This window comes from Streptomyces sp. NPDC001406, assembly GCF_042895285.1.
Classification (GTDB): Bacteria; Actinomycetota; Actinomycetes; order Streptomycetales; family Streptomycetaceae; genus Streptomyces.
In genome coordinates, this window is sequence record NZ_JBIAWG010000001.1 from 566,895 (window position 1) to 622,432 (window position 55,538).

The window sequence follows — 55,538 nt, forward strand, 5'->3', positions numbered from 1 at the left end:
GTCGAACTCCGCGACCGCGTGCCCGGATACGCGGTGTCCCTGGTGAAGGCGGCGGCCCGGCTGCGCGGGCGCCCGGTGGGCCCCGTCCGCGCCCCGCTCACCGAGCCGTCACCCGACGACCTCGCCGGCCTCAAGACCCTGCTCACCACCGGACTCGACCTCGTAGGAGCCGCCCTGTGACCCGCGACCTGACCATCACCGAGGTACGGCTGACGCCCATCCTGGTCGCCGACCCGCCGCTGCTGAACACCCAGGGCGTGCACCAGCCGTACACCCCCCGGCTGATCGTGGAGGTGGTGACGGCCGACGGGACCACCGGGCTCGGCGAGACCTACGGCGACACCAAGTACCTGGAGCTGGCCCGCTCGCTCGCCGACCGTCTGATCGGCCGCCAGGTCACGGATGTGAACGCTCTGTTCACCCTCGACGTCGCCGTCGACGACTCCCGGGTCGAGGACGCCGTCGACGTCGGCGGACTGCGCGGCGTCCAGACCGCCGACAAGCTCCGGCTCTCCGTCCTCTCCGCCTTCGAGGTCGCCTGCCTGGACGCCCAGGGCAGGGCGCTCGGCCTGCCGGTGCACGCGCTGCTCGGCGGCAAGGTGCGGGACTCGGTCGAGTACAGCGCCTACCTCTTCTACAAGTGGGCGGCCCACCCGCAGGGCGTGCCGGCCGAGGCGGACGACTGGGGCGCCGCGCTCGACCCGGCCGGAGTCGTCGAGCAGGCACGGAAGTTCAAGGACCGCCACGGCTTCACCTCCTTCAAGCTCAAGGGCGGTGTCTTCCCGCCCGACGAGGAGATCGCCGCCGTACGGGCGCTCGCCGAGGCGTTCCCCGGGCACCCCCTGCGCCTCGACCCCAACGGAGCCTGGTCCGTGACGACCTCGCTCAACGTCGCGAAGGAACTCGGGGACGTCCTGGAGTACCTGGAGGATCCGGCGCTCGGCACCCCGGCGATGGCCGAGGTGTCCGCGGGGACCGACGTCCCGCTCGCCACCAACATGTGCGTGACGACCTTCGCCGAGATCAGGGAGGCGTTCGCGCGGGACGCCGTGCAGGTGGTGCTCTGCGACCACCACTACTGGGGCGGGCTGCGCAACACCCAGCACCTCGCGGCGATCTGCGACACCTTCGGCGTCGGGGTGTCCATGCACTCCAACACCCACCTGGGGATCAGCCTGGCCGCGATGACCCACGTCGCGTCCACCGTGCCCCGGCTCCACCACGCCTGCGACTCCCACTACCCCTGGCAGTCGGAGGACGTGCTGACCGAGCGGCTCGCCTTCTCCGGCGGCCGGATCACCGTCTCCGACGCCCCCGGCCTCGGCGTCGAACTGGACCGCGATCGGCTGGAGGTCCTGCACCGCAGGTGGGCGCGGAACGACGGGTCGCTCAGGGACCGGGACGACGCGGCGGCGCTGCGGGTGGCCGAACCGGGGTGGGTGACGCCAACGATGCCGCGCTGGTAGGGGCGGCCGGTCTCCGTACGAGGGGCTCCGGCGCGAGAGCGGTCGTACTGTCCGTGACGTGGTGCACACTGGCCAGATCCGCACCAGTCAGGGAGCGCACCGTGACCGCGTCCAACGCGTTTGCCGGGGAGGAACCGGAGCACCTCGGAGACCCGCAGCACAGCCCGGCCCACTTCGATCCGCTGGCCGCCCTGCGCACGCCGGACGACCCGCCCTGGGACGTCTACCTCACGGGCACCGTCTTCCTGGACATCATCTTCACCGGCCTCGACTCGGCTCCCGTGCGCGGGACCGAGTCCTGGGCGCGGGGCATGGGTTCGAGCCCCGGCGGCGTGGCGAACATGGCGACGGCCCTGGCCCGCCTCGGCCTGAAAACGTCCCTCGCGGCGGCCTTCGGCGACGACCACTACGGCGACTACTGCTGGGACGCGCTCGCCCAGGGCGAGGGCATCGACCTGTCCCCGTCGCGCACGGTCCCCGGGTGGCACTCCCCGGTCACGGTCTCGATGGCGTACGAGGGGGAGCGCACGATGGTCTCCCACGGTCACGAGCCGCCCCCCGAGGAGCCCGCCCCGGACTGCCCGCCACGCGCGCGTGCCGCGGTCGCGTCCCTGACGCCCGGCAAGAGCGCCCTCTGGGTCGCGCAGGCCGCGAACGACGGTACGCGGATCTTCGCGGACGTCGGCTGGGACGACACGGGCGCCTGGGATCTGGCCGGCCTCGCCGACCTGGCGCACTGCGAGGCGTTCCTGCCGAACGCCGAGGAGGCCAAGCGCTACACGGGCGCCGACTGCCCGCGCGCGGCGGCCCACGCCCTCACCGAGTTCGTACCGCTGGCGGTGGTCACCCTCGGCGCGGAGGGCGCCTACGCCGTGGACCGGCGGACCGGGGAGGCCGCCGAGGTGCCCGCGATCGCCGTCGAGGCCCTCGACCCGACCGGCGCCGGGGACGTGTTCGTCGCGGGCTTCGTCACCGGAACCCTGGCCGGCTGGCCCCTCGCCGACCGCCTCGCCTTCGCCGGCCTGACGGCCGCGCTGTCCGTCCAGGAATTCGGCGGCTCGCTCTCGGCCCCCGGATGGTCGGAGATCGGCGCTTGGTGGCGCAGGGTCCAATCGGTGGAGGGCCAGAACCCGGCCGCACTGCGCCGCTACGCATTCCTGGAACACCTGGTCCCGGAGGAACACCTCACACCCTGGCCCCGCCGCAGAGCGGTCCCGACAATCGGCTTCCGCCGCCCGGCGTGAGCCCCGGCTGACGAGGCCGTCACGGCCCCGGCCTCGGGCTCTGGCCGAGCGCGGGGCGGCTGGGGTGGACAGGGGCCGGTCCGAGCGGGGGTGTCCGCCTGGGCACCGTTTCCTGGTGCCGGATCCCGGCGGTTTGTGTGCCCTGGTGGGGTGGTCCGGGTCGCCGGGGGGATGTTCCGCGTTGGCGTTCCGTCCAGGGCTCTGACCGAGAGCGGGGGCGGCTGTGGTGGGCGGGGGCCGGTCCGAGCGGGGGGTGTCCGCCTGGGCACCATTTCCCGGTTCCGGATCCTGGGCGGCTTCCGTGCGGCGGGGCCGAGTCTCCAGGGGCCTGTTCCGCCTCGGGCTCTCGCCAAGCGCGGGGCAGCCGTGGCGGCCGGGCACAGGTCCGGGGCAGGGATGCGCGTGCGAGCGGCCGCTCGGTTCCAGACTCCTTCGGCTTCCGCGCTGCCGTGAGCGGGCGGTGGCGTTGGGCGGGCTGTCGAGGGTGCTGGGCGCGCCGGAGCCGTCTCGGGCGCGGGTCGGGTCCCGCCCCTTCCGCGCCGCCGTGAGCCGGGGGCGGCGTGGGTGCTGAGCGCGCCGGGAGTCGTCCCCGGGCGCGGGTCGGTCCTGCCCGGACTGCGCTGTCGTGAGCGGGTGGTGGCGTGCGCCGGGATGTCGACGGGTGCCGAGCATGCCGAGCGTGCCGGCGGTCGTCTCGGGCGCGGGTCGGTCCTGCCCGGACTGCGCTGTCGTGAGCGGGTGGTGGCGTGCGCCGGGACGTCGAGGGCGCCGAGCATGCCGAGCGCGGCGGCGGTCGTGTCGGGTGTGGGTCGGTCCCGTCTGGGTTGTGCTGTTTGCCAGGCCCCGTCGATAGTGCGCCCCCCGGCGCAGATCAGTGGTCCGATGCCTGGGACAGGACCGTCGTGATCTCCTCCCGGAGAGCCTCTCGGGCCGGGTCCGGGAGGGCGTCCAGGGGGGTGTGGCTCAGGGCGTCGAGGAGTTGGGTGGGGGTCGCGTCGCGGGGCAGGGTTTCGGAGAGGACCTCGTAGCCGTCGCGGACGGCGACGCGGAGTTCCGTGGGGTGGGCGGCCGCCGCGACTATCAGGGGTGGCGCACCGCCCGGCTCGCCGGGCAGCTTGCGGTAGCCGCTGGCCAGGGGCGTGCGCCAGCGGAGCTTCAGCAGGACCGGGCGCTTCGCCAGGACCTCGGTGAGGTCGGTCTCGTACGTGCCGTCCGTCGCCAGCACCACGGCACGCGCGTCCAGCACCAGAGCCGCCGGCAGCAGATCGCGCAGCGTGCTGCCGACGAGGTTGCCACCGACCGTCGCGGTCCGGCGCACCGCACCCGTGCCCACCCCGGCCGCCGCCCGCCACAGTACCTCCGGCACCCGCTCGTCGACCTGGTGCAGCAGTACGGCCCCGCCCACCTCCTCGGCCCCGATCACCCGCGCCTCGGGCACCTTGCGCAGCGACACCGCCTGCTCGGGAAAGCCGTCCCGCTGCCAGGCGGCCCACACCAGCGTGGCGCCGCCGACGGGTGTCGCACCCTCGGCCAGACACCCCTGCGCTTCGGACACGGACGTGGGCAGACGCAGCAACATGGCGGCCGACCTGCTTCCTTCGGACAGGTGGCCCTGGGTGACGTGGCCCACGACCACGTGCGGCGTGACACGGCGCATTCTGCCCACACGCCCGGGAGCGCATGCAGGGCTCACGGCTGCACAGCCGGGTGCCGAAAAGCCCTACGGCGTTGTCAGTGCCCCGTCGTACCCTTGGAATCGCGAGGCCGCCCTCAGCTACGCGGCCGTGACGAGGAGGAACCGCAGGCCTACAGCGCCGGCCCATGACTCAGACACCGACAGCTCACACCCCCGCGCAGGGACAGGCGAGAGCACAGTTCACGGTCCCTGCCCAGCACCCGATGGTCACCGTGCTGGGTTCCGGCGACTCCCTCCTGCGCGTGATCGAGAAGGCCTTCCCGGGGGCCGACATCCATGTCCGGGGCAATGAGATCAGCGCGGTCGGCGACCCCGGTGAAGTCGCCCTCATCCAGCGCCTGTTCGACGAGATGATGCTGGTGCTCCGCACGGGGCAGCCGATGACGGAGGACGCAGTGGAACGCTCGATCGCGATGCTGCGGGCGAGCGAGAACGGGGAGGGCCCGGAGGAGACCCCGGCCCAGGTGCTGACACAGAACATCCTGTCCTCGCGCGGCCGCACGATCCGCCCCAAGACGCTCAACCAGAAGCGCTACGTCGACGCGATCGACAAGCACACGATCGTCTTCGGCATCGGCCCCGCCGGTACCGGCAAGACCTATCTCGCCATGGCCAAGGCGGTGCAGGCCCTGCAGTCCAAGCAGGTCAACCGCATCATCCTGACCCGGCCGGCCGTGGAGGCGGGCGAGCGGCTCGGCTTCCTGCCCGGCACGCTCTACGAGAAGATCGACCCCTATCTGCGCCCGCTGTACGACGCGCTGCACGACATGCTCGACCCGGACTCCATCCCCCGCCTGATGGCGGCCGGGACGATCGAGGTCGCGCCGCTCGCCTATATGCGCGGACGCACGCTCAACGACGCCTTCATCATCCTGGACGAGGCCCAGAACACGAGCCCCGAGCAGATGAAGATGTTCCTCACCCGCCTCGGCTTCGACTCGAAGATCGTGATCACCGGTGACGTGACGCAGGTCGACCTGCCGAACGGCACCAAGAGCGGTCTGCGCCAGGTGCAGGAGATCCTGGAGGGCCTGGACGACGTCCACTTCTCCCGGCTGTCCTCCCACGATGTCGTACGGCACAAGCTGGTGGGCCGTATCGTCGACGCGTACGAGTTGTACGACAGCAAGCACGGCACCGAGAACGGCACCCACAAGGGCGGCCGGGGCAGGTCCGGGCACAAGGGGAAGTAGAGACACGGCACCACCATGTCGATCGACGTCAACAACGAGTCCGGAACCGAGGTCGACGAGCAGGCGATCCTCGACATCGCCCGCTACGCGCTCGCGCGGATGCGCATCCACCCGCTCTCCGAGCTCTCGGTGATCGTCGTGGACGCCGACGCCATGGAGCAGCTCCACATCCAGTGGATGGACCTGCCCGGCCCGACCGATGTCATGTCCTTCCCGATGGACGAGCTGCGGCCGCCGGCCAAGGACGAGGAGGAGCCCCCGCAGGGACTCCTCGGCGACATCGTGCTCTGCCCCGAGGTCGCCGCCAAGCAGGGGGCCGAGGCGCCCACGCAGCACTCCATGGACGAGGAGCTCCAACTGCTCACCGTCCATGGCGTGCTGCACCTGCTCGGCTACGACCACGAGGAGCCCGACGAGAAGGCCGAGATGTTCGGCCTGCAGGCGGCCATCGTGGACGGCTGGCGCCATGAGAAGGGCCTGACCGGCCCGTCCCCGGCGCCGACGGTCTCGTAAGCGGCTCCGATGAGTCCGCAGATCGTCATCGGCGCGATCGCCCTCGTCGTCGTCGCCTGGCTCGCCGCCTGCGCCGAGGCCGGCATCGCGCGGGTCTCCAGCTTCCGCGCGGAGGAAGCGGTGAAGTCCGGGCGGCGCGGCAGCGCACGGCTCGCCCAGGTCGCCGCCGACCCGACCCGCTATCTCAATGTGGCGCTGCTGGTCCGCGTCACCTGCGAGATGGCGGCCGCGGCCCTGGTGACCTATGCCTGCCTCCAGGAGATCGAGGTCACCTGGCAGGCGCTGCTCGCCGCGATCGGCGTCATGGTCCTCGTGTCGTACGTCGCCGTCGGTGTCTCCCCGCGCACCATCGGCCGCCAGCACCCGCTGAACACGGCGACGGCGGCCGCGTACGTACTGCTGCCGCTGGCCAGGATCATGGGCCCGATCCCCTCGCTCCTGATCCTCATCGGCAACGCCCTGACCCCCGGCAAGGGCTTCCGCCGCGGTCCCTTCGCCTCCGAGGCGGAGCTGCGCGCGCTGGTCGACCTCGCCGAGCAGGAGTCCCTGATCGAGGACGAGGAGCGCCGCATGGTGCACTCCGTCTTCGAACTCGGCGACACGCTCGTACGGGAGGTCATGGTCCCCCGGACCGACCTGGTCGTCATCGAGCGCTACAAGACCATCCGCCAGGCCCTCACCCTCGCCCTGCGCTCGGGCTTCTCGCGCATCCCGGTCACCGGGGAGAGCGAGGACGACATCGTCGGGATCGTGTATCTGAAGGACCTGGTCCGCAAGACGCACATCAGCCGCGACGCCGAGAACGACCTGGTGTCCACGGCCATGCGGCCCGCGTTCTTCGTGCCCGACACCAAGAACGCCGGCGACCTGCTGCGCGAGATGCAGAAGGAACGCAATCACGTCGCGGTCGTCATCGACGAGTACGGCGGGACCGCGGGCATCGTCACCATCGAGGACATCCTGGAAGAGATCGTCGGCGAGATCACCGACGAGTACGACCGTGAACTCCCGCCCGTGGAGGAGCTGGGCGACGACCGCTACCGGGTCACCGCCCGCCTCGACATCACGGACCTCGGTGAGCTGTACGGCCTGGAGGAGTACGACGACGAGGACGTGGAGACCGTCGGCGGATTGCTGGCCAAGGCGCTGGGCCGGGTGCCGATCGCCGGTGCCTCGGCCGAGGTCGAGCTCCCCGACGGGCGGAAGCTGGGGCTGACGGCGGAGGCCGCCGCGGGCCGCCGGAACAAGATCGTGACCGTGCTGGTGGAGCCGGTGGGGCAGCCGGCGGAGCGGGACGAGGAGTCCGAGTGACACCCGAGGAGCTGCGCGCCTTCTGTCTGTCGTTCAACGCGGTGGTGGAGGACTTCCCGTTCAGCCCGGGGGTCTCGGTCTTCAAGGTCCTGGGCAAGATGTTCGCGCTGAGCTCGCTGGACGACCGGCCCCTCACGGTCAACCTCAAGTGCGACCCGGAGGACGCGGTCCGGCTGCGCGGTGAGTACGAGGGCCTGATCGTCCCCGGCTATCACATGAACAAGCGGCACTGGAACACGGTCACCGTCGACGGCGAACTCCCGGACCGCCTGGTCGGTGAGCTCATCGAGGATTCGTACGACCTGGTCGTGGCCGGACTACCACGCGCCGACCGCCTCCGCCTCGACCGCCCCTGAGGCACCGCGGCCGCGCAGCCCGAGCCAGACCAGCAGGGCGGCCGCCGCGGCCGATGGCCTTTGCACGGTCGTCGCGCTTCCAGGAACTGCTGGCGGAGCTGAAGGGCGCGAGCCCCGAGTTCGCGGCGATGCGGGCGGAGCGGGACATCGAGGACGCCGGGCAGATCCGCAGGGAGCTGGACCATCCGGTGCTCGGGCTGCTGGTGGTGGAGTCGACGGCGATGAAGGTGGCCGCCCGGCCCGACCTGACGATCGTGCTGCACCGATGTACCCCGTGGCGGGGTGAGCGGGGTCGCGCTCCGTATGCTCGGAGCATGACCGACAGCAACGCGCTTGACCCCGAGGACCACAAGATCGTCACCCTGGCCCGTTCCGCTCGGGCACGCAACGACGTGCCCGAGGGCGCGGCCGTACGGGACGAGACGGGGCGTACGTATGTCGCCGGGACCGTCGCTCTCGACTCGCTGAAGCTCAGTGCGCTGCGGACCGCGGTGGCGATGGCGGTGGCGTCCGGGGCGACGTCTCTCGAGGCGGCGGCGGTCGTGACGTCTGCGGACAGTGCATCGGCGGAGGATCTGGCGGCCGTACGGGACCTGGGCGGTGCCGGGACGCCGGTGCTGGTGGCCGCACCGGACGGCACGGTCCGTACCACGGTCCAGGCCGGCTGACTCCCGTACCGGAGTAGTCCGGAATTCATCCTTGCCGTCGCTTGCCTCTCGCGCATCAATGGAAACGTAAGTTCCGACGGACCGTCAGGTCCGAGCCTTTCAGTGTGTCCGCACCCACCTGAGACAGGCATCCCGTCCATCCCCACATGGCATTCCCACCAACGGGAAGGGAGCCGGATTCCCCATGAGAGGCAAGCGCTTAGGAACTGGTGCGGCACTGACGGTCGGGGCCCTCGCGGTCACCGGCCTCGCGTTCGCACCCACCGCGGTCGCCGTCACCCCCCAGTCGGCGACCATCACCGCGGACTGCGGTGTCTTCGGCGGCGGTGCGGCCACGCTCACCGCCACCCAGAGCGGCACCTCGGCCACCATCACCCTCACGTCCAGCGCGGTCACCGCACCACTCGCCGTGTCGGCCGACTCGATCACGTCCAAGCTCACCCTGGTGAAGGCGAGCGGCGGTACCACCGTCTTCAGCGGGAAGAAGAACCCGGCCATGGCCGCCGGGGACCCCGTCAGCGTCGGCCCGCTCAGCGGCACCGTGGCCTCCGGTGACAGCCTGGAGGCGCACGGCGGCTCGCTGCAGATGACCGTCTTCGGCATCACGATCACCTGCACGGCGACGGCGAACCAGTCGCCGGGTCCGTTCGTCTTCGACTGATTCGACTCATTCGACCGATTCGACTGAGCGGTTCGTTCCGGATGCCGCAGAAACTGATGAACCGTCAGTTTTCTGCGGCATCTCCATTGACTTCTCACGTGACCTGCACATCAATGGCCCCCTGTCGGCGCAGCCGAGCCGCTGCGCCCGCAACCCTCAGGAGGGGGCATCCCATGGGTTCGACAGTCCGAAGATCCCGACGGTGGCGCTGGGCGTCGCTGTTCGGGGCGACCGCGCTCGCGGTCACCGCGGGCGGAGCGCTGGCCTGCCCGGCCGGTGCCGCGGGCACGAACGTGGACTTCGCCACGCACTGCATCCCGCCCGCGGTCGCGGGCATCCCGCCGATCGACGGCACCACCACCGCAAGCGTCTCGGTGGACAACACGAGTCCCAAGGTGGGCGACACCGTCACCGTGACCTACACGGTCGTCACGCCCGCCGCCAGCAACCCCACCGACATCGCCCTGCCGGCCGACATCATGACCCCGACCGGCAAGGTCACCCTCGGCGGTGCGCAGACCGGTTCGGTCACGGTCGCCGGGCCCAAGAAGAACACCCCGGTGCCGGGGAAGGGCGCCTTCCCGTCGTTCTCCATGACCGGGACGTTCACCGTCACCACGCCCGGCGCGATCACCCTGTCGCCCGGCGACTACAACATCCACACCAGCTACATCCTGGAGCTGGACACCCCCTGCACGGTCATCACGCCGCCCGCCCCGGTGTCGGAGACCGTCACGGCGACCTCCGGAACACCCACCAACACCCGCGCGATCTCGCTGAGTTCGGCATCCGGCAACCCCGGCGCGGGTGTCACCGTCAGCGGCAGCAACTTCACGCCGGGCGCCACCGTCACCCTCGCCGGACGGTCCGGGGACACCCAGACCGCGGACACGGCGACCGCGACCGCCAATGCCCAGGGCTCCTTCAGCGCCCCGATCACCGTCAACGACAGGACGACGACCGGGATCGTGGCGTACGAGGGCGCCTCCTGGAACGCCGACAAGGGCGCCGGTCCCGCCGCCTACGTCGTGAACGACACCACGCCCGTCCCCGACGGCAGCCAGAAACTGACCACCACCGTCAAGGCGGGAACCCTGTCCATGTCCCAGGCCGGGGACGCCGTCGCGCTCTCGGCGGTCGACTTCGGCAAGGGCGGCGCCTCCACGGGCGCCCTGCGGACGGTGACCGTCAAGGACTTCCGCGGCGGGCCCGCGGGCTGGTCCCTGACCGGCAAGGTCACCGACTTCACCGGTCCCGGCGCCAAGATCGATGCCGGCAAGCTGAGCTGGACCCCCGCCTGCGCGACCAAGGCGGGCAGCCCGAGCACCTGCAAGGCCGGTTCCGCGGGCGCGGTGGGCGCTTCGGGAGCGACGCTGGCGTCGACCCCCGACGGCACGGTCACCGGCGGTGAGTTCACCGTGGATGCCGGACTCTCCCTGGACGTACCGGCGTTCACGCCTCCGGGCGCGTACTCCGCCGTCCTGACCCTCACCCTCACCTGATCCGCCCGCTCTCGGCGGCCGGGCGCCCGACCGCACCGGGCCGCACCCGCCCGACCGCCGTCCCGACTCCGCCCGTGGGGGGTTCCGCACCCATGCGCAAGCCGTATGTCCTCCTCCTGAGCCTCATCGGTCTGTTCTGCGGGCTGACGGCCGGGCCCGCGCACGCCGCCGACAACGGCAGCTGGTCCGTCTACCCCGTCGCCTCCCAGGTCGCCGCCCGGCCCTACTTCTATCTCTCCGCCGGCCCCGGACAGACGATCAACGACAAGGTGGCCGTCGCCAACAAGACCGGCAAGCCGCTCACCTTCCGCCTCTACGCGGCCGACGCCTACAACACCGCCCGCGACGGAGGCTTCGCCGTGCGGACGGTCAAGGAGCGGATGCGGGGCGTAGGAGCCTGGGCGAAGCCCGCGCGGTCCCGGGTCACCGTGCCGGGCCACAAGACGGTCACCGTGCCCTTCACCCTGCACGTCCCGCAGGGCGCCGAACCGGGCGACCACCCGGGCGCGATCGTGGCGCTGGACATGGGGGTACACCCTGCTCGAGCGAAGTCGAGAGCTTGGGGGAGGGCCGACCCCGGCTCGGGTTCACTCGCGCTCGGGGTGCAACGGGCCGTCGGCGCCCGGGTCTACCTGCGGGTGAGCGGGCCCACGGTCCCCGCGATCTCCGTCGAGAACATGCACGTCACCCACCACCAGCCGCTCGTCCCCGGCCTCGGCGACAGCACGGCCACGATCTCCTACACGCTGCACAACACCGGCAACGTCACCCTCGACCCCAAGGTGGAGCTGCGCGCCCGGGGACTGTTCGGCCGTACGCTCCTGACGCGCGACCTGAGCCGGATCCCCGCCGAGCTGCTGCCGGGGCAGCGCGTCCGGCTCACCGAGCAGTGGCGGGACGCGCCCCAGCTCGACTGGGGGGACATCACGCTCACCGCGAGCGCCACGGGCACCCACGAGTCGGCGAGCGCGTCGTTCTTCGCGCTGCCGTGGCTGGTGGTGGCGCTGGCCTTCGCCGCGGGGGCGGTCGGTGGGGCGCTGTTCGTCAGAGCGCGTCGGGGCCGCGCTCGCCCGTCCGAACCCGTACGACCGTCTCGACCGGCACGGCCCACACCTTCCCGTCCCCGATCTTCCCCGTCTGCGCGGCCTTGACGATCGCGTCGATGACGTCCTCCGCGGCGGCGTCCTCGACAACGACCTCGATGCGGACCTTGGGCACCAGGTCGACGCGGTACTCGGCGCCCCGGTACACCTCGGTGTGGCCGCGCTGGCGGCCGTACCCACTCGCCTCGGTCACGGTCAGGCCGTGCACGCCGAGCTCCTGGAGGGCGGTCTTGACCTCGTCGAGCCGGTACGGCTTGACGATCGCGGTGATGAGCTTCATGCCTGGGGGGTGACCTTCTGGGCGGTGGGGACGACGGAGTGGGCGACCGGGGCTCCATGGCCCAGGACCCCGTGATCGTAGGCCGTCTCGGCGTGCACCGTAAGGTCCAGGCCGGTGTGCTCCTGCTCCTCGCCCGCACGGAAGCCCATGAGCTTGTCGAGGGCCATACCGATGCCGTACGTCACGCCGAACGCGTACACGGCCACGACCACCACGGCCACCAGCTGCTTGCCCAGCTGGGCGAGCCCGCCGCCGTAGAGAAGGCCTTCCGTGCCGCCGGTCATCGCCCTCTCGGCGAAGACGCCGATCAGCAGGGTGCCGATGATGCCGCCGACCAGGTGGACGCCGACGACGTCGAGGGAGTCGTCGTAGTTCAGCCTGAACTTCCAGCTCACCGCGTAGGAGCAGACGCCACCGGCGGCGAGGCCGACGACCAGGGCGCCGAGCAGGGAGACCGAGCCGCAGGACGGGGTGATGGCGACCAGACCGGCCACGGCACCGGAGGCCGCGCCGAGCGTGGTCGGATGGCCGTCGCGCCGCTGCTCGACGAAGAGCCAGCCGAGCAGGCCGGTGCAGCCGGCGGCGAGGGTGTTGAGGAAGACGGCGGCCGCAAGCCCGTTGGCGCCCAGGGCCGAGCCCGCGTTGAAGCCGAACCAGCCGAACCAGAGCAGACCGGCGCCGAGGACGACCATGGGCAGGTTGTGCGGCCGCATCGCGTCCTTCTTGAACCCCAGCCGCGGGCCCAGCACCAGGCACAGCGCGAGCCCCGAGGCACCGGAGGTGATCTCGACGGGCAGGCCGCCCGCGAAGTCGAGGGCACCGAGGTGGTGCAGGATCCAGCCGCCGGGCCCCCAGACCCAGTGAGTGACGGGAACGTATACGAGCAGCGCCCAGACGGGTACGAAGATCAACCATGCGCCGAAGTTCGCCCGGTCGGCGATCGCACCGCTGATCAGCGCCGCCGTGACGATCGCGAAGGTGAGCTGGAAGGTGGCGAAGAGAAGGGTGGGGACCGTGCCCTGGACGCTGTCCGGGCCGAGACCGCTCATACCGGTGTGGTCGAGCCCGCCGATGAGTCCGCCGCCGATGTCGTCGCCGAAGGCGAGGGAGTAGCCGGCCGCCAGCCACACCACCGTGACCAGGGCGATCGACACGAAGCTCATCATCAGCATGTTGAGGACGCTCTTCGTGCGGACCATGCCGCCGTAGAAGAGGGCCAGGCCCGGGGTCATCAGCAGGACGAGGGCGGTGGCGGCGAGCAGCCAGGCGGTGTCACCCGTGTCTGCGTGCGCGGCGGCGAGGGTCACGTCGTCTCCAACGGTGTGGGGGCTCGTCAGAGATTCCTGCGTACGCGTTTCCGGTTGCGTACGGGTGTGTTTCCGTGACGTTTCGTTGCGAGGGGGTTTCCGGAACCTCACCGTGCACTCACCGTGCGGCGCGGCCTTGTGGATCAGGGAGAATGGGCGCCATGAGCGTTCGCACCCAGTCATCCGAGCAGTCGGCCGAGGCCGTCCACCGCGCAGGCTTCGCCTGCTTCGTGGGCCGCCCCAACGCGGGCAAGTCCACCCTCACGAACGCTCTGGTCGGGAAGAAGGTGGCGATCACCGCCAACCAGCCGCAGACGACGCGGCACACGGTACGCGGCATCGTGCACCGGCCCGACGCCCAGCTGATCCTGGTGGACACCCCCGGACTGCACAAGCCGCGCACACTGCTCGGCGAGCGCCTCAACGACGTGGTCCGCACCACGTGGGCCGAGGTCGACGTGATCGGCTTCTGCCTGCCGGCGAACGAGAAGATCGGCCCCGGTGACCGCTTCATCGCCAAGGAGCTGGCCGGGATCCGGAAGACCCCCAAGGTCGCCATCGTCACCAAGACCGACCTGGTGGACTCCAAGGCCCTCGCCGAGCAGCTGATCGCGATCGACCAGCTCGGCAAGGAGCTGGGCTTCGAGTGGGCGGAGATCGTCCCGGTGTCGGCCGTCGGCGACAAGCAGGTGGGCCTGCTGGCCGACCTGCTCGTCCCGCTGCTGCCGGAGGGCCCGGCGCTCTACCCCGAGGGCGACCTCACGGACGAGCCCGAGCAGGTCATGATCGCGGAACTGATCCGCGAGGCCGCCCTGGAGGGCGTCCGCGACGAGCTGCCGCACTCCATCGCGGTGGTCGTGGAGGAGATGCTCCCGCGCGAGGACCGCCCCGCGGACCGCCCCCTCCTCGACATCCACGCCAACCTCTACATCGAGCGCCCCAGCCAGAAGGGCATCATCATCGGCCCGAAGGGCAAGCGCCTGAAGGAGGTCGGCACGAAGTCCCGCAAACACATCGAGGCCCTGCTCGGCACGCCGGTCTTCCTGGACCTCCACGTCAAGGTCGCCAAGGACTGGCAGCGCGACCCGAAGCAGCTGCGGAGGCTCGGGTTCTAGTCCTGCCGCTCTGGGAACGGCCGGAGCCGGAGCTGGCACGACTGGCCGAGCACCGCCCCTCCGAGTTGTACGAAGCGGCGGAGCGGCTGTGCCGCGGGACGTCCGGTGCCGCGCTCCGGGGCGCCTTTCTGATCGCGGTCCTGCTGGCGACCGACACCGAGGCGGCCTGAGACGACGTCAGGGGCTCGGCACCCGGTGCTCCGGGCAGCGCTGCTCGCGCTCAATGGCCCGGATGCGTCTCGTCCCGGCCGACCGCGAGGTGCGCACCCTCCAGGAGCAGTGGGAGGCGCGGTCGGGCGAGCGCAGCTATGGACGCGGTCCGGCGACCACGGTTTCCCGCCAGTGGAGGTACGAGCGGCCTCGGGGCGGGGTGGACCCGGCGGGGCGGCTGTGCGGGTTGCGAGGGACTCTCAGTCGACCCCCCGTATCCGGTTCACGAGCCCCGCCCCGGCCAGTCCGATCACCGCTGCCACCAGGTACAGCACCCGGTAGCCGCCCAGGTAGGTCACGATCGGTGCGGCGAGGGCGGGGGCCGCTACCTGGGGGAGGGCGTTGGCCACGTTGATGACGCCCAGGTCCTTGCCCCGGTCCAGTGCCTTCGGCAGGACGTCCGTCATCAGTGCGAAGTCGACCGAGGTGAACACGCCGAAGCCGATGCCCAGGACCGCCGCCGCCACGATCGCGCCCGGCCAGGTCTGCCACCCCGACAGCAGTACCGTCGCCACCGCCATCAGCGCGCCCGACCAGAGCACGAACGGCTTGCGCCGGCCCACCCGGTCCGACCAGACCCCGCCGACCACGACCGTGCCCAGCAGGGTCAGGCCGTTCACCGCCGTCAGGATCAGCACGCCCTCGTCGGGGTCGGGGTAGTCGAGGCGGTCGCGCAGGTAGTACAGGAGGTAGAGCAGGACGAGGGAGTTGCTGAGGTTGATCAGGAAGCGGGTCAGCCAGGCCCAGCCGAGGTCGGGATGGCGGCGCGGACTCAGCCAGAAGCCCGTGAGGAAACCCCGCCAGTCCCAGGGCGGCCGGTCCGCGTCCGCCAGCCGCAGGTCCTCGTAGCGCAGGATGTACGGCAGCACGCCCGCGAGCGTGAACACCGCGCACGCTGCATACCCGGCCCCGATCCCGCCCGCCGCCGTCGCCAGGCCCGTCCCGCCGACCACGCCGAGGATCTGCGCCGCCCCCAACCAGCCGCCCACCGCGCCCCGTTGCAGCCTGGGCACCCGGTCCGGCACCGCCGCCGTGACCGCCGCGAAGGCCGCGTTGAGCGTCAGCTGGACCAGGCACCAGCCCAGCGTCATCGTCCACACCCCGCCCGCGCCCGCGAGCAGCAGCAGCGACAGCGCACCGCCCGCCGCGCCGGCCACGATCCACGGCGTGCGGCGGCCCCAGCGGGACGTGGTCCGGTCGGACAGCGCGCCGAAGACCGGGTTGGCGATCAGGGACACGACCGCGCCCGCGCCCGTGACCCACGCCAGCATCGTCTCCTTGGACATGCCGGAGCCGGGCGCGAAGTCCCCTGCCTGGGAGGCGAGCAGGATCTGCAGCGGCCCGAACCAGCCCACCCATATCGCCCCGTTGGCCAGCGAGAGCGCCGCCGTCCAGCCCCGGCCGACCCGCTCGACCGGCTCGGACAGTGCGGCCGGCGGACGGGTCGTCGTCATCCCCGCGTCCCCTGTCTCTGCGCCCGCAGCACCTCCTGGAACCAGCGGTACGAGGCCTTCGGGGTCCGTCGCTGCGTCTCGTAGTCGACGTGCACGAGACCGAACCGGCGCGCGTACCCCTCCGCCCACTCGAAGTTGTCGAGCAGCGACCAGACGAAGTAGCCGCGCACGTCCACCCCGGCCTCCACCGCCCGGTGCAGCGCCCGCACATGGCCGTCCAGGTAGGCGATCCTGTCCTGGTCGTCGATGCCCTCGTACGAGCAGCCGTTCTCGGTGATGACGACGGGAGGGAGCCGGTCGCCGTAGCGGTCGCGGAAGCCGGTGAGCAGCTCCGTGAGGCCCTCGGGGACGACCGGCCAGCCGAAGTCCGTCATCGGGCGCCCCTCGATCTCCCGGACGGAGAAGGGGAGTTCGGAGGGGATGGTCAGACCGCCGAACTCGGTGTCGGTGCCCTGCGGGGCGCCCACCTTTGTCGGGGCGTAGTAGTTGATGCCGTACCAGTCGACCGGCTCGGCGATCGCCTTCAGGTCCGACTGGACGTCACCGGGCATCAACTCACCCATCCCGTCCGGGTATTCGCCGAGGATGAGCGGCTCGGCGAACAGGCGGTTGAGCAGCAGGTCGTAGAAGCCCGCCGCCTCCAGGTCGGCCGGCTCCTGCGAGGCGGGCCAGGTCGGCCCGTGCGAGTTGGCGATGCCGATGTCCGTGGCCCCGGCCGCGCGCAGCGCCCGTACCGCGAGGCCGTGGGCCAGGAGCTGGTGGTGGGCGACGGGGAGCGCGTCGAAGACGAGCCGCTTGCCTGGGGCGTGGGCGCCGATGGCGTGGCCCAGCAGGGTGTGTTCCGCGGGTTCGTTGAGGGTGATCCACTTGGTGACGCGGTCGCCGAGCCGGGCGGCGACCACCGCGACGTACTCGGCGAAGCGCGCCGCGGTGTCCCGGTCCAGCCAGTCGTACTGAACCGGCAGGTCCCAGTGGAAGAGGGTCGGGACGGGGCGTACGCCCGCCGCGCACAGCTCGTCCACCAGGCGGTCGTAGAAGTCCAGGCCGTTCGGGGAGTTCACCCTCGGCCAGGAGATGGAGAAGCGGTACGCGTCCACGCCCAGGCCGGCCAGGAGCGCCACGTCCTCGCGGTAGCGGTGGTAGTGGTCGCAGGCCACCGCCGCCGTCGAGCCGTCCTTCACCCGTCCCGGCTCTGCCGTGAACGCGTCCCACACGGATGGCTCGCGCTCGTCCACCGCCCCCTCGATCTGATGGGCCGAGGTCGACACGCCCCACAGAAAACCGGCCGGGAACTGAGGTATCGGGTTCGTCGCCATGGGCGCGATCATCCTTACCGCTGGTAACGGAAGTCAACGCCCGGGCGCGAACCCGCAGTCAACGATCCCGGCGGGTCATGCCCCTTCCTTCAGTACCCATGTGATCAGCCTGCGCTGGTCCTGGGTCAGATGGGGATCCGCCGCGTACACGGTCCTGCCGTCGACCGTGATCTCGTAGCTGAAGCCGTCCGGCACCCCGAGGGGCGGTGTGCCCCGGCCGGCGGCGAGCGCCTGCCCGGCCAGGGCCTCCCACTCGGGTGCGTCGGGCCGCCCCGAGGTGTCCACCTCGGCATGCCGCTCGATGCCCGCGAATCCGCCCGTGCGACTCACCTGAATACGCATGGGTCTCTGTCTAGTACGGATCTAGAGCGTGCGCACCCCGACCTGCTCCCAGGCCTTGCTGACGGCGTCCGTCTCGTCGCCCGCGCCGTAGCGTGCCTTCGCCGCCGCGACGGTCAGCGTGGCGAAGTCCGCGAACAGCGCGTCCTTCTTCAACTGGCCGCCGGTCAGTGTGTCGTACCAGATCTGTCCGGCCCGCTCCCAGGCGTTGCCGCCGAGGGCCGTGGCGAGCAGGTAGAAGGCGTGGTTGGGGATGCCGGAGTTGATGTGGACGCCGCCGTTGTCGCGGCCGGTGCGCACGAAGTCGTCCATCGTCGCGGGCTGCGGGTCCTTGCCGAGGACGTCGTCGTCGTACGCCGTGCCCGGGGCCTTCATCGAGCGCAGCGCGGTGCCGGTGACGCGCGGGGCGAGCAGGCCCGCGCCGATCAGCCAGTCGGCCTCCGCGGCGGTCTGGCCCAGCGAGTACTGCTTGATCAGCGAGCCGAAGACATCGGAGAGCGACTCGTTGAGCGCGCCGGGCTGGCCGAAGTAGGTGAGGTTGGCCGTGTACTGGGTGACGCCGTGGGTGAGTTCGTGCCCGATGACGTCGATCGGGATGGTGAAGTCGAGGAAGATTTCGCCGTCCCCGTCGCCGAACACCATCTGCTCGCCGTTCCAGAAGGCGTTGTTGTAGTCCTTGTCGTAGTGGACGCTCGCGTCCAGCGGCAGACCGCTGCCGTCGATCGAGTCGCGCCCGTAGGCCTTCAGATACAGCTCGAACGTGGCGCCGAGCCCGGCGTAGGCGCGGTTGACGGTGGCGTCCTTGCCCGGGGCGTCGCCCTCCGAGCGGACCTTTGTGCCGGGCAGGTCGGTGCCGTGCCGGAGGTCGTAGATGGTGCGGTGCGGCTTCTCGGCCTCGGCGGTGGCGGGCGCGGCGACGGCCGGGGCGCCGATGACGGTGGTCAGGCGCCGGCGGGTGCGCTCAAGGGCGTCGCGCTCCAGGGTGCGGCGGGCGGGACGGGCGAGTGCGGGGTCCTCGGTCTGGGCGAGCCTGTCGAGGACGTGCGGTGGGACGATCGTGCAGAAAACGGGCTCGAAGCCCCCGTGGGTGGTCATGTCCGGCACCTTCGCACCGTGTTATGCCGCTGTCACTACCCGCAACCATGATTGGTGAAATACGCGGACAAGACCCCCAGTCGCCGTCACTGAGTGGTATGGCGCACGTTTTGTCCCATTTGCTTTTCGGGTCCCGCATACTGAAACAGGCCCGCGCACCCGGCCCGGCTCGGCTAGGCTGCGGAGCATCATGCGTTTCGGGCTGCTTCTCCTTAGCTGCCGCGGCGAGGGCCTGTAGTCAAAAGGCCGACTCCCTCCCCGCGGAGCTTGGCGTTGCGTCGTCGGCCGTCCTTCCGGACACCGGACACACCGGACTTCTCGAGGAGCCCACGCAATCATGGCGAACCGCCAGCAGCCCAGTTCCATGCCGATCCACAAGTACGGCCGGTACGAGCAGGTCGACATCCCGGACCGTACCTGGCCCGAGACGCGGATCACCGCCGCCCCCCGCTGGCTCTCCACCGACCTGCGCGACGGCAACCAGGCCCTGATCGACCCCATGTCGCCCGAGCGCAAGCGCCGGATGTTCGACCAGCTGGTCAAGATGGGCTACAAGGAGATCGAGGTCGGCTTCCCGGCCTCCGGCCAGACCGACTTCGACTTCGTGCGCTCGATCATCGAGGAAGAGGGCGCGATCCCGGACGACGTCACGATCTCCGTACTGACCCAGGCCCGCGAGGACCTGATCGAGCGCACGGTGGAGTCCCTGAAGGGCGCCAGGCGGGCCACGGTCCACCTGTACAACGCCACCGCCCCGGTCTTCCGCCGGGTCGTCTTCCGCGGCTCCAAGGACGACATCAAGCAGATCGCCGTCGACGGCACCCGCCTGGTGATGGAGTACGCCGAGAAGCTGCTGGGCCCGGAGACCGAGTTCGGCTACCAGTACTCGCCGGAGATCTTCACCGACACCGAGCTGGACTTCGCCCTGGAGGTCTGCGAGGCGGTCATGGACGTCTGGCAGCCCGGCCCGGGCCGCGAGATCATCCTGAACCTGCCCGCCACGGTCGAGCGCTCCACCCCCTCCACCCACGCCGACCGCTTCGAGTGGATGGGCCGCAACCTGTCCCGGCGCGAGCACGTCTGCCTGTCGATCCACCCGCACAACGACCGCGGTACGGCCGTCGCCGCCGCCGAGCTGGCCCTGATGGCCGGCGCCGACCGCGTCGAGGGCTGCCTGTTCGGGCAGGGCGAGCGCACCGGCAACGTCGACCTGGTCACCCTGGGCATGAACCTGTTCTCGCAGGGCGTCGACCCGCAGATCGACTTCTCCGACATCGACGAGATCCGTCGTACGTGGGAGTACTGCAACCAGATGGAGGTCCACCCGCGCCACCCGTACGTGGGCGACCTGGTCTACACGTCCTTCTCCGGCTCCCACCAGGACGCCATCAAGAAGGGCTTCGACGCCATGGAGGCCGACGCCGAGGCCAAGGGCGTCACCGTCGACGACATCGAGTGGGCGGTCCCGTACCTGCCGATCGACCCGAAGGACGTCGGCCGCTCCTACGAGGCCGTCATCCGGGTCAACTCGCAGTCCGGCAAGGGCGGTGTCGCGTACGTCCTGAAGAACGACCACAAGCTGGACCTGCCGCGCCGGATGCAGATCGAGTTCTCGAAGCTCATCCAGGCGAAGACGGACGCCGAGGGCGGCGAGGTCACGGCCGCCGACATCTGGTCGGTCTTCCAGGACGAGTACCTGCCGAACCCGGACAACCCCTGGGGCCGCATCCAGGTCCGCACCGGCCAGTCGACGACGGACACCGACGGCGTGGACAGCCTCACCGTCGAGGCGACGGTCGACGGCGAGGACACCGTCCTGACCGGTACCGGCAACGGTCCGATCTCGGCCTTCTTCGACGCCCTGCAGTCCATCGGCATCGACGTACGCCTGCTGGACTACCAGGAACACACGATGAGTGAGGGCGCCTCCGCGCAGGCCGCCTCGTACATCGAGTGCGCGATCGGCGACAAGGTTCTGTGGGGCATCGGCATCGACGCGAACACGACGCGTGCGTCGCTCAAGGCGGTCGTGTCCGCCGTGAACCGCGCGACCCGCTGACCCCGTCCGACCAGGCATTTCGCTGGCCCGACCGCTGTGCACGGCGGTCGGGCCGGCGTCGTTTCTCGGCCATGGGTACGAGGAGGTCACGGACAGGTCTCGTACTAGGTAATGACTCCACCTCGACAATGTGGCTAACATCACGCCAGCGCGGCGATGTTGCCGCGGCATTACGGAGGTGCGACGTGCTGCCAGTACGGGGACGAGACGACCGTGCCACCAGGCCTGTGCGCATTGTGGGTACCCGCACCGCGTGGACACCCGTGGGCGACGGCGAGTTCTTCTGTCCCGGCTGCGGAGGGGACCGCAACTACCAGCGGCTCACCGGCCGGCGCCGCTTCACCCTCCTCGGCGTGCCGGTGCTGCCGCGCGGGGCGACCGGACCGGTCGTCGAGTGCGCGGCCTGCCGCCGCCACTTCGGCACCGACGTCCTCGACCATCCGACCACCTCCCGCTTCTCCGCGATGCTGCGCGACGCCGTGCACACCGTCGCCCTGGCCGTCCTCGCCACGGGCGGCAGCTGCGCCCGTACGTCCCTGGAGGCCGCCGCGAGCACGGTCCGCGCCGCCGGCTTCGAGGACTGCACCGAGGACCAGCTCAGCGCGCTCGTCGAGGCCCTCGCCGCCGACACCGGGCGGCTCTACGACCAGCCGTGCGGTGCCGGCCTGGCCATAGAGCTGCACGAGTCCCTCGACCCGCTGGCCCCGCACCTCGCCCCCGCCGGCCGTGAGTCGGTCCTCCTCCAGGCCGCCCGCATCGCCCTCGCCGACGGCCCCTACACGCCCGCCGAGCGCGACGTCCTCACCACCATCGGCGGCGCCCTGACCATCTGCGCGGACGACGTCACCCGGCTCCTCGCGGCGGCGCGTACGCCCTCCTGATACTCCCCGGGGAGTAATCCGGCCCCCCGGTCACCCGTCGCAGTACCCCCGAACTCGCCCTCCCGCGCGACGAATCCCGCCCCCGGCGCCGGAAGTCTGGAGACCACACCCAGACATCCGCGCCGGAGGGAGAGCCCGTCACCATGGGGGCCGCAGAAACGACACGCACAAGACGACGCGCCATCCCCTGGCTGCTGATCGCGCTGTGGATCGGCGTCCTGGCCGTTGCCTCGCCGTTCGCCTCGAAACTCGCCGACGTCCAGCACAACCGGGTCACCGACTACCTGCCGGCGAACGCCGACTCCACCCAGGTCGCGAAGATCCAGGACCGCCTGCCCGGCGGCGAGAGCACCGAACTGGTCCTCGTCTACCACCGCGACGGCGGCCTCACCGCCGCCGACCGGGCCACGGCGGGCAGGCAGATCGCCACGATCGCCGGGCAGCACACGCTGACCGGCACCCCGAGGGGAATCCCGGCCAAGGACGGCACCACCCTCATGTACCCGGTGACCAGCAACGAGCCCGGCACCGACGAGAAGAAGCGCGACGCCCTGGTCGCGGACGTCCGCCGGGTCGCCCACGACCAGGACGGGCTGACCGTCGACGTCGGCGGCCCGAGCGCCCTGGCCACGGACGCGGGCAAGGTCTACGAGTCGCTCGGCGGACCGCTGCTCTACACCACGGTCGCCGTCGTCGCCGTCCTGCTGATCCTCATCTACCGCAGCCCGCTGCTGTGGCTGGTCCCGCTGGTCGTCGCCGGCACCGCCGACTTCCTGTCCATGGGGGTGGCCTACGGCCTCAACCAGGCCTTCGGCACCACCGTCTCCGGCCAGAGCCAGGGCGTGATGACCATCCTCGTCTTCGGCGCCGGCACCGACTACGCCCTGCTGCTGGTCTCCCGGTACCGGGAGGAGCTGCGGCGCCACGAGCGGCCGTACGACGCGATGCGGGCCGCGCTGCGCGGCTGCGGACCCGCCGTCCTCGCCTCCTCGGGCACGGTGGCCGCCGGACTGCTGTGCCTGCTCGCCGCCGACCTCAACTCCAGCCGTGGCATGGGCCCGCTGGGGACCGTCGGGGTGCTGTGCGCCCTCGCCGCCATGCTGACCCTCCTGCCCGCCGTCCTCGTCCTGCTGGGCCGCCGGGTGTTCTGGCCGCTGGTGCCCGCCTACGGCAGCACGCCCAAGGTCCGCCGGTCGCTGTTCGCCGCGATGGGCAGCTCCGCCGGGCGCCGCCCGCGCACCGTCCTGGCCGCGGGAGCCGTCCTGCTCGGCGCGCTCGCGCTGGGCACCCTGAACCTGCCCGGCACGGTCAAACAGGAGGACAGCTTCATCGACAAACCCGACTCCGTCGTCGCCATGGAGACCCTCGCCAAGGCCTACCCCGAGCGGTCCGCCCAGCCCATCGACGTCATCACCCCGGCGGACCGGGCGGACTCCACCCTGGCAGCGGTCCGCGACACGGACGGAGTCGTGAGCGCACAGCGCGGCCGCACCGGCGGGGGCTGGACCGAGATCTCCGTGATCGCCGCGGCGCCGCCCCAGTCCGCGGCCGAGACCGCCACCATCAAGGAGCTCCGGCACGCCCTCAAGGGCTCCTACGTCGGCGGACCCAGCGCCCAGCAGATCGACCTGGAGGACACCAACGCCCGCGACCGGCTGGTCGTCGTGCCGATCGTCCTCCTCTCCGTCCTGCTGATCCTCGTCGCCCTGCTGCGCTCCCTTGTCGCACCGCTGATCCTGGTGACCGCCGTGGTCGCGGTGTGGGGTGCGGCGCTCGGCATCGGCGGGCTGGTCTTCGAGCCGCTGTTCGGCCTCAACGGCACGGATCCCGGCCTCGGACTGCTGTCCTTCGTGTTCCTGGTCGCCCTCGGCGTCGACTACGGCATCTTCCTCATGCACCGCATGCGGGAGGAGTCGCTGAACGGCGCCGAACCGGCCGCTGCCGCGCTGACCGCGCTGCGCACCACCGGCGGGGTGATCGCCTCCGCGGGACTCGTCCTCGCGGCCACCTTCGCGGTGCTGACCAACATGGGCCTGGTCCCGCTCGTCGAGCTCGGCTTCGTCATCTCGGTCGGCGTGCTGCTGGACACCTTCCTCGTCCGGACCTATCTGGTGACCAGCGCGAGCGTGGCGCTGGGACGGCGGGTGTGGTGGCCGGGACGGCTGTCGCGGACACCGGACCCGGTACGGCCGCAAACCGCGCCGGAGCTGGTGAGCTGACGCACCGGAGTCGGTGAGCCGAAGAACCGGGCGCCCCTGCCTGCCGCGGGGGCGCCCGTCTAGCGGAAGATGAACCTCGTGCAGGCAACCCTCATCGACGCCCGGCCCGGTCCCGGCCGGCGGATCCGCGCGGCCCTCGGGTTCGCGCCCCGCGACACCCTGCGGCAGGACGCGAGCCTCGCGGCCGCCCTCGCCGTCGTCGCGTCCGTCCTCGCCGCCGCCGACCTCGGCAGCGGGCGGCACCCGGACGCGCTCGGCTGGACCCTGCTGCTCTCGGCCCATGTGCCGCTGGTGTGGCGGCGGCGGGCGCCGATGGCGGTGCTGTGCGTGGCGATCGCGCTGCTCGCGACGTACCACCAACTCGACTTCAACCACTCCGCGCCCACCGCCGCCTCGATGGCCGCGCTCTACACCGTGGCCGAGACCCGGAACCTGCGGCGCACGCTGCCGATCGGGGCCGGCGTCATCGGGCTCATGGTGGTCCTGAAGCTCAACGACGGCATGGCCGGGGTCGCCGAGAGCATGCGCATCACCGGGTGGGTCATCGCGATGCTGGTCATCGGCAGCTACCTCCGCGTCCACCGGGAGAACGTGGCCGCCGCCGTGGAGCGGGCCGAACGCGCCGAGCGCACCCGCGAGGAGGAGGCCCGCCGCCGGGTGGCCGAGGAGCGTCTGCGCATCGCCCGAGACCTGCACGACCTCCTCGCCCACAGCATCACTCTGATCGGCGTCCAGACCTCGGTCGCCGCGCATGTCCTCGCCGCCGACCCGACGCGTCTGGACCGCGAGGCCGTCGCCAAGGCCCTCGACGACATCGCCGAGACCTGTCGCACGGCCCGCGGTGAGATCCGTACGACCCTGGAGGTCCTCCGCGACGGCGACCACGCCTCGCCGGACACCCGCGGCCCCCTGCCCGGCCTGCACGGCCTGCCGGACCTCGCGGTGACGGCGCGGGCGGCGGGGGCGAAGGTGGAGCTGACGGTACGGGCCGGTGATCCGCCGCCCGCCGTCGGCGCGGCCGCCTACCGCATCGTGCAGGAGGCGCTCACCAACGCGGTGCGGCACGGCGGGCGCGACGACCTGTCCGTGCGGGTGAGCGTGGACGAGCTGGACGGCGCCCTGCGGGTCCGGGTCACCGACGACGGCACGGGCGCGGCGGCCGCCACCCCCGGCTTCGGCCTGGTCGGGATGCGGGAGCGGGCGCGCAGCGTGGGCGGCACGGTGCAGGCCGGGCCCCGGGCGGACGGGGAGGGCTTCGAGGTGACCGCGCAACTGCCTCTGGAGGGAGCCGCATGAGCGCCATCCGCGTCCTGCTCGCCGACGACCAGACCCTCGTGCGGGCCGCCTTCGCCATGCTCGTCGAGTCGGCGAAGGACATGGAGGTCGTCGGGCAGGCCGGCACCGGCCGGGAGGCCGTGGAGCTGGCCCGCCGGGAGCGCGCCGACCTCGTCGTCATGGACATCCGCATGCCCGACCTCGACGGCATCGAGGCCACCCGGCTCATCGCCGCGGCCGAGGACCTGGCCGGGGTGCGGGTCCTCGTCCTGACCACCTACGACACCGACGAGCACATCGTGGAGGCGCTGCGCGCCGGCGCCTCCGGCTTCCTGGTGAAGGACACCCGCCCGGCCGAACTCCTGGACGCCATCCGCACCGTGGCCGCGGGCGAGGCCCTGCTCTCCCCGGGCCCGACGGCCCGGCTGATCGAACGCTTCCTGCGCAGCCCGTCGGCGCCGTCCACGGCCGGACCGGAATGCCTCTCCGAGCGGGAGCGCGAGGTGCTGGCCCTGGTGGCCCGCGGCCTCAACAACACCGAGATCGCCGAGGCCCTGGGCCTGAGCCCGCTGACGGCCAAGACCCATGTCAGCCGCATCATGGGCAAGCTGGGGGCGAGGGACAGGGCACAACTCGTCGTCGTGGCGTACGAATCGGGTCTGATCGTTCCGGGGAACGGCTGAAGCCGGGGCGCGTCGGGAATGAGTCATATTCCCGTGGAACTCACTTTCGGTATTCTTTCCGGCTTCGCCGCCGGTCGAATCGGGTATAGGGCGGAGGAAGCTGCCGCCTGGCAGTTGCGGGGGGAGGGGGAGCGATTACGTCCGTGTGCATCCTGGCATGATCGAATTCCGGGGCCGCCGTGCCGCAATCGATCAACTCCACTGATCTTGGCGCGTCGGGGACCTGTGGTCGGGGACCTGCAAAAGGGCACAACTCGGCCATGCCGCCCTGCTAGCCTCGGTGTCTCGATCACACAAGGGGAGGTAGATCATGACATGGGCCGAAGCGGTGCGAACTCTTCCTGGTTTCCCACATGTCGACGAACTCGCCGAACTGGGAATAGGCGATCCGGATACGGAACTTTCGCAACTCCTCGATTTCCTCGGCCGGATGGATGAACTGAAACATGTCCAGCGGCAGAATCCGGTGTCGAACGGATCGCGCCGCGAGAACACCGCCGAGCATTCCTGGCACGTCGCCCTGGCCTGCTTACTGTTCACCCGCTACGCCGCCGAGCCGATCGACCCGATGCGCTGCGTGGGTCTCGCGGTGGTGCACGACATGGTCGAGGTGGTTGCCGGGGACACCTTCGTCTACGGCCCCGCGGCCGCCGGCCGCCGGCGGCGCGAGGAGCGCGCCATCGGCGTCCTCCTGCGGCCACTGCCCGCCCAGGAGCGCGAGGAGCTGGAGACGGGCTGGCGCGAGTACGAGTTCACCCAGACGGCCGAGGGAAAGTACGTCATGGCCCTGGACGTCCTGCTGCCGATCTTCATGAACCTCATGGCCGGGGAGAAGTCCTCGTGGCGGCGGCACGGCGTCGCGGCGGCGGCGGTACGGCACCGGGTGGAGCGGGTCGAGGAGACCATCCCGGCGCTGGCCAAGGTCGCGTACGAGGCCATCGACAAGGGAATCGAGCGGGGTCTGCTCACCAAGACATGACGGGGGAGCGAGGGGGAAATGCTGAGTGCGCTGCTTCCCACGGGTACGGCGATTCTCGGACTGCTGGCGGGGCTGCTCGCCCCGATGGTCAGCAGTCTGCTGGACGGCCGTAAACGCCGGACCGACAACCAGCGCGTGCAGTGCGACGAAATACTCACGCTTTTCCAGGGTGTCGATGTCGTGCAGTCCCTCACCGAACCGAGCAGCGTCGTCAGACGCAGTCTTCTGCTGCGGGCGGTCCGTATTCAGGACGACCGTGCCAGACAGGCGTGCCACGATCTCGTCGAATACGCCGTGGGCCCGGAATTCCGGGAGGACGAACTGCTGAACCGGTGGAGCGTGATGATTCACGAAGTTGCCCGTGTGTATCGATCGATAACCTGAACAGGCTCATATCGGGGGATGGTGGTGGCGTATGCCATCAGGATTAGAAGCCGACCAGGCGCTGGCGGCCAGAGGATTGCTCCGTTCCGGTTCCGGTACGGGGCGTGCGGGGGTCGGTGTCGCGCCGAACGCGGGGGCGGTGAGCATGACCGCGGCCTCGCTGCAGAGCGAGCTGGGCCAGGCACTGCGCGAGGCATCCGAGGTCACGGTGTGCGGTGTGGCGTCACGGGAGTTCATCACCGCGATCCAGTCGGTGGCCTCCAGCGCGCCGGGGACCGACCCCGAACTGCCGTGGGACGTCTTCCGCTATGTGACCCCGGCACCCACCCTGATCCTCGCCAACCGCTGGAACGTACGCCTCGGCCCGGTGGTGCAGCAATGGCAGTCGGCCGTCACCGCGCTGCGCAACTCGGTCCAGCAGTGGCAGCGGCCGCAGGCCGTGACCGGAACCCGGGACAGAGGGTTCCACCTGCTCTCCATGGATCTTCTGTATCTGCAGATGTCGATCCTGGTGAAGCAGCGGGAGACCGGGCGACAGCGGGTGTGGGCGGCCATCGGGCCGCCCTCCGCTTCGGGCGTCGAGCAGTACGAGTCCTACGAGGAGGGCACGCCGAAGTTCCAGCAGATCGCCGCCAACATCAGGGAATGGGCCGACGGCGCCAGTGACTTCCTGACCCGGCAGGTCGACTGCGCTCCGGTCGACCCGCGCGTCGCCGAGGTGGGCAACGATCTCCTGGCGTCGGGAACCGCGACGACGGACCCACAGCTGTGGAAGCTGCCGATCCGGTCCCTCGAACCCTACGGTGCGAAGGCGCGGCGCAGAACGTGCCTTCCGGTGACGATCTGCGTGGTGCGGGCGAGATCCGCGGGACAGACGGTCGTGCTGCTGAAACGGCGCAGCCATATGACGGCCAACGACGACTTCGGAAAGCTGTCGCTGCTGAGCGCGCGGGTACTGGAGGAGGACGTCGCGGTCGCCCTGGGGGTCGTGCCTTTTCTGGACCGTGATTCCGGCGACGCGATCGACGCCATGTGGATGGCGGCCAACGCCCCCAACGAAGCGCTGACCCTGTCGCGGGAGGCGTTCGTCCATGCCGGACAGCGCGAACTGTTCTACTCCACCGGTCTCGACATCCCCGAGAACCGGTTCCGGCTGCGCGGGTTCCAGGTGGTGGAACGCGAGAACACCGACGAACAGCTGTTCTTCTCCATCTTCGAAGTGGTGCTCTACCGCCAGCCCGACGAACTCGCTCTCGCCAGCCAGTGGAATGGCGGAGATCCCCGCGTTCTGTCGCGTGTGGGCGAGTCCCTCCTCTACTCGGGGACGTACGACAGCGAGCTGAACCGGCTGCTGCTGCGCGGGCGGGAGTGGCTGGTGAACCATGTCTTCAACGAGCCTGTTCCGGTGGTGCCCGATGGACCATGAAGCGGTGGCGGCCTTCGTCTTCCTGCGCGCCGAGCCGCGCCCGCAGGTGCTCGTGGGAATACGAAGGCCGGAATGCAACGACCGGCATCCGGGCGTGGTCAGCGTCCCCACGATCCGGATACCGCGCGAACTCGCCCTGCAACTGGCCTGCCTGGTCCCGGTCGGCCTGCCCGGCCTGGCCCGCGCCGACGGGAACGGGACCTCCCGCGGCTTCGGGGTGTCCCGGGCGACCACGACGCTGGAGGGGCTGCTGGTGGAGACCGTGCTCGCCAAGAAGCTGCGCATGGGGGACGCCCTGGAGTCCGGGCTGGTCTCGGGCGAGTGCTTCGTCCACTGTGTGCTGCACGGCGACGTGGAGGACCCGACGGGACGTGACGGCAGCGTCGAACCCACCTTCATGGTGGCGCTGGTCGCCCGGATCCACTCCGGCACCGAGGCGTTCCCGGTCAGCAGCGCCAGCTACTCGGCACTCTCCTGGGTGGACCCGGAGGAGTTCGTGACGGCCTGGCGCACCAGGGACGGGCAGCGGCTCTTCCCCGACGCCAGCCCGCTGGAAGTGTGCATCAGGGGACTGTGCGTCCAGGCCGCGGTGCGTGTCCTGGAGTGGGAGAACGCGGATGTGGCGTAGACACTCCGCGGCGGTGCGGGAGTCGGAACGGGTGTCGCCGGGGAGCATGTGACCGACAACGGTCACCGTCCCGTGCGGGACGCCGCTCCGTAAGGGAGAGGGATGACACTCCTGAGCCGCACCCTCCTGACCGCCGCCGTGCTCCTCGCTCCGCTCACCGTCACACAGCCCGCCCATGCCGGTGAGGGCTGTGCCTCCTCGGTGCCGTACGTCTCCGGGGACGGCGGGTACGACACCTACCGCATCCCCGCCACCGTCACCACCCCGAGAGGCACCGTCCTCGCCTTCGCCGAGGGCAGACACAACAGCGCGGGCGACACCGGTGACATCGGTGTCGTCCTCAGGCGCTCCACCGACGGCGGCTGCACCTGGGGCCCGCTGCGGGTGGTCGCCGCCGGGGACGGGAACACCCGGGGCAACCCGGCACCGGTGGTCGACCCGCGCACCGGCGCGGTCGTGCTGGTCACCTCCTACAACAGCGGTGCCGTGACCGAGGCGCAGATCATGCGCGGTGAGGCCACCCCGGAACAGAGCCGCCGGGTGTTCGTGCAGCGCAGCTGGGACGACGGCCGCCGGTTCACGACTCCGCGGGACATCACGGCCGAGGTGAAGCCGGCGGACTGGCGCTGGTACGCGACCGGCCCCGGGCACGCCGTCGCGCTCACCCGGGGTCCGTACCGGGGCCGCCTGGTCGTCCCGGCCAACCACTCGGCGGCCCCGCCCGCCGGCTCTCCCGACACCGGCCAGGAGGCCAGGTACTACGGCGCCCACGCGATCTACAGCGACGACGGCGGCCGCACCTGGCGGCTGGGCTTCGTCGACGACTCCTACGACGGCGTGGCGAACTCCAACGAGAGCACGGCCGCGCAACTCCCCGACGGCAGGCTGTACTTCAGCTCCCGCGACCAGAACGGCAGCGGCCCCGGCAACCGCCTCGACACCTACTCGAGCGACGGCGCCGAAACCCTCGACCGCCCCTACACCGCCCAGCCCACCCTCAACGACGTCCCCGTCGTCGAGGCCTCCGTCCTCCAGCTCCGCGGCCCCAAGGCCCCGCTGCTGTTCTCCGGCCCGTCCGTGCCCACCGCCCGCCGGGAGATGGCCCTCTGGTCCAGCACCGACGGCGGGGCGACCTTCGCCAAGGTGCTGACACTGTCCGCGCAGAAGGCCGCCTACTCCGACCTCGTCCAGGTGGACCACCGGACGGTGGGCATCCTGTACGAGACGGGGGTGACGGGGACGTACGACACGATCGAGTTCCGGCGCCTGCCGGCCGGCGACTTCAGATGAGCCCGGCCCCGACAGGACCTACAGCAGCCCGGCGCCCGCCAGATACTTCCCCACCCGCTCGACCTCCTCCGCGGACAGCGGGATCTGCGGCTCGGCCGTCGCCGGGCAGTCGATGACGCCCCTGAGACGGAGCGCCGCCTTGAACGCGCCGAGCGCCGACGAGCTGCCGCCCATCCGGGCCGGGTCGCCGACGCGCACCATGCCGAACAGGGCGCACAGCCGGTCCTGTTCGGCCCGCGCGCCGTCCCAGTCCTCCGACCGGCACAGCCGGTAGAGCCGGACGTAGCCGTGCGGGTCGACGTTGGCGAGGCCCGGCACGGCCCCGTCGGCCCCGAGCGCGAGGGCCGCGTCGACGACCAGCTCCGAGCCGGTGAGCACACTGAAGCGGGTGGTGCCGGTGAGGTTGCGGGCGCCGGTGACGACCTGGCGGAAGGCGCCCAGGTCGCCGCTGGAGTCCTTCACGCCCGCCAGCACCCCGTCCGCGGCGAGCTCCAGGACCAGCTCGGCGGGGAGCTTGGTGTGCACGGCGACCGGGATGTCGTAGGCGATGACCGGGACGCTGCTGACCGCCGCGACCCGGCGGTAGTGGCGGGCGATCTCCGCCGGATGGGTGCGGGTGTAGAAGGGCGCGGTGACGACGACCGCCTGGGCGCCCGCCGCGGTGGCCCCCCGGACGTTGTCCAGCACCCGGGGCGTGGTCATGTCGATCGCCCCGGCCAGCACCGGCAGCTGCCCGCCGACATGACCCACGACCGCCTCCATCACCAGCATGCGCTGCAGGTCCGTCAGATACGCGGCCTCCGAGGTCGAGCCGAGCACGAACAGACCGTGCACCCCGCCCTCCACCAGATGGTCGACGAGTCTGAGGAGCGAGGGGACGTCCACCTCGCCTTCCGGTGTCAGGGGGGTGCAGACGGGCGGTACGACACCGGTCAGCGGGGCGGGGAAGGTCATCAAGGCTCCCTGGGAAGACTCTGGCGCACGAGGTCGCGGGTCGACTGGTCCTCCTCCACAGGATGGTGACACCGGTAGCGATGTGCCGGGCGCGACGCGGCCGAAAAGTCCGGCATGGCCGAGGCGCACACCTCGTCCGCCTTCCAGCAGCGGGTGCGGAACGGGCAGCCGCTCGGCGGCCGGGTCGCCGACGGCACCGGGCCGGTCAGCGGAATGGGGTCGATCGGGTCGAGCAGGCCGGGCGTGGCGGAGAACAGGGCGCGGGTGTACGGGTGCCGCGCCTGGTCGGTGACCCGCCCGGCCGGGCACTCCTCGACGATCCGGCCCAGATACATGGTGATCACACGGTCGCTCATCCGCCGTACGGTCTGGATGTCGTGCGAGACGAACACCAGGGCGAGGCCCAGCCGTTCCTTCAGATCGAGCAGGAGGTTGAGGATCTGTGCCCGCACGGACACGTCGAGGGCGCTCGTCGGCTCGTCCGCGACCACCAGGTCGGGGTCGAGGGCCAGCGCGCGGGCGATGGCGACGCGCTGGCGCTGGCCGCCGGAGAGCTGGCCGGGCAACGCGTCGGCGAGGGCGCGGGGAAGGCCGACGAGAGCCATCAGCTCCCGCACCCGCTCCTCGCGCTCCTTCCTCGTCCCGCGGTCGTGGACGTCCAGCGGGTCGCGCAGGATTCGCCGGACCGGCAGCCGGCGGTTGAGGGCCGTCGACGGGTCCTGGAAGATCATTCCGGTGCCGCCGCCGACGGCGGCCCGGCGCTCCGCGGGCGGCATGGACCACAGGTCACGGCCCTTGAACGACACCGCCCCGGACGTCGGCCGCTCCACGCCCACCAGCACCTTCGCCAGTGTCGACTTGCCGCAGCCGGACTCGCCGACCACACCGACCGTCTCACCGGGCGCGACGGCGAGATCGGCGCCGGTCAGCGCGTAGACCCGGTCCCGGGTGAACAGGCCGCCGCTGCGCGCCCGGTGGACGACATGGGCGTCCGACAGCTCCACGACCGCGTTCACTTGACGGCCTCGCTCTCCGTCGTCACCAGGTCGACCGCCGGGTGGTGGCAGGCCGCCGTGTGGGTGGGCGTGCCCAGCAGGTCGGGAGCGGTCGTACGGCACACCTCGCTCGCCCGTGGACAGCGGTCCGCGAACCGGCAGCCCGCCGGGAAGTCGGCCGGGGCCGGGACGACACCGCTGATCTGGGTCATCCGCTCGGCCGCCGACTCCAGGGACAGCACGCTGCCGAGCAGCCCCCGGGTGTAGTGGTGGGCCGGTGCCGCGACCAGGTCGGCGGTCAGGCCCGTCTCCACGATCTGCCCGCCGTACATCACCACCACCCGGTCGGTGACGTCGGCCACCAGCGCCAGGTCGTGCGAGACCAGGATCAGCGCGAAGCCCAGCTCCGCCCGCAGCCGCAGCAGCAGCTCCATGATCTGCGCCTGCACGGTCACGTCCAGCGCGGTCGTGGGCTCGTCGGCGACGATCAGCTTCGGGTCGCGGGACAGCGCCATGGCGATCAGGACGCGCTGGCGCTGTCCGCCGGAGAGCTCGTGCGGATAGCTGCGCAGGGTGCGTTCGGGGTCGAGGCCGACCAGGGTCAGCAACTCCGCGGGAGAGCGCCGGCCGCCGCGCCGTACCAGTTGCCTGAGCTGGGCGCGGATGGTCATCGCCGGGTTCAGGGACGACAGCGCGTCCTGGTAGACCATCGCCATCTCATGGCCGAGGAGTCGGCGCCGTACCCGCATCGGCTCGGCGAGCAGGTCCCGCTGGTGGAAGCGGATCTGGCCCCCGACCCGGGCGTCCCTGGGCTGGAGCCCCATGACGGTGAGCGCGGTCAGCGACTTGCCGCAGCCCGACTCGCCCACCAGGCCCAGCACTTCGCCGGGCCGCACCTCGAAGCTGATGCCGTCGACGATGTCCACGCCCCCGTGGCGTGCGTCGAAGCCGATGGCGAGGTTCTCCACCGCGAGCACCGGCACCGCGCCGGGGTCGGGCAGGGGCCGGGCCCGCGAGCGCAGCCGCCGGGCGGCCTCGGTCAGGCCGGGCAGCTGCGGCACCTCGCCGCCGCCCGGCTCCGGCGCCTCGACCGGGTCGTCGTCCTTGCGCGCCGGCACGTCCCGGGCGGCCGGGGCCGCCCACGCGTCCGAGACGCCCTCGGACAGGACGTTCAGCGACAGGACGGTGACCAGCATCAGCAGCCCGGGGAAGACGGTCGCCCACCAGCCGCCGGTGAGCACCATGTTCTTGCCGTCCGCGATGACGCTGCCCCAGGACGGGTCCGGCGGCCGTACACCCGCGCCGATGAAGGACAGCGACGCCTCGAAGACGATGGCCTCGGCGACCTGGACCGTGCAGAACACCAGGACGGGGGCGGCGCAGTTGACGGCCACGTGCCGCAGCACGATGTGCGGGGTGCGGGCGCCTATCACGCGTTCCGCCGTGACGTAGTCCTCGCCGTACTGGTCGAGGACGTTCGCCCGTACGACCCGGGCCACCGGCGGGGTGAACAGGAACGCGATCGCGCAGATCAGTACGGTGATGCCGCCGCCGAAGACGGCGACGAGCACGGCGGCCAGCGCGATGCCGGGGAACGCCATCACCACGTCCAGACAGCGCATCAGCGTCTCGTCGACGCCCTTGCGGGAGGTGGCGGCCACCGCCCCGACGACCGCGCCCACGACCAGGGCGAGCGCGGTGGCGCCGAGACCGATGGCGAGCGACCAGCGGGCGCCGTACATCAGCCTGCTGAGGATGTCCCGGCCGAGGCTGTCCTGGCCCATCCAGTGGTCGGCGGACGGGTGCCCGGTGCCGTCGACCGGCGGCTGCTGGTCGAGCGGGTCGTCCGGGGCGAGGACGGGTGCCAGCAGAGCGGTCAGCACGACGACCGCCAGGAAGCAGACGGCGATCCTCGACAGCGGGGGCAGCCGGCGCCGGCCGCGCAGCCGGACGCCGGGCCGGGCGAGGGCCCGGGTGAGGTCTTCGCGCGTGAACATCAGGTCGCGTCCCTCAGTCGCGGGTTGACCAGGAGATGGAGGATGTCGATGGCGAGGTTGACGACGACGAAGCCGGTCGCCGTGGTCAGTACGACACCCTGGACGACCGCCGGGTCGCCGTTCTGCACCGCGTCGATCATCAGCTTGCCCATCCCGGGCAGCGAGAAGATCGTCTCGATGACCACCGCGCCGCCCAGCAGATAGCCGACACGCAGACCGAGCACGGTCAGCGGATTGATCAGGGCGTTGCGCAGCACGTTGCGCCCCACCACCACCCGTGGCGGCAGCCCGCCGCCGATCGCGGTCCGTACGTAGTCCTTGTCCAGCTCCTCCACCACGGAGGTCCGCACGATCCGGGTCAGCTGGGCGGCCACCGGCAGCGACAGCGCGAACGCCGGCAGGGTCATCGTCTTCAGCCAGCCGGTGAAGGAGTCGGCGGGGTTGATGTAGCCGCCGGTGGGGAACCAGCCCTGGTCCACCGCCAGGTACTGGATCATCAGCAGCGCCAGCCAGAAGCCGGGCGCGGCCACCCCGGTCAGGGACACGACCCGGATGATCTGGTCGGGCAGCCGGTCCCGGTAGATCGCCGCCGTGACCCCGCCGAGCAGCGACAGCACCACCGCGATGCCGAGCCCCAGGAAGGTGAGCTGGAGGGTGAGCGGCAGCGCGGTGGTGACCTGGTCGAGGACCGGCGCCCGGGTGAGGGCGCTGGTGCCCATGTCGCCGTGGAGCAGGTCGCCGACGAAGTGGACGTAGCGCACCGGGAGCGGATCGAGCAGCCCGTTCTGCTCCCGGAAGTCGTGCAGTTGCTGGGGCGTCGGATTGGCGCCCTGGAAGAACGCGGACGCCGGGTCGACGTCCGAGAACCGCATCACCAGGAACACGAACAGCACGATGCCCAGCATCAGCGGCACCAACAGGGCGACACGGCGGAGCAGGATGCGCAGGACGGCGACCACCGCGCTAGACCCACTTGGCCTGGAGCAGGTTGATCCCGGGGTACGGCTGTGCCCTTATCCCCGTCAGCTTCTTCGGGTCCCAGGCGGTCATCAGCTCGTTGTGCACGACCGGGTAGAGCACGGCCTGCTCGGCGACGATGTCGATGTAGTCCTGGATCATCGCCCTCTTCTTCTCGGCGTCCGGCTCCTGGGTGGCCCGGTCCATGTCCTTGAAGAGCTGCTTGGCGACGGAGTCGTCGGCCCAGCGGGCGTAGCCCATCCAGAGGTTCTGCGGGCCGTAGTTGTAATGCATGATCAGGTCCGCGTCGAGGCCGAACTGGTTGGGGTTCGAGGCGGCGGCGACGACCTGGTAGTCCTGCTTCTGGTCCATCTTTGTGAAGACGGCCGTGGTCTCCTGCGGCGACAGCGTCGTCTCGACGCCGATCGCGTCCCAGGACGACTTGATGGTCGGCAGGCAGTCGACGATCCAGCTGACGTTCACCGACAGGATCTCGATCTTCAGGTTCTTCACCCCGGCCGCCTTCAGCAGGGCCTTCGCCTTGTCGGGGTCGTAGTCGTAGACGGTCTTGGCCCGCCGGTAGGAGGGGTTGCCCTCGTTGAGGAAGGACGAGGACGGCTTTCCGTGGCCCTTCAGGGCGACCTCGACCATCTTCCCGGTGTCGATGGCGTAGTGCAGTGCCTGCCGGACCCGTACGTCGTCGAAGGGCTTGTGCTTGGTGTTGAACATCAGGAACAGGTTGTTCATCCCGGCCCCGCCCGCGACCGACAGCCCGCCGCTCTCCAGCCGCGGGATGTTGGCGTAGGGGATGTTGTCGGCGATCTGCGCGCCCGCGCCGGCCCCGGAGATCTTCGCCACCCGGGGCGCGGCGTCCACGATGGTCAGCCAGTTCATCCGCTTGAAGGCGGGCTTGCGCGGGCCGTTGTAGTCGGCGAACGCCTCGAAGGTGGTGTTGGACTTCGGGTGGTGCGCGGTCTGCCGGTACGGCCCCGAGCCGATGGCCTTGCCCTTGATCGCGTCGTCCCAGGCGCCCGGCTGCGAGTAGACGTGCTTGGGCATGATCTTGGCGAGGGTGAGCCGGGACACCCCTTCCGGGAAGGGGAACTTGAGCACCAGCTCGACGGTCTGCGCGTCGACCTTCCGCACTTCCTTCAGCCAGCTCGCGAAGAACCCCTTGGCGAGGGTCTGTGTCTTCGGGTCGAGGATCCGGTCGAAGACGAAGACGACGTCGTCGGCGGTGACCGGCTTGCCGTCGTGGAACCTGGCGCCCGCCCGCAGGGTGAACCGCCAGGTGGTGGCCTTGAGGTCCGCCGGTACCCGGGTCGCCAGCGCCGCGTACGGCTCACGGGAGATCGGGTCGGTGTCGAGCAGTCCTTCGTAGATGTGGTTGTTGCCGGCCATGGCGAATGCGGACGCCGTCTGGGTCGGGTCCCAGCTGCCGTCGTTCCCGTAGCCGATCACCGCGGTCAGTGTGCGGTTCTTGCCGCCGCCCGAGCCGCCGGTGTCGTTCGTGGACTGAGGCCCGGACGAGCAGGCCGCCAGCGAGGAGGACAGCGCGGCGGCCGCCCCCAGCGCGCCGGAGTACTTCAGGAACGACCGGCGATGCAGTGCCGGCACGTCGTGGGTCACGTCGTCGCGCACGGTTCCTCCAGCGAAGAGGGTCTGGTGGATGGGGGGAGATACGACGTCCTACGTCCTGTCGGTCAGCGTGACCATAGGAGTGCCCGTGGGGGCGGTCAAGGGATCGCACACGAATGGCGTAGCCGCCACAGGTTGGACCAATGGCACAGTGAAATGGCGGGAGTTGGCGCAGGTGGACCCGGGACATGGGACGTAGGACGTCCGGTGCGCGTACCATGCGGCGCATGGCCGCCGGGGAACCCAGGAACAGCCGGATACAGCGCGCGGTCGTGCAGCTGATCCTCGACCGGAAGCTCCGGTCGGGTGCCCCGCTGCCCACCGAGGCGGAGCTGATGGAGGCCCTCGGTGTCAGCCGCAACTCCGTCCGCGAGGCACTCAAGGCGCTCCAGGCCCTCGACATCGTCGAGATCCGGCACGGCTACGGCACCTATGTCGGCCAGGCCTCCCTCACCCCGTTGGCCGACGGCCTGACCTTCCGCACCCTGACCCGGCAGGACGACGACGAGAGCGCGCTGGCCGAGATCCTCCAGATCCGGGAGGTGCTGGAGGTGGGGCTGGTCCGGCAGATCGCGGCCACCCTGACCGAGGCGGAGCTGGACCGGCTGGAGTCGGTGGTGAGCCGGATGGAAGCGGCCGGCCGCGCCGGGCACTCCCTTGCCGAATTCGACCGCGAGTTCCACGAGTTGCTCTACACCTCGCTCGGCAACGCGCTCGTGCCGCAGCTCCTGGGCGCCTTCTGGACGGTGTTCCGCCGGGTGGCGGGCGCCCGCGGATGGACCGCCGACCCCGCCCCCGACGTCACCGTCCGCCGCCACCGCGACATCGTCACCGCGCTGCGCGCCCGCGATGTCGAGGGCGCGCAGCACGCGATGGCGGTCCACTTCCGCGGGATAGAGGCACGCGCGGCCCAGGAGTCACGCGGCGTGGAATGAGCGGTCGGAGGGGGGGGGTCGCACCGAGGGCGTGCTTCCCGGGGCGCGGAGTCTAGTGACACAGAGCCACTGGAGGGAGGCGAAGCGTGAAAGTCGTGGCAGGAGGGGACCGAGGTGAACGTGAACGTGATGAATCTCCCGCTCGGCTGCCACGCCGTCGACACCCACACCGGAAGACTGGGCATCGTGATGGGTCACGAGGGGCCGTATGTGCAGTTGCGGCCCTACGGCGGCGGGCTGGAGTGGGACGCCAGGCCGGAGGCCGTCCGCCGGGCCACCCCGGCCGAGCGGCTGAGCGCGGCCACGGCCCACGCCGACGCGCGCAACCGGCGCGAGGCCCCTTGACGTAGGGTGCGGGCTCATGGCGCTGACGAGACTGCGAGAGTGGAGGAAACCGAAGGCCGCGCGACGGTACCCCGTCCCGCTCACGATGCACCAGCTGTGGATGGTGTCGCTGAGCGCGCCGGTGAACCACGACCGCGACGCCTCCCGGACCACCCTGTACCCGTTCACGCGAATAGACGACGACAGCGCCCGGCGCTGGCTGGCCGAGCGGTGGGAGATCACCTCGCGCGACAAGCTCGTCGGCCGGCTCGCCGGACTGGCGCGCACCGGCTACCGGGTCCGCGCCCAGCAGCTCACCGGCGTGGCGCCGCTGGCCTGGGACGCCGCCCTGTACGTCGACGTCGCCCGCCGCGGCTTCGCCTGCGGGATGATCACGGAGCACGAGGCCTGGACCGCGCTGAAGAGCATCGTGCCGTCGGTGGCGCGGACGTACGCCTCCTGGCAGGAGTACGCCGATCACTACCTGCTGGGGCGCAAGGTGTGGCACGACGGGCTGCGGAGCACCCAGGACGCCGGCTCTCCCGCACCCCAGGCCACCGCCGACGCGCACGTGCGGTCCCTGCTCGACCCGGCGAACCGGGCCGGCCCCTGGAACCTCGCCCCCTGGGACGCCATTTACCAGCCCGACCACGCCCGCTGACCGCGTACGCGACAATGGACGCATGAGTCTTTTCCGGGACGACGGCATCGTCCTGCGGACCCAGAAGCTCGGCGAGGCGGACCGCATCATCACGCTGCTCACCCGCGGTCACGGCCGCGTGCGGGCCGTCGCCCGGGGCGTACGGCGGACCAAGTCCAAGTTCGGGGCCCGGCTCGAACCGTTCTCCCATGTCGACGTGCAGTTCTTCGCCCGGGGCAGTGAGCTGATCGGACGCGGGCTGCCGCTGTGCACCCAGAGCGAGACCATCGCTCCGTACGGCGGCGGGATCGTGACGGACTACGCGCGCTACACCGCCGGAACCGCCATGCTGGAGACCGCCGAGCGGTTCACCGACCACGAGGGCGAGCCGGCCGTGCAGCAGTATCTGCTGCTCGTCGGCGCGCTGCGCACCCTCGCCCGCGGCGAGCACGCCCCGCACCTCGTCCTCGACGCCTTCCTGCTGCGCTCCCTCGCCGTCAACGGCTACGCGCCCAGCTTCGGCGACTGCGCGAAGTGTGGAATGCCCGGACCGAACCGCTTCTTCTCGGTCGCCTCCGGGGGCAGCGTCTGCGCCGACTGCCGGGTGCCCGGCAGCGTCGTACCCTCGCCGCAGACCCTGGTCCTCCTCGGCGCGCTGCTTACGGGAGACTGGGAGACCGCGGACGCGTGCGAGCCGCGGTACGTCCGGGAGGGCAGCGGGCTGGTGTCCGCCTACCTGCACTGGCATCTGGAGCGCGGACTGCGCTCGCTCAGATACGTCGAGAAGTAGCAGCACAAGCAAACGAAGAAGCACGAGGAGACGAGAAGCACATGGTCGTACGCGGGATCCTGGGACGCCAGCGCCGCGAGTACAGGGCGCCGGAGCCGCACCCGTCCGGCGCCCGCGCCCCGAAGCTCCCCGGCGAGCTCGTCCCGAACCACGTGGCGATCGTCATGGACGGGAACGGCCGCTGGGCCAAGGAGCGCGGGCTGCCGCGCACCGAAGGACACAAGGTCGGCGCCGAGCGCGTCCTGGACGTCCTCCAGGGCTCGATCGAGATCGGCGTCCGCAACATCTCCCTCTATGCCTTCTCCACCGAGAACTGGAAGCGCTCGCCCGACGAGGTGCGCTTCCTGATGAACTTCAACCGCGACTTCATCCGCAAGACCCGCGACCAGCTCGACGAACTCGGCATCCGGGTGCGCTGGGTGGGCCGCATGCCCAAGCTGTGGAAGTCGGTCGCCAAGGAGCTCCAGGTGGCCCAGGAGCAGACCAAGGGCAACGACCTGCTCACCCTGTACTTCTGCATGAACTACGGCGGCCGCGCCGAGATCGCCGACGCCGCGCAGGCGCTGGCCGCGGACGTGAAGGCGGGCCGCCTCGACCCGTCCAAGGTGAACGAGAAGACCCTCCAGAAGTACATGTACTACCCGGACATGCCGGACGTGGACATGTTCCTGCGCCCGAGCGGCGAGCAGCGCACCTCCAACTACCTGATCTGGCAGAGCGCCTACGCCGAGATGGTCTTCCAGGACGTGCTGTGGCCCGACTTCGACCGGCGCGACCTGTGGCGGGCCTGCATCGAATACGCCTCCCGGGACCGGCGGTTCGGCGGAGCCATCCCCAACGAGGAACTGCTGGCGATGGAAGGCAAGTCCACTTCGTAGCCACCGGCGGTTCACGGGGATCGCCGACGATCCGCCCATGAGACGCCTCAGCCCCGCCCTCGCCCTGTGCGCCCTGCTGGCCGCGGCGCTGCCCACGCAGGCCGCGGACCGGCCCGCGCACTACGACAGTTACGGCACCAAGGCGCCGTACGCCCCCGGGCAGAACCCGCGCGGCTACGAGCGGCCGCCCGCCGGATTCACGCCCGTCTTCACGGAGAACGTCTCCCGGCACGGCTCCCGTGCGGCCACCGACAGCGAGGACGGGGACCTTGTCCTCGCCCTGTGGGACAAGGCCGAGTCGGAGGGTCAACTCACCCGCAGGGGCGAGGAGTTCGGCCCGAAGGTGCGGGCGCTGCTCGACGCGATGGCGAAGGTGGGGTACGGCAACCTCAGCGGACGCGGCAAGCAGGAGATGCGGTCGACCGCCCGGCGGACGCAGCAGCGGCTGCCGGGGCTGTTCGCGCGGATCGTGCGGGACGGCGAGAAGATCGACGTCGTCAGCTCCGGGCAGGGCCGGGCCGTCGACAGCGCCGACCTGTACACCGGCGCCCTCGCCGAGACCGACCCGGCGCTGAAGCCGCTGATCGGGCCGACCCGCACCGACAAGGACCTGCTGTACTTCCACAAGGCGGCGGGCGGCGCCGCGTACCGCGACTACATCGCCCACGACCAGCGCCTGGCGAGCACGCTGGGGAGCATCACCGATCAGCCCCGCACGCACGAGGCCGCCCGCAGCGTGCTGCGGCGGATCTTCAAGGACGCCTTCGTCGAGCAGATCACCGACCGGGTCACCGCCGCCCGGGCCGTCTACGACCTGTACGCCATCGCCCCCGCCATGAGCGAGGAGAGCCCGGGCGGCAACGGCTTGGGCATGGACCGCTATCTCTCGCACCGCGACGCGGCCTGGTTCGGCTACCTCGGCGACACCGAGGACTTCTACGAGAAGGGTCCCGGCTTCGCCGACAGCGACATCACCTACAAGATGGCCGGCGTTCTGCTCGACGACCTCTTCGAGCAGGTCGAGGCCAAGCGGGCCGGCACCAGTGTCCTCGGCGCGGAACTCCGCTTCACCCACGCCGAGGAGATCATCCCGCTCGCGGCCCTGATGGGCCTGCCCGGCAGCACGAAGCCGGCGACACCACAGCAGCCGTACACCTACGCCGACAACCCCTGGCGGGGCGCGTCGGTCGCCCCGCTGGGCGCGAACATCCAGTGGGACGTGTTCGAGAAGGACGGCCGCTACCTGGTGCGCATGCTCTACAACGAGAAGGAGACCCCCTTCAAGGCCACCTGCCACCCGCTCTCCAAGGGCAGCAAGTTCTACGACCTGAACGAACTGGAACACTGCTTCGGACGCGCCTGACGGCCGGTCGGAGGGGGCGGATACGATCACGGCTCGTCGTCGTAGGACCGGGGAGGGGCCGTGATCGAGCAGCAGAAGACCGAGGTCGTGCTGGAGTACGAGGTGCAGCACGCCGATCTGGTGGACGCGGTCCGGCTCATCCTGCGCAAGCGGAAGTCGGGCTTCGTCTACCGGCTGCCCTTCGTCCTCACGGTCGCCCTGCTGGGCGTGGCGCTGATCCTGCTGCAGGCGCGGTCGGGCCGGCTGGACTTCTTCTCGTTCTTCCTCCCGCTGTACGCGGTGCTCCTGTACTTCTTGCCGCACCTCTCCGCCAGCCGGCTCCTGAAGGCGAACGCCCACCAGGGCCGCCTGCGGTTGACCGTGGACGAGGAGGGTCTCCGGATGGTCGGCGCCCAGGCGGACCTGCGCAGGACATGGCGCAACTACGGCAGCTACGCCGAGAACGACCGGGTGTTCGTGCTGCGCAGCCCGGACCGTGCCGGACGCTGCGCCAATGTACTGGTCAAGCGGGGTGCGGCCGATCCCGCGGAGATCGACCGACTGCGCACACTGATCGGCCACCACCTGCCGAAGGTGTAGGCCGACGTCGGCCCGAACCGCACGACAAGCGGCTCAACCCGCGGCGCACTCCGCGCAGGTGCCGAAGATCTCCACCGTGTGGGCCACGTTGACGTAGCCGTGTTCCGCGGCGATGGCCTCGGCCCATTTCTCGACCGCCGGGCCCTCGACCTCGACCGCCTTGCCGCAGGTGCGGCAGACGAGGTGGTGGTGGTGTTCGCCGCTGGAGCAGCGGCGGTAGACGGACTCGCCGTCGGAGGTGCGCAGGACGTCGACCTCACCGGCGTCGGCGAGGGACTGGAGGGTGCGGTAGACCGTGGTCAGGCCGACCGAGTCGCCCTTGTGCTTGAGCATGTCGTGGAGCTCCTGCGCGCTGCGGAACTCGTCGACCTCGTCCAGGGCCGCCGCCACGGCGGCCCGCTGGCGGGTCGCACGGCCCTTCACGGGCGGTCCAGCGGTCGTCACCGGTTGCCTCCTACCTCTGGCTCGTTCGCCTACGGGGCGCCTGAGCCGGCGTCGAGACCGCGATCGTGCTCAGCCCTTCGGGCCTTTGCGCGCTCGCGCTCTCGCCACCGGCGCGCCCCTTCGGCTCTCTCGCGGCTCGCATCTGCGTCTGCCGGCCATTGTGCCAGCCCGGCATGCGCGCAGTCAGACTCCGACCTCGTCGGCGGCCCCGCGTGTGGCCGGAATCGAGCACTCCGCGGGGTCCCCGGCAGCGCGGCCCGCGGCGGCCGCACGGGCCCGGCGCCGGGCCAGCGGAGTGGCCAGTGCGGTCAGCACGAGGAACGCGGCGATGGTCAGCAGAACGATCGTCGCGCCGGGCGGCACGTACTGGTAGTACGAGGTGATCGTGCCGCTGATCGTCACGGTCACCCCGATGGCGACGGCGATCGCGAACGTCGCGGTGAAGCTCCGGCTGAGCTGCTGTGCCGCCGCCACCGGGACCACCATCAGCGCGGACACCAGGAGCAGGCCGACCACACGCATCGCGACCGTCACGGTCACCGCCGCCGTGACCGCCGTCAGCAGGTTCAGGGCGCGCACCGGCAGTCCGGTCACCCGCGCGAACTCCTCGTCCTGGCTGACCGCGAACAGCTGCCGGCGCAGGCCGAGCGTCACCAGCAGCACGAAGGCGGCCAGGACGCAGATCGCGGTCACGTCGGACTGCGACACCGTGGACAGGGAGCCGAACAGGTACGACGTCAGGTTCGCGTTGGAGCCGCCCGGCGCGAGGTTGATCAGCATCACACCGCCGGCCATGCCGCCGTAGAAGAGCATCGCGAGGGCGATGTCGCCGCGCGTCCTGCCGTACCAGCGGATCAGCTCCATCAGTACCGAGCCGAGGACGGAGACCGCCGTGGCCATCCACACCGGGGAGGCGGACAGCAGGAAGCCGAGGCCGACGCCGGTCATGGCGACGTGGCCGATGCCGTCGCCCATCAGGGCCTGGCGGCGCTGGACCAGATAGATCCCGACGGCGGGGGCGGTGATGCCGACCAGGACGGCGGCGAGCAGCGCCCGCTGCATGAAGGCGTAGTTCAGGAAGTCCATCAGCTCAGCAGTCCCGTGCGGATCGGTTCGGTGCCCGCCGGTGCGTGCGGGTGTACGTGGTCGTGGCCGGGCAGCGCGTGCTGGCCCACCGCGCGCGGCGGCGGCCCGTCGTGCAGGACGCAGCCGTCGCGCAGGACGACGGCCCGGTCGATCAGGGGCTCCAGGGGGCCCAGTTCGTGCAGGACGAGCAGGACGGTCGTACCGGCCGCGACCTGCTCGCTCAGGGTCTGTGCGAGCACCTCCTGGCTGGCCAGGTCGACGCCGGCCATCGGCTCGTCCATGATCAGCAGCTCGGGCTCGGCGACCAGGGCGCGGGCGATCAGCACACGCTGGTGCTGGCCGCCGGACAGGGCGTTCACCGAGTCCTTGGCCCGGTCCGCCATGCCGACCAGCTCCAGGGCCCGCCGTACGGCCTCGTGGTCGGCCTTGCGGAACAGCCCGAAGCGGGTGCGGGACAGCCGGCCCGCGGAGACGATCTCGGTCACCGTCGCCGGGACCCCGCCCGCGGCCGTGGTGCGCTGCGGTACGTATCCGACGCGCGCCCAGTCGCGAAAGCGGCGGCGCGGGGTGCCGAACAGCGCGATCTCGCCGCCGCTGACCGGCACCTGGCCGATGAGGCTGCGGATCGCGGTCGACTTGCCGGAGCCGTTCGCGCCGAGCAGCGCGACGACCTCGCCGCGGTTCACGGTGAGATCGATTCCGCGCAGGACGGGGCGCGAGCCCAGCTCGGCCCGCACGTCGCGCATCGATATGACGGGCTCACCCATGGCGTCGTCCTCCGTAAAGATCATTTCTCTCCCAGGGCTGTCCGGAGCGCCTTGAGGTTCGCCTCCTGGACCGAGAAGTAGTCCGTGCCCCGGGACTTGTCCGTGATGCCCTCGATCGGGTCGAGGACGTCGGTCTTCAGGCCCGCGTCCCGGGCGACGGTCTTCGCGGTCTTGTCGCTGACGAGCGTCTCGTAGAACACGGTCGTGACTCCGTCGGCCCGCGCCATCTTCTCAAGGTCCTTGACGCGGGCGGCGCTGGGCTCCGACTCCGGGTCGAGGCCGTTGATGGCCTCCTCGGTGAGGCCGTAGCGCTCGGCGAGGTAGCCGAAGGCGGCGTGGGTGGTGAGGAAGACCTTGGTCTTCGTGTCCGCCAAGCCGTCCTTGAACCGCGTGTTCAGCTCGTCGAGCTTCTTGACCAGCGCCGCGGTGTTCTTCCGGTAGTCGGCCGCGTGGTCCGGGTCCGCCTTCTCGAAGGTCGCGCCGACCCCCTTGGCGACCTCGGCGTACTTCACCGGGTCCAGCCAGATGTGCGGGTCCTTGCCGGATTCCCCGGAGTTCTCGCTGCTGTCGTGCTCGGCCGCGTGGCCGCCGACCTCGTTGCCGTGCTCCTCCAGCGTGGTCAGCGAGGCGGCGTCGATCTTGGTCTTGAGCCCGGACTGGGCCACCGCGCTGTCGACGGAGGGCTGGAGGTTCTTGAGGTAGAGCACCGCGTCGGACTCTTCGAGCTGCGCGATCTGCCGGGGGCTGATCTCCAGGTCGTGCGGTTCCTGGCCCGGGGAGGTCAGACTGGTGACGTGGACGTGGCTCTTGCCGATCTGCTCGGCGAGGAAGGCCATCGGGTAGAACGACGCGACGACGTCGAACTTGCCCGTCTGCGCCGCCGCGACGCTGTCGCCGGAGCAGCCGGACAGGGTGCCGGTCCCGAGGGCGGTGACCGCGATCGCCGCGGCCGCGGATATGTGACGTCGTCGTACGTTCATGACAGTCATTTTCAACAAAGATGGAAACCGTTGTCAACAAGCCCTGCGGGATGTTCATAGGGGAGGCCGATTTGGTTGAGGGGGAGCCCTCGCCGGTAACCTGAAGCATTCGCTCTGAAGCATCTCGCTTCGTCGCCCGTCGTCGTAATGAAGAGAGCACCGTGGCCGCCGACAAGATCGACACCATCGTCAGCCTGAGCAAGCGCCGTGGCTTCGTATTCCCCTGCAGTGAGATCTATGGCGGTCAGCGCGCCGCCTGGGACTACGGGCCGCTGGGTGTCGAGCTCAAGGAGAACCTGAAGCGCCAGTGGTGGCGCTACATGGTGACGTCGCGCGAGGACGTGGTCGGTATCGACTCGTCCGTCATCCTGGCCCCCGAGGTCTGGGTCGCCTCCGGCCACGTCGCCACCTTCACGGACCCGCTGACCGAGTGCACCTCCTGCCACAAGCGGTTCCGCGCGGACCACCTGGAGGAGGCCTACGAGGCCAAGCACAACCGCCTCCCGGAGAACGGCCTGGCGGACGTGAACTGCCCGAACTGCGGCAACAAGGGCCAGTTCACCGAGCCCAAGCAGTTCTCGGGTCTCCTCTCCACCCACCTCGGCCCGACCCAGGACTCCGGCTCCATCGCCTATCTGCGTCCCGAGACCGCCCAGGGCATCTTCACCAACTTCGCCCAGGTGCAGACCACCTCGCGCCGCAAGCCCCCGTTCGGCATCGCCCAGATGGGCAAGTCCTTCCGCAACGAGATCACGCCCGGCAACTTCATCTTCCGCACCCGCGAGTTCGAGCAGATGGAGATGGAGTTCTTCGTCAAGCCGGGCGAGGACGAGAAGTGGCAGGAGTACTGGATGGAGCAGCGCTGGAACTGGTACACCGGCCTGGGCCTGCGTGAAGAGAACATGCGCTGGTACGAGCACCCGCAGGAGAAGCTCTCCCACTACTCCAAGCGCACCGCCGACATCGAGTACCGCTTCAACTTCGGCGGCAACGAGTGGGGCGAGCTGGAGGGTGTCGCCAACCGCACCGACTACGACCTCGGCGCCCACTCCAAGGCCTCCGGCCAGGACCTCTCCTACTTCGACCAGGAGGCCCAGGAGCGCTGGACGCCGTACGTCATCGAGCCCGCGGCCGGTGTCGGCCGCGCGATGCTCGCCTTCCTGCTCGACGCCTACGTCGAGGACGAGGCGCCCAACGCCAAGGGCAAGATGGAGAAGCGCACGGTGCTGCGCCTCGACCACCGTCTGGCCCCGGTGAAGGTCGCGGTGCTCCCGCTGTCCCGCAACCCCGAGCTGTCCCCGAAGGCCAAGGGGCTCGCCCAGGCGCTGCGCCAGCACTGGAACATCGAGTTCGACGACGCGGGCGCCATCGGCCGCCGCTACCGCCGTCAGGACGAGATCGGCACGCCGTACTGCGTCACCGTCGACTTCGACACGCTCGAGGACAACGCCGTGACGGTGCGTGAGCGTGACTCGATGAAGCAGGAGCGCGTGTCGCTGGACCAGATCGAGGGCTACCTCGCCGGGCGTCTGATCGGCTGCTAGGGCCTGTCCGGCGGATCGTGCCGGAGTCGCGGGGCGTGGCACGCCCTCCCCCAAGCTCTTCGAGCAGGGGGGACCCCCAGCGGCGTTGTCGTCGGTTGCCGACTCCCCCAAGTTCTCGACTGCGCTCGAACAGGGGGACCCCCAACGCGTCGACGCCCTCCTCCGCCTTGCAGCTGGACGCACCACGCCCCGCTCACCCGCGCTGATGAGGCACCGTTGCCCGGAGCCGGCCTGATCCGCCGGACAGGCCCTGGTGCCGTAGCGCAGGGACCCGCCGCCCATCGGCGCATTGGCCCTTGATACGGGTGCCTCATTGGACCTGTATCAAGGGCCGTCGCGCGTTCAGGGTGGCCCCATGAGCCTCGCTTTCCTCCTCACCACCCTTGTCGTCGTGGCCACCCCCGGCACCGGCGTCGTCTACACCCTCGCCGCCGGGCTCTCCCGCGGCCGCCGCGCGAGCGTCGTCGCGGCCTTCGCCTGCACACTCGGGATCGTGCCGCACGTGATTGCCACCGTCACCGGTGTCGCCGCGCTGCTGAACGCCGGCGCCGCCGCCTTCCAGATCCTCAAGTACGCCGGTGTGGCCTACCTCCTCCACATGGCGTGGGGCACGGTCCGGGACAAGGACGCGATCGCCGTCGAGCGGGACACCGCCCCGGTCTCGGCGGCGCAGGTGATCGTCCGGGGCGTTCTGGTCAACCTTCTCAACCCGAAGCTGACGATCTTCTTCTTCGCGTTCCTGCCCCAGTTCGTCAGCCCCGACGAGCCGCACGCGGTCGTCCGGATGCTGGGGCTGAGCGGCGTGTTCATGCTGGCGACGTTCGTCGTCTTCGCCGCGTACGGCGTCCTCGCCGCCTCCGTGCGCAGCCACGTCACCTCACGGCCGAGGGTGATGACGTGGCTGCGGCGGGGCTTCGCGGGGTCGTTCGTGGCGCTGGGGGCGAAACTCGCCCTCACCGCCCGCTGAGACGCACAGGACGCACAGGACGCACAGGACTCATCAGGCTCAACGGCCCTGCAGTGCCTTGACGTTGTCGCCGAAGGTCCAGTTCTTCGAGCCGTCCCAGTTGAGGGACCAGGTCATCAGGCCCTTGAGCGAGGTGCCGTAGTGGCGCCAGGCCTGGGAGACCAGACTCGGGGACATGTAGCCGCCGCCCGCGCCCGGCTGCGCGGGCAGGCCGGGCACCTGCTTGTCGTACGGCACCTTGATCGTCGTACCCTGCACGACCAGCCCCTTGTTCAGGCAGTCGGTCTGCGCGGTGAAGCCGGCCACCGTGCCGGCCGAGTACGAGTCGCCGGAGCAGCCGTACATGCTGCCGTTGTAGTACTGCATGTTGAGCCACCACAGGCGGCCGTTGTCCGCGTACTTCTTGACGATGGGCAGGTACGCGCCCCAGATCGAGCCGTAGGTGATGCTCCCGCCGGTGACGTACGCCGTCTCCGGCGCCATCGTCAGGCCGAAGCCGGCCGGCATCCGGGACAGCACCCCGTCGATGATGCGGATCAGATTGGCCTGTGACGTGGACAGTTGGCCGATGCTGCCGCTGCCCACCAAGCCCGTCTCGATGTCGATGTCGATGCCGTCGAAGTTGTACTTCTTCAGGATCGGGACGATCGTCGCCACGAACCGGTCCGCGACCGCCGACGAACTGAGGTCGATACCGGCCGCCGCGCCGCCGATGGACAGCAGGATCGTCCGACCGGACGCCTTGGCCGCGCACATCTCGGCGGGCGTGGCCACCTTCACGCCGGTGTCCATGCCGTCCTCCCACAGTGCGGTGCCGTCGGAGCGGATGACCGGGAAGGCCGCGTTGATCACGTTGTAGCCGTGGGCGGCGATGCGGGAGTCGGTGATCGGGGTCCAGCCGAAGGGCGGGTGGACGCCGTTGGCGGAGCCGTCCCAGTTCTCCCAGTAGCCCTGGAGGACCTTGCCGGCGGGGCGGGACTTGGCCGCGCAGGTGTCGGCCGCGGACGCGGTGGGGGCGGCGGCGATGGAGAGGGGGACAAGGACGGCAGTGGTCAGCGCGGCGGCGAACAGACGCAGCGTGCGGCGCAGCATACGGAGCCTCCCGGTGGGGGTGCGGTGAGGTGTCGTAGGCATGACAGTGCGTGTGGTCCAGACCTCTAGTCAATAGGTCTGGACCAAATCGCGACATGCGGTCGGCCGCCTGACGCATGGCGGCCGACAACTGACAGATGACAGATGACAGATATTGAAATCTGTCATCTGTCATGCCATGGTGGATGCATGACGACGCAAACCCGAACCCTCGGAACCACCGGCCCCCAGGTCTCCGCCCTCGGTCTCGGCTGCATGGGCATGTCCCCGCTGTACGGCGAGGCGGACCGGGGTGAGGCCATCGCCACCATCCACGCCGCGCTGGAGGCCGGCGTGAACCTGCTCGACACCGGCGACTTCTACGCCATGGGCCACAACGAGATGCTGATCGGCGAGGCCCTGCGCGGCGCGCCCGCGGCCCGCCGCGAACAGGCGCTGGTCAGCGTGAAGTTCGGCGCGCTGCGCGACCCGGAGGGCAACTGGACCGGCCACGACGGCCGGCCGGCGGCCGTGAAGAACTTCGCCGCGTACTCCCTCCAGCGCCTGGGCGTCGACCACATCGACGTCTACCGGATCGCCCGCCGTGACCCGGACGTGCCGATCGAGGAGACGGTCGGCGCGATCGCGGAACTGGTCGAGAAGGGCTACGTCCGGCACATCGGCCTCAGCGAGGTCGACGCCGCGACGATCCGCCGGGCCGCCGCCACCGCACCGATCGCGGACCTCCAGATCGAGTACTCGCTCATCTCCCGCGGCATCGAGGAGTCGATCCTGCCGACCACCCGTGAACTGGGCATCGGCATCACCGCGTACGGCGTCCTGTCCCGGGGGCTGATCTCCGGCCACTTCACCCGCGACCGGCAGCTCGCCGCGACCGACTTCCGCGCGCACTCGCCCCGCTTCCAGGGCGAGAACCTCCAGCACAACCTCGACCTCGTCGAGGCGCTGCGCAAGATCGCCGAGCAGAAGGGCGTGAGCGTGGCCCAGATCGCGATCGCCTGGGTCCTGTCCCGCGGCGCGGACATCGTGCCGCTGATCGGTGCCCGCACCCGGGAGCGGCTGGAGGAGTCGCTGGGTGCGCTGGACGTCACGCTGGACGACGCCGAGCTGCGGGCGATCGAGGAGGCCGTACCGGCGGACGCGGCGGCGGGCGACCGCTACCCGGCCGCGCAGATGGCACACCTCGGGACCAAGTAGTGGGACCGGCCCCGGGTACGGTCTAGGCCATGGCACCCAGCACCGAGACCCTGACCGCCGAGCGCATCCTCGAGGCGACCGAGGAGGTGCTGCGCCGCCACGGCCCGGCGAAGGCCACCGTGGTGGACGTGGCCCGCGCGCTCGGGGTCAGCCACGGCAGCGTCTACCGGCACTTCCGTACGAAGGCCGCGCTGCGGGAGGCCGTGACCAAGCGGTGGCTGGACCGCACGTCGGAGGCGCTGTCCGGCATCGTCACCGCCGACCGGGACCCCGAGTCCCGGCTGCGGGACTGGCTGGCCGGCCTGTTCGCGGCCAAGCGGCGCAAGGCGGGCGACGACCCCGAACTGTTTTGCACGTACACGGTGCTCGCCGAGGAGAACGTCACGGCGGTCGCCGACCACATCGCCGACCTGACCGCCCAGCTGACCCGCATCATCCAGGACGGCACCACCACCGGCACCTTCACCGTCCCCGACCCGGCCGTCGCCGCCCGCGCGGTCTTCCAGGCGACGGGCCGCTTCCACGACCCGGGCTACGCCCGCGAGTGGGAACGCCCCGGAGCGGACGAGGAGTTCACAGCGGTGGTGGACCTGCTGGTCCGGGGGCTGCGGGGCTAGGGCTGGGCTAGGGCCTGTCCGGCGGATCGTGCCGGAGTCGCGGGGCGTGGCACGCCCTCCCCCCCCAAGCTCTTCGAGCAGGGGACCCCATCGCGTCGACGCCCTCCTCCGCCTTGCAGCTGGACGCACCGCGCCCCGCTCACCTGCGCTGATGAGGCACCGTTGCCTGGAGCCGGCCTGTCCGACGATTCCCGCCTGCCGCGTGACGTCCGGCAGGCGCGCTCGCGCGCGCCGTACGCAGCGCGCTCCGGTCCGGTCGTCGCGGCGCCGGCGCCTACCAGGGGCGTCGCCCTCGCGCCGGGCCGGCGCCGGTGCTGAACGCCGCGCCCGCGGGCGTCAGTTCCCCGCCTGCCCCGCGACACACCCGCCGTGAGGGCCGGTCCACCATCGCCCGCGTCAGCGGCGCGAAGTGCGAGGTGTCCGGGCGGCCGCGCAGCCGCCGGGCCGGCCTCGGCGTGGGCCGGGAGCGCGGCGGGCCCGCCCCGCACCCTCCCCGCCGACTGCGCCTAGCGCTGCGCGGCGCTCGCCGTGCAGTTCCAGAAGTCCCTCATCAGCGGGGGCGGGACCGGGTTTCGCATGGCCACCTGGGTCAGCAGGATCGTGATCGTGCCGGTGGGTGGGACGATGTGGGCCGTGGTGCCCGTGCCGCCGACCCAGCCGTAGCGGCCGGGGACGTTCCACGGTTCGGCGGGGGTGACGTCCACCTGGCCGCCGTAGCCCCAGCCCTGGCCCTCCAGGAAGAGGGCGCCCAACTCGCGCTGGGCTGCGGTGAGGTGGTTCGTGGTCATGCGGCTCACCGAGGTCGGGGAGAGCAGTCGGTGGCCGTTGCCCTCGCCGCCGTTCAGGAGCATGCGGGCGAAGGCAAGGTAGTCGTCGGCCGTCGAGGCCAGGCCTCCGCCGCCCGACGGGAAGGCCGGCACCCGGCTCCAGTCGCCGTCCGGGGTGTCCGCCGGCTCCAGCGTGCCCTCGTCGGGACCGGGGCGGTAGTAGCTCGTGAAGCGGTGCCGCTTCGCGGCCGGGACCTCGAACCCCGTGTCCGTCATGCCGAGCGGCTCGAAGATCCGCTCCGCGAGAAACTCCGGGAGCGTACGCCCCGACGCCCGCGCCACCAGGACGCCCTGGAGGTCGGAGCACGTCTGGTACAGCCATGCCTCGCCGGGCTGGTACAGCAGCGGCACCCGGGCGAGCGCGGCCACCCACGTGTCCGGGTCCGGGTACTCCTGCGGGGCCCGGCCGTCCTTCTGGACCTCGAACAGGGCGCCCACCGCCGGGAGCGAGAAGTCGGACGGGAAGCCCCAGCCGGCCCGCGAGCTGAGCAGATCCTCCACCGTGATCGGGCGGACCGCCGGCACCAGGTCGTCCAAAGGGCCGGCCGGGGTCCGGACCACCATCGGCTCGGACAGCTCCGGCAGCCACGCGTCCACCGGGTCGTCGAGCCCGATCCGGCCGTCCTCCACCAGCATCAGCACCGCCGCTGCCGTGACCGGCTTGGTGATCGACGCGATCCGGAACACCGAGTCCCGGGCTATCGGTGCGGAGCCGTCGGCGTCCACGGAGCCGACGGCCACGACCTCGACGTCGTCACCGCGGGCGACCAGGCCCACGGCACCGGGCACCGAGCCCTCGTCCAGATGCCTTCGCAGGGTGTCGTACAGGGTGCTGGTCATGTCCGGCCTTCCGGTGCGGGGCGTCGTACCGGGTACGACTCTCTGCGCGGCCGGAACTCATCGGGCCGGCTGCACCGCCGTCGGATCCACCGTGGCCTGGTGCGCCTCGGCGAGATGCTCCTCGGCCTTCAGCCAGGGCAGGAACTGTGCCCCCTTGCGCCAGCCGCACGTCTCACATCTGATCGTGCGCTGTACTCCCGTGCGTTGCACCCGGACCACGTGCTCCCGCCCGTGCCCGTCCCAGCGGCTCACCTTGCTCGAGCTGATCTGCGGCATGACGCCTCCAGCGTCCCCGTCCCGGTGAATCTCGAACAGCTAGGAGTGTGCAGCAAGACCAACATCAACAGGGAGAGTTGCCCGGCGAGTTGGCCAAGCTGTGGCCAAGGCGTCAGCTGATCGTTCTCGGCAGGCGCAGGCTCAGCAGACCGGTGAGGGCCACCCCCGCCAGCTGTACCAGCAGCGTTGTGACCAGGGCGTCCCGCATACCGTGCCCCGGGACCAGGGAGAGGAACAGCGTGCCCAGCGTCGCCACGCCCAGCGCCAGGGCCGACTGCTGCGTGGTCACCATCACACCGCTGCCGACGCCCGCCCGCACCGACGGCACCTCGGACAGCACGATCCGCATCACGACGGGCAGTTGGAGCGCCTGCCCCGCACCGGCGACGGCGACACCGGGGAGCAGTTCGACAAAGCCCAGGCCGGGCCAGTCGCGCCAGGCGGCCAGCGCGATCAGCGCCACACCCACCCCCTGGATCAGCGAGCCGGCGGTCACCACACGGGTGCCGTACCGGGCCACCAGACGCGGCCCGGCGAGCGAGACGAAGAAGAACGTCACCGCCATCGGGGCGAGCGCAAGACCCGCCGGGACCGGGCCGAGGCCCGCGCCGCTCTGCAGCGCCACCGCGATCACGAACATGAAGCCGCTGAAGCCGATCGAGAAGGGCAGCATCAGCACCAGACCCCGGCGCAGCGACGCCAGCGCGAACAGACTCGGCGGGACGAGCGGGGTGCGTCCGCTGCGGTCCGCGCGGCGCTCCACCGCGTAGAACAGCCCGGCCGCGACCGGGAACGCGGCCAGCGACAGCCACGTCCACAGCGGCCAGCCCGCCGCCCGGCCCTCGGTGAGCGGGACGAGAAGCGCGAGCAGGGACAGCGCGAGCAGGACCGTGCCGGGGCCGTCGACCGGCTCGGGCCGCTGCGACCGGGTCTCCGGTACGAAGCGGGCGGCGAGGACCAGGCCGAGGACGACGACCGGCACATTGACGAGGAACACCGCGCGCCAGCCGCTGCCCGCTATGTCCGCGGCGACCAGCACCCCGCCCAGGATCTGGCCCGCCACCATGGACAGGCCCGCCGTGGCGCCGTACAGGCTCATCGCCCTGGCGCGGCGCGGGCCCGTGGTGGCCGCCTGGATGGTGGCGAGCACCTGCGGCAGCATCGCGGCGGCCGAGGCGCCCTGCGCGACCCGCGCCGCGACCAGGCTCCAGGCACCCGGTGCCAGCCCGCAGGCCAGCGAGGTCAGGCCGAAGGCGGCCATGCCGCCGAGAAAGAGCCGGCGCCGCCCGAACAGGTCGCCGAGCCGCCCGCCGAGGACCAGCAGGACGGCATACGCGACCCCGTACCCGGCGACGACGAGTTCGAGGACGGCCTCGCCCGCGGCGAGGTCCCTGCCGATCGTGGGCAGGGCGACGTTGACGATGAAGAAGTCGACCAGAGGAAGGGCCGCGGCCAGCAGTACGGTGAAAAGTCCCAGGCCGCCGAGCGAGGCAGACACGGCCGGGGACCGGACTGTCGGTGTGGTGACGGTTTCGGTCATGATCCCGAGCCTGCTCCGCGGCTCAGACTGGTACCAGAGTCTTCTTGTCCTGGTAGAAGAACTACCTGGAAACAGGCTTCGCGCAGGGGCAGGCTGGGGACATGACGTCCATGACCGAAGAGGCGCCCGCCCGGCCGGTACGGGGCTCGGAGATCCGGCGGCACGAGCTGGCAACCTTTCTGCGCAGCCGCCGTGAGCGGATCTCCCCGGAGCAGGTGGGGCTGCCGCGCGGCGCGCGCCGCCGGACCCCGGGCCTGCGCCGCGAGGAGGTCGCGCACCTCTCCGCGGTCGGTGTGACCTGGTACACCTGGCTCGAACAGGCGAGGGACATCCAGGTCTCCGTACAGGTGCTGGACGCGCTCGCGCGCACGCTCAGGCTCGACGCCAGCGAACGCGCCCACCTCTTCCAGCTGGCCGGCACCACCGACCCCACGCCCGCCGCGAGCTGCCAGACCGTGACCCCGGCCCTGCGCGAGATGCTGCGCCGGCTGGAGCCCGTCCCGGCCTGCATCCAGAACAGCCGGTACGACATCCTCGCCTACAACCGCACCTACGGCCGGCTCCTCGGCGACCTCGACGCCGTACCGCCCGAGGACCGCAACTGCATGCTGCTCGTCCACACCAACCCCGACTGGCGGCAGGCGATCGTCCACCTGGA

Annotated in this window: 54 protein-coding genes and 1 pseudogene (2 of these 55 cut by a window edge); 35 read left to right on the forward strand and 20 right to left on the reverse strand. The window is 71.0% G+C overall.

What is annotated here, in order from left to right:
* From ACFY1J_RS02480 to ACFY1J_RS02490, 3 genes are all read left to right on the forward strand, one after another.
* Positions 1 to 180, forward strand: the end of a protein-coding gene (locus ACFY1J_RS02480) for a 5-dehydro-4-deoxyglucarate dehydratase (RefSeq protein ID WP_390706514.1). 777 nt of this gene lie to the left of the window's left edge; the window shows 180 of its 957 coding nt (coding positions 778-957); its start codon lies off the left edge, out of view; it ends in the stop codon at positions 178 to 180.
* The gene (locus ACFY1J_RS02485; protein ID WP_390730448.1) at positions 177 to 1,466 is read left to right on the forward strand and encodes a glucarate dehydratase family protein; all 1,290 of its coding nucleotides are present in this window, start codon (positions 177 to 179) and stop codon (positions 1,464 to 1,466) included. The genes ACFY1J_RS02480 and ACFY1J_RS02485 overlap by 4 nt, the downstream gene beginning before the upstream one ends.
* Before the next feature lie 101 nt (positions 1,467 to 1,567).
* Positions 1,568 to 2,710, forward strand: coding sequence for a carbohydrate kinase family protein (locus tag ACFY1J_RS02490; RefSeq protein WP_390706512.1), 1,143 nt, complete (start codon positions 1,568 to 1,570; stop codon positions 2,708 to 2,710).
* 871 nt (positions 2,711 to 3,581) lie between these two features.
* Here ACFY1J_RS02490 and ACFY1J_RS02495 read toward each other — a convergent pair.
* Positions 3,582 to 4,289: an FAD binding domain-containing protein gene (locus ACFY1J_RS02495; RefSeq protein WP_390706965.1), complete on the reverse strand. Its 708-nt coding sequence runs from the start codon at positions 4,287 to 4,289 to the stop codon at positions 3,582 to 3,584.
* Positions 4,290 to 4,531: 242 nt separating this feature from the next.
* On the opposite strand from ACFY1J_RS02495, the gene ACFY1J_RS02500 reads away from it, so the two are divergent.
* The 9 genes and pseudogenes from ACFY1J_RS02500 to ACFY1J_RS02540 all read left to right on the forward strand — a co-directional run bounded on the left by ACFY1J_RS02500 (position 4,532) and on the right by ACFY1J_RS02540 (position 11,761).
* Positions 4,532 to 5,599, forward strand: a complete 1,068-nt coding sequence (locus ACFY1J_RS02500; RefSeq protein WP_363295085.1) for a PhoH family protein — start codon at positions 4,532 to 4,534, stop codon at positions 5,597 to 5,599.
* A 15-nt stretch (positions 5,600 to 5,614) separates the two neighbouring features.
* Positions 5,615 to 6,112, forward strand: coding sequence for an rRNA maturation RNase YbeY (ybeY, locus tag ACFY1J_RS02505; protein ID WP_390706510.1), 498 nt, complete (start codon positions 5,615 to 5,617; stop codon positions 6,110 to 6,112).
* 9 nt (positions 6,113 to 6,121) lie between these two features.
* Complete coding sequence (locus ACFY1J_RS02510; protein WP_390706509.1) at positions 6,122 to 7,423, forward strand: hemolysin family protein; 1,302 nt, start codon at positions 6,122 to 6,124, stop codon at positions 7,421 to 7,423.
* Positions 7,420 to 7,779, forward strand: a complete 360-nt coding sequence (locus tag ACFY1J_RS02515; protein ID WP_390706508.1) for an MmcQ/YjbR family DNA-binding protein — start codon at positions 7,420 to 7,422, stop codon at positions 7,777 to 7,779. Before ACFY1J_RS02510 ends, ACFY1J_RS02515 begins: the two co-directional genes overlap by 4 nt.
* A gap of 53 nt (positions 7,780 to 7,832) precedes the next feature.
* Positions 7,833 to 8,042 (forward strand): annotated as a pseudogene (locus ACFY1J_RS02520) (hypothetical protein); the annotation flags it as partial.
* A gap of 51 nt (positions 8,043 to 8,093) precedes the next feature.
* Entirely contained in the window at positions 8,094 to 8,447 is a 354-nt protein-coding gene (locus ACFY1J_RS02525; RefSeq protein WP_390706964.1) for a cytidine deaminase, read from the forward strand.
* A 184-nt stretch (positions 8,448 to 8,631) separates the two neighbouring features.
* Positions 8,632 to 9,108 carry a hypothetical protein gene (locus ACFY1J_RS02530; RefSeq protein ID WP_390706507.1) on the forward strand — a complete coding sequence of 159 codons (477 nt, stop codon included), beginning with the start codon at positions 8,632 to 8,634 and terminating at the stop codon, positions 9,106 to 9,108.
* Between the two features lie 173 nt (positions 9,109 to 9,281).
* Positions 9,282 to 10,610: a beta-xylosidase gene (locus tag ACFY1J_RS02535; protein WP_390730449.1), complete on the forward strand. Its 1,329-nt coding sequence runs from the start codon at positions 9,282 to 9,284 to the stop codon at positions 10,608 to 10,610.
* Positions 10,611 to 10,702: 92 nt separating this feature from the next.
* Entirely contained in the window at positions 10,703 to 11,761 is a 1,059-nt protein-coding gene (locus ACFY1J_RS02540) for a WxL protein peptidoglycan domain-containing protein (protein ID WP_390730450.1), read from the forward strand.
* On the opposite strand, the gene ACFY1J_RS02545 is transcribed toward ACFY1J_RS02540, so the two are convergent.
* Together ACFY1J_RS02545 and ACFY1J_RS02550 are read right to left on the reverse strand one after the other, a co-directional pair.
* Positions 11,655 to 11,993, reverse strand: a complete 339-nt coding sequence (locus ACFY1J_RS02545; RefSeq protein ID WP_235452279.1) for a P-II family nitrogen regulator — start codon at positions 11,991 to 11,993, stop codon at positions 11,655 to 11,657. The genes ACFY1J_RS02540 and ACFY1J_RS02545 overlap by 107 nt on opposite strands.
* A complete protein-coding gene (locus tag ACFY1J_RS02550) occupies positions 11,990 to 13,300 on the reverse strand; it encodes an ammonium transporter (RefSeq protein ID WP_390706504.1) in 1,311 nt (436 codons plus the stop codon). The genes ACFY1J_RS02545 and ACFY1J_RS02550 overlap by 4 nt, the downstream gene beginning before the upstream one ends.
* Before the next feature lie 152 nt (positions 13,301 to 13,452).
* On the opposite strand from ACFY1J_RS02550, the gene era reads away from it, so the two are divergent.
* Positions 13,453 to 14,415, forward strand: coding sequence for a GTPase Era (gene era / locus ACFY1J_RS02555; RefSeq protein WP_390706503.1), 963 nt, complete (start codon positions 13,453 to 13,455; stop codon positions 14,413 to 14,415).
* Between the two features lie 410 nt (positions 14,416 to 14,825).
* Here the strand turns inward: era and ACFY1J_RS02560 are convergent, their stop codons facing one another.
* The 4 genes from ACFY1J_RS02560 to ACFY1J_RS02575 all read right to left on the reverse strand — a co-directional run bounded on the left by ACFY1J_RS02560 (position 14,826) and on the right by ACFY1J_RS02575 (position 18,829).
* Positions 14,826 to 16,079, reverse strand: coding sequence for an MFS transporter (locus ACFY1J_RS02560; protein WP_390706502.1), 1,254 nt, complete (start codon positions 16,077 to 16,079; stop codon positions 14,826 to 14,828).
* Positions 16,076 to 17,407: a GH1 family beta-glucosidase gene (locus tag ACFY1J_RS02565; RefSeq protein WP_390706501.1), complete on the reverse strand. Its 1,332-nt coding sequence runs from the start codon at positions 17,405 to 17,407 to the stop codon at positions 16,076 to 16,078. The genes ACFY1J_RS02560 and ACFY1J_RS02565 overlap by 4 nt, the downstream gene beginning before the upstream one ends.
* Positions 17,408 to 17,470: 63 nt before the next feature.
* Positions 17,471 to 17,737 (reverse strand): protealysin inhibitor emfourin, encoded by a 267-nt coding sequence (locus ACFY1J_RS02570; RefSeq protein WP_263208554.1) that lies wholly within the window; start codon positions 17,735 to 17,737, stop codon positions 17,471 to 17,473.
* 21 nt (positions 17,738 to 17,758) lie between these two features.
* Positions 17,759 to 18,829, reverse strand: coding sequence for a M4 family metallopeptidase (locus ACFY1J_RS02575; protein ID WP_390706500.1), 1,071 nt, complete (start codon positions 18,827 to 18,829; stop codon positions 17,759 to 17,761).
* 337 nt (positions 18,830 to 19,166) lie between these two features.
* Here ACFY1J_RS02575 and leuA point away from each other — a divergent pair, with 337 nt between their 5' ends.
* The 10 genes from leuA (at position 19,167) to ACFY1J_RS02625 (ending at position 30,653) form a co-directional block, all read left to right on the forward strand.
* Positions 19,167 to 20,888 carry a 2-isopropylmalate synthase gene (gene leuA, locus ACFY1J_RS02580; protein ID WP_390706499.1) on the forward strand — a complete coding sequence of 574 codons (1,722 nt, stop codon included), beginning with the start codon at positions 19,167 to 19,169 and terminating at the stop codon, positions 20,886 to 20,888.
* A gap of 185 nt (positions 20,889 to 21,073) precedes the next feature.
* The gene (locus ACFY1J_RS02585; protein WP_390706498.1) at positions 21,074 to 21,769 is read left to right on the forward strand and encodes a TerB family tellurite resistance protein; all 696 of its coding nucleotides are present in this window, start codon (positions 21,074 to 21,076) and stop codon (positions 21,767 to 21,769) included.
* A gap of 143 nt (positions 21,770 to 21,912) precedes the next feature.
* A complete protein-coding gene (locus ACFY1J_RS02590) occupies positions 21,913 to 23,988 on the forward strand; it encodes an MMPL family transporter (RefSeq protein ID WP_390730451.1) in 2,076 nt (691 codons plus the stop codon).
* A 69-nt stretch (positions 23,989 to 24,057) separates the two neighbouring features.
* Positions 24,058 to 25,284, forward strand: a complete 1,227-nt coding sequence (locus ACFY1J_RS02595; protein WP_390730452.1) for a sensor histidine kinase — start codon at positions 24,058 to 24,060, stop codon at positions 25,282 to 25,284.
* The gene (locus ACFY1J_RS02600; RefSeq protein ID WP_390706495.1) at positions 25,281 to 25,946 is read left to right on the forward strand and encodes a response regulator; all 666 of its coding nucleotides are present in this window, start codon (positions 25,281 to 25,283) and stop codon (positions 25,944 to 25,946) included. Before ACFY1J_RS02595 ends, ACFY1J_RS02600 begins: the two co-directional genes overlap by 4 nt.
* A 430-nt stretch (positions 25,947 to 26,376) precedes the next feature.
* Positions 26,377 to 26,925 carry an HD domain-containing protein gene (locus ACFY1J_RS02605; RefSeq protein ID WP_390706494.1) on the forward strand — a complete coding sequence of 183 codons (549 nt, stop codon included), beginning with the start codon at positions 26,377 to 26,379 and terminating at the stop codon, positions 26,923 to 26,925.
* 18 nt (positions 26,926 to 26,943) lie between these two features.
* Entirely contained in the window at positions 26,944 to 27,309 is a 366-nt protein-coding gene (locus tag ACFY1J_RS02610; protein WP_363295063.1) for a hypothetical protein, read from the forward strand.
* Positions 27,310 to 27,454: 145 nt separating this feature from the next.
* Positions 27,455 to 28,735 (forward strand): hypothetical protein, encoded by a 1,281-nt coding sequence (locus tag ACFY1J_RS02615; protein WP_390706493.1) that lies wholly within the window; start codon positions 27,455 to 27,457, stop codon positions 28,733 to 28,735.
* Positions 28,725 to 29,363, forward strand: coding sequence for a hypothetical protein (locus tag ACFY1J_RS02620; protein ID WP_390706492.1), 639 nt, complete (start codon positions 28,725 to 28,727; stop codon positions 29,361 to 29,363). Before ACFY1J_RS02615 ends, ACFY1J_RS02620 begins: the two co-directional genes overlap by 11 nt.
* Before the next feature lie 102 nt (positions 29,364 to 29,465).
* Positions 29,466 to 30,653, forward strand: coding sequence for an exo-alpha-sialidase (locus tag ACFY1J_RS02625; RefSeq protein ID WP_390730453.1), 1,188 nt, complete (start codon positions 29,466 to 29,468; stop codon positions 30,651 to 30,653).
* An 18-nt stretch (positions 30,654 to 30,671) separates the two neighbouring features.
* Here ACFY1J_RS02625 and ACFY1J_RS02630 read toward each other — a convergent pair whose 3' ends face one another.
* The 5 genes from ACFY1J_RS02630 to ACFY1J_RS02650 are packed head-to-tail and all read right to left on the reverse strand — an operon-like array spanning position 30,672 to position 37,197.
* Positions 30,672 to 31,607: a dihydrodipicolinate synthase family protein gene (locus ACFY1J_RS02630; protein WP_363295059.1), complete on the reverse strand. Its 936-nt coding sequence runs from the start codon at positions 31,605 to 31,607 to the stop codon at positions 30,672 to 30,674.
* The gene (locus ACFY1J_RS02635; protein ID WP_390706490.1) at positions 31,607 to 32,623 is read right to left on the reverse strand and encodes an oligopeptide/dipeptide ABC transporter ATP-binding protein; all 1,017 of its coding nucleotides are present in this window, start codon (positions 32,621 to 32,623) and stop codon (positions 31,607 to 31,609) included. Before ACFY1J_RS02635 ends, ACFY1J_RS02630 begins: the two co-directional genes overlap by 1 nt.
* Positions 32,620 to 34,599, reverse strand: a complete 1,980-nt coding sequence (locus ACFY1J_RS02640) for a dipeptide/oligopeptide/nickel ABC transporter permease/ATP-binding protein (RefSeq protein ID WP_390706489.1) — start codon at positions 34,597 to 34,599, stop codon at positions 32,620 to 32,622. Before ACFY1J_RS02640 ends, ACFY1J_RS02635 begins: the two co-directional genes overlap by 4 nt.
* The gene (locus tag ACFY1J_RS02645) at positions 34,599 to 35,558 is read right to left on the reverse strand and encodes an ABC transporter permease (protein ID WP_390730454.1); all 960 of its coding nucleotides are present in this window, start codon (positions 35,556 to 35,558) and stop codon (positions 34,599 to 34,601) included. The genes ACFY1J_RS02640 and ACFY1J_RS02645 overlap by 1 nt, the downstream gene beginning before the upstream one ends.
* A 4-nt stretch (positions 35,559 to 35,562) precedes the next feature.
* Positions 35,563 to 37,197, reverse strand: a complete 1,635-nt coding sequence (locus ACFY1J_RS02650) for an ABC transporter substrate-binding protein (protein WP_390706487.1) — start codon at positions 37,195 to 37,197, stop codon at positions 35,563 to 35,565.
* 215 nt (positions 37,198 to 37,412) lie between these two features.
* On the opposite strand from ACFY1J_RS02650, the gene ACFY1J_RS02655 reads away from it, so the two are divergent.
* From ACFY1J_RS02655 to ACFY1J_RS02685, 7 genes are all read left to right on the forward strand, one after another.
* Complete coding sequence (locus ACFY1J_RS02655) at positions 37,413 to 38,129, forward strand: FadR/GntR family transcriptional regulator (protein WP_390706963.1); 717 nt, start codon at positions 37,413 to 37,415, stop codon at positions 38,127 to 38,129.
* 129 nt (positions 38,130 to 38,258) lie between these two features.
* Positions 38,259 to 38,474 (forward strand): hypothetical protein, encoded by a 216-nt coding sequence (locus ACFY1J_RS02660; RefSeq protein WP_390706962.1) that lies wholly within the window; start codon positions 38,259 to 38,261, stop codon positions 38,472 to 38,474.
* Between the two features lie 16 nt (positions 38,475 to 38,490).
* Complete coding sequence (locus tag ACFY1J_RS02665) at positions 38,491 to 39,114, forward strand: DUF1266 domain-containing protein (protein WP_390706486.1); 624 nt, start codon at positions 38,491 to 38,493, stop codon at positions 39,112 to 39,114.
* 22 nt (positions 39,115 to 39,136) lie between these two features.
* Entirely contained in the window at positions 39,137 to 39,883 is a 747-nt protein-coding gene (recO, locus tag ACFY1J_RS02670; RefSeq protein WP_390706485.1) for a DNA repair protein RecO, read from the forward strand.
* A 41-nt stretch (positions 39,884 to 39,924) separates the two neighbouring features.
* Positions 39,925 to 40,761 carry an isoprenyl transferase gene (locus ACFY1J_RS02675; RefSeq protein ID WP_363295052.1) on the forward strand — a complete coding sequence of 279 codons (837 nt, stop codon included), beginning with the start codon at positions 39,925 to 39,927 and terminating at the stop codon, positions 40,759 to 40,761.
* A gap of 37 nt (positions 40,762 to 40,798) precedes the next feature.
* Positions 40,799 to 42,124 carry a histidine-type phosphatase gene (locus ACFY1J_RS02680; RefSeq protein ID WP_390730455.1) on the forward strand — a complete coding sequence of 442 codons (1,326 nt, stop codon included), beginning with the start codon at positions 40,799 to 40,801 and terminating at the stop codon, positions 42,122 to 42,124.
* A 60-nt stretch (positions 42,125 to 42,184) separates the two neighbouring features.
* Positions 42,185 to 42,703, forward strand: coding sequence for a hypothetical protein (locus ACFY1J_RS02685; protein WP_390730456.1), 519 nt, complete (start codon positions 42,185 to 42,187; stop codon positions 42,701 to 42,703).
* Positions 42,704 to 42,736: 33 nt separating this feature from the next.
* Here ACFY1J_RS02685 and ACFY1J_RS02690 read toward each other — a convergent pair whose 3' ends face one another.
* The 4 genes from ACFY1J_RS02690 to ACFY1J_RS02705 all read right to left on the reverse strand — a co-directional run bounded on the left by ACFY1J_RS02690 (position 42,737) and on the right by ACFY1J_RS02705 (position 45,980).
* A complete protein-coding gene (locus ACFY1J_RS02690; RefSeq protein ID WP_316757505.1) occupies positions 42,737 to 43,147 on the reverse strand; it encodes a transcriptional repressor in 411 nt (136 codons plus the stop codon).
* 183 nt (positions 43,148 to 43,330) lie between these two features.
* Complete coding sequence (locus tag ACFY1J_RS02695) at positions 43,331 to 44,233, reverse strand: metal ABC transporter permease (RefSeq protein WP_390706482.1); 903 nt, start codon at positions 44,231 to 44,233, stop codon at positions 43,331 to 43,333.
* Positions 44,233 to 45,000 carry a metal ABC transporter ATP-binding protein gene (locus tag ACFY1J_RS02700; protein ID WP_390706481.1) on the reverse strand — a complete coding sequence of 256 codons (768 nt, stop codon included), beginning with the start codon at positions 44,998 to 45,000 and terminating at the stop codon, positions 44,233 to 44,235. Before ACFY1J_RS02700 ends, ACFY1J_RS02695 begins: the two co-directional genes overlap by 1 nt.
* Positions 45,001 to 45,020: 20 nt before the next feature.
* Entirely contained in the window at positions 45,021 to 45,980 is a 960-nt protein-coding gene (locus ACFY1J_RS02705) for a metal ABC transporter substrate-binding protein (protein WP_390706480.1), read from the reverse strand.
* 161 nt (positions 45,981 to 46,141) lie between these two features.
* Between ACFY1J_RS02705 and ACFY1J_RS02710 the strand changes: the two genes are divergently transcribed.
* On the forward strand, positions 46,142 to 47,524 hold the full coding sequence (locus ACFY1J_RS02710; protein WP_363295046.1) for a glycine--tRNA ligase: 1,383 nt from the start codon (positions 46,142 to 46,144) through the stop codon (positions 47,522 to 47,524).
* A gap of 355 nt (positions 47,525 to 47,879) precedes the next feature.
* A complete protein-coding gene (locus ACFY1J_RS02715; protein ID WP_390730457.1) occupies positions 47,880 to 48,491 on the forward strand; it encodes a LysE family translocator in 612 nt (203 codons plus the stop codon).
* Positions 48,492 to 48,530: 39 nt separating this feature from the next.
* Here ACFY1J_RS02715 and ACFY1J_RS02720 read toward each other — a convergent pair whose 3' ends face one another.
* Complete coding sequence (locus ACFY1J_RS02720) at positions 48,531 to 49,583, reverse strand: chitinase (RefSeq protein ID WP_390730458.1); 1,053 nt, start codon at positions 49,581 to 49,583, stop codon at positions 48,531 to 48,533.
* A 189-nt stretch (positions 49,584 to 49,772) separates the two neighbouring features.
* On the opposite strand from ACFY1J_RS02720, the gene ACFY1J_RS02725 reads away from it, so the two are divergent.
* Together ACFY1J_RS02725 and ACFY1J_RS02730 are read left to right on the forward strand one after the other, a co-directional pair.
* Complete coding sequence (locus ACFY1J_RS02725) at positions 49,773 to 50,780, forward strand: aldo/keto reductase (RefSeq protein WP_390730459.1); 1,008 nt, start codon at positions 49,773 to 49,775, stop codon at positions 50,778 to 50,780.
* A gap of 29 nt (positions 50,781 to 50,809) precedes the next feature.
* The gene (locus tag ACFY1J_RS02730) at positions 50,810 to 51,397 is read left to right on the forward strand and encodes a TetR family transcriptional regulator (RefSeq protein WP_390706476.1); all 588 of its coding nucleotides are present in this window, start codon (positions 50,810 to 50,812) and stop codon (positions 51,395 to 51,397) included.
* 506 nt (positions 51,398 to 51,903) lie between these two features.
* On the opposite strand, the gene ACFY1J_RS02735 is transcribed toward ACFY1J_RS02730, so the two are convergent.
* The 3 genes from ACFY1J_RS02735 to ACFY1J_RS02745 all read right to left on the reverse strand — a co-directional run bounded on the left by ACFY1J_RS02735 (position 51,904) and on the right by ACFY1J_RS02745 (position 54,880).
* The gene (locus tag ACFY1J_RS02735) at positions 51,904 to 53,064 is read right to left on the reverse strand and encodes a serine hydrolase domain-containing protein (RefSeq protein WP_390730460.1); all 1,161 of its coding nucleotides are present in this window, start codon (positions 53,062 to 53,064) and stop codon (positions 51,904 to 51,906) included.
* Between the two features lie 57 nt (positions 53,065 to 53,121).
* Positions 53,122 to 53,340, reverse strand: a complete 219-nt coding sequence (locus ACFY1J_RS02740) for a hypothetical protein (protein ID WP_263208510.1) — start codon at positions 53,338 to 53,340, stop codon at positions 53,122 to 53,124.
* 112 nt (positions 53,341 to 53,452) lie between these two features.
* Positions 53,453 to 54,880: an MFS transporter gene (locus tag ACFY1J_RS02745; RefSeq protein ID WP_390706474.1), complete on the reverse strand. Its 1,428-nt coding sequence runs from the start codon at positions 54,878 to 54,880 to the stop codon at positions 53,453 to 53,455.
* A 101-nt stretch (positions 54,881 to 54,981) separates the two neighbouring features.
* On the opposite strand from ACFY1J_RS02745, the gene ACFY1J_RS02750 reads away from it, so the two are divergent.
* On the forward strand, positions 54,982 to 55,538 hold the 5' portion of the coding sequence (locus tag ACFY1J_RS02750) for a helix-turn-helix transcriptional regulator (RefSeq protein ID WP_390706473.1). The gene runs 364 nt beyond the window's last position; the window shows 557 of its 921 coding nt (coding positions 1-557); it begins with the start codon at positions 54,982 to 54,984; the stop codon falls past the right edge of the window.

Excerpts from the sequence above, each read along its gene's own strand:
- ACFY1J_RS02495 (WP_390706965.1), bottom strand. The coding sequence starts at position 4,289 with ATGTTGCTGCGTCTGCCCACGTCCGTGTCCGAAGCGCAGGGGTGTCTG.
- ACFY1J_RS02500 (WP_363295085.1), top strand. The coding sequence starts at position 4,532 with ATGACTCAGACACCGACAGCTCACACCCCCGCGCAGGGACAGGCGAGA.
- ybeY (WP_390706510.1), top strand. The coding sequence starts at position 5,615 with ATGTCGATCGACGTCAACAACGAGTCCGGAACCGAGGTCGACGAGCAG.
- ACFY1J_RS02510 (WP_390706509.1), top strand. The coding sequence starts at position 6,122 with ATGAGTCCGCAGATCGTCATCGGCGCGATCGCCCTCGTCGTCGTCGCC.
- ACFY1J_RS02525 (WP_390706964.1), top strand. The coding sequence starts at position 8,094 with ATGACCGACAGCAACGCGCTTGACCCCGAGGACCACAAGATCGTCACC.
- ACFY1J_RS02530 (WP_390706507.1), top strand. The coding sequence starts at position 8,632 with ATGAGAGGCAAGCGCTTAGGAACTGGTGCGGCACTGACGGTCGGGGCC.
- ACFY1J_RS02535 (WP_390730449.1), top strand. The coding sequence starts at position 9,282 with ATGGGTTCGACAGTCCGAAGATCCCGACGGTGGCGCTGGGCGTCGCTG.
- ACFY1J_RS02540 (WP_390730450.1), top strand. The coding sequence starts at position 10,703 with ATGCGCAAGCCGTATGTCCTCCTCCTGAGCCTCATCGGTCTGTTCTGC.
- ACFY1J_RS02545 (WP_235452279.1), bottom strand. The coding sequence starts at position 11,993 with ATGAAGCTCATCACCGCGATCGTCAAGCCGTACCGGCTCGACGAGGTC.
- era (WP_390706503.1), top strand. The coding sequence starts at position 13,453 with ATGGGCGCCATGAGCGTTCGCACCCAGTCATCCGAGCAGTCGGCCGAG.
- ACFY1J_RS02560 (WP_390706502.1), bottom strand. The coding sequence starts at position 16,079 with ATGACGACGACCCGTCCGCCGGCCGCACTGTCCGAGCCGGTCGAGCGG.
- ACFY1J_RS02565 (WP_390706501.1), bottom strand. The coding sequence starts at position 17,407 with ATGATCGCGCCCATGGCGACGAACCCGATACCTCAGTTCCCGGCCGGT.
- ACFY1J_RS02570 (WP_263208554.1), bottom strand. The coding sequence starts at position 17,737 with ATGCGTATTCAGGTGAGTCGCACGGGCGGATTCGCGGGCATCGAGCGG.
- ACFY1J_RS02575 (WP_390706500.1), bottom strand. The coding sequence starts at position 18,829 with ATGACCACCCACGGGGGCTTCGAGCCCGTTTTCTGCACGATCGTCCCA.
- leuA (WP_390706499.1), top strand. The coding sequence starts at position 19,167 with ATGGCGAACCGCCAGCAGCCCAGTTCCATGCCGATCCACAAGTACGGC.
- ACFY1J_RS02590 (WP_390730451.1), top strand. The coding sequence starts at position 21,913 with ATGGGGGCCGCAGAAACGACACGCACAAGACGACGCGCCATCCCCTGG.
- ACFY1J_RS02595 (WP_390730452.1), top strand. The coding sequence starts at position 24,058 with ATGAACCTCGTGCAGGCAACCCTCATCGACGCCCGGCCCGGTCCCGGC.
- ACFY1J_RS02600 (WP_390706495.1), top strand. The coding sequence starts at position 25,281 with ATGAGCGCCATCCGCGTCCTGCTCGCCGACGACCAGACCCTCGTGCGG.
- ACFY1J_RS02605 (WP_390706494.1), top strand. The coding sequence starts at position 26,377 with ATGGATGAACTGAAACATGTCCAGCGGCAGAATCCGGTGTCGAACGGA.
- ACFY1J_RS02610 (WP_363295063.1), top strand. The coding sequence starts at position 26,944 with ATGCTGAGTGCGCTGCTTCCCACGGGTACGGCGATTCTCGGACTGCTG.
- ACFY1J_RS02615 (WP_390706493.1), top strand. The coding sequence starts at position 27,455 with ATGACCGCGGCCTCGCTGCAGAGCGAGCTGGGCCAGGCACTGCGCGAG.
- ACFY1J_RS02620 (WP_390706492.1), top strand. The coding sequence starts at position 28,725 with ATGGACCATGAAGCGGTGGCGGCCTTCGTCTTCCTGCGCGCCGAGCCG.
- ACFY1J_RS02625 (WP_390730453.1), top strand. The coding sequence starts at position 29,466 with ATGACACTCCTGAGCCGCACCCTCCTGACCGCCGCCGTGCTCCTCGCT.
- ACFY1J_RS02630 (WP_363295059.1), bottom strand. The coding sequence starts at position 31,607 with ATGACCTTCCCCGCCCCGCTGACCGGTGTCGTACCGCCCGTCTGCACC.
- ACFY1J_RS02640 (WP_390706489.1), bottom strand. The coding sequence starts at position 34,599 with ATGTTCACGCGCGAAGACCTCACCCGGGCCCTCGCCCGGCCCGGCGTC.
- ACFY1J_RS02655 (WP_390706963.1), top strand. The coding sequence starts at position 37,413 with ATGCGGCGCATGGCCGCCGGGGAACCCAGGAACAGCCGGATACAGCGC.
- ACFY1J_RS02660 (WP_390706962.1), top strand. The coding sequence starts at position 38,259 with ATGAATCTCCCGCTCGGCTGCCACGCCGTCGACACCCACACCGGAAGA.
- ACFY1J_RS02665 (WP_390706486.1), top strand. The coding sequence starts at position 38,491 with ATGGCGCTGACGAGACTGCGAGAGTGGAGGAAACCGAAGGCCGCGCGA.
- recO (WP_390706485.1), top strand. The coding sequence starts at position 39,137 with ATGAGTCTTTTCCGGGACGACGGCATCGTCCTGCGGACCCAGAAGCTC.
- ACFY1J_RS02675 (WP_363295052.1), top strand. The coding sequence starts at position 39,925 with ATGGTCGTACGCGGGATCCTGGGACGCCAGCGCCGCGAGTACAGGGCG.
- ACFY1J_RS02680 (WP_390730455.1), top strand. The coding sequence starts at position 40,799 with ATGAGACGCCTCAGCCCCGCCCTCGCCCTGTGCGCCCTGCTGGCCGCG.
- ACFY1J_RS02695 (WP_390706482.1), bottom strand. The coding sequence starts at position 44,233 with ATGGACTTCCTGAACTACGCCTTCATGCAGCGGGCGCTGCTCGCCGCC.
- ACFY1J_RS02700 (WP_390706481.1), bottom strand. The coding sequence starts at position 45,000 with ATGGGTGAGCCCGTCATATCGATGCGCGACGTGCGGGCCGAGCTGGGC.
- ACFY1J_RS02705 (WP_390706480.1), bottom strand. The coding sequence starts at position 45,980 with ATGAACGTACGACGACGTCACATATCCGCGGCCGCGGCGATCGCGGTC.
- ACFY1J_RS02715 (WP_390730457.1), top strand. The coding sequence starts at position 47,880 with ATGAGCCTCGCTTTCCTCCTCACCACCCTTGTCGTCGTGGCCACCCCC.
- ACFY1J_RS02720 (WP_390730458.1), bottom strand. The coding sequence starts at position 49,583 with ATGCTGCGCCGCACGCTGCGTCTGTTCGCCGCCGCGCTGACCACTGCC.
- ACFY1J_RS02725 (WP_390730459.1), top strand. The coding sequence starts at position 49,773 with ATGACGACGCAAACCCGAACCCTCGGAACCACCGGCCCCCAGGTCTCC.
- ACFY1J_RS02730 (WP_390706476.1), top strand. The coding sequence starts at position 50,810 with ATGGCACCCAGCACCGAGACCCTGACCGCCGAGCGCATCCTCGAGGCG.
- ACFY1J_RS02735 (WP_390730460.1), bottom strand. The coding sequence starts at position 53,064 with ATGACCAGCACCCTGTACGACACCCTGCGAAGGCATCTGGACGAGGGC.
- ACFY1J_RS02740 (WP_263208510.1), bottom strand. The coding sequence starts at position 53,340 with ATGCCGCAGATCAGCTCGAGCAAGGTGAGCCGCTGGGACGGGCACGGG.
- ACFY1J_RS02745 (WP_390706474.1), bottom strand. The coding sequence starts at position 54,880 with ATGACCGAAACCGTCACCACACCGACAGTCCGGTCCCCGGCCGTGTCT.